58 protein-coding genes and 1 tRNA gene (2 of these 59 only partly in view) are annotated in these 55,816 nt (G+C 55.6%); 25 read left to right on the forward strand and 34 right to left on the reverse strand.

What is annotated here, in order from left to right:
- Window positions 1-196, reverse strand: the 5' end (the start) of a protein-coding gene (locus tag AC2FMY_RS11905; RefSeq protein WP_496807432.1) for a 4Fe-4S binding protein. Its footprint begins 1,760 nt before the window's first position; the window shows 196 of its 1,956 coding nt (coding positions 1-196); its start codon is at window positions 194-196; its stop codon lies off the left edge, out of view.
- Between the two features lie 267 nt (window positions 197-463).
- Between AC2FMY_RS11905 and AC2FMY_RS11910 the strand changes: the two genes are divergently transcribed.
- The 9 genes from AC2FMY_RS11910 (at window position 464) to AC2FMY_RS11950 (ending at window position 9,595) form a co-directional block, all read left to right on the forward strand.
- Complete coding sequence (locus AC2FMY_RS11910) at window positions 464-1,018, forward strand: DUF3305 domain-containing protein (RefSeq protein ID WP_480749910.1); 555 nt, start codon at window positions 464-466, stop codon at window positions 1,016-1,018.
- On the forward strand, window positions 1,015-1,593 hold the full coding sequence (locus tag AC2FMY_RS11915; protein WP_496807433.1) for a DUF3306 domain-containing protein: 579 nt from the start codon (window positions 1,015-1,017) through the stop codon (window positions 1,591-1,593). Before AC2FMY_RS11910 ends, AC2FMY_RS11915 begins: the two co-directional genes overlap by 4 nt.
- Before the next feature lie 4 nt (window positions 1,594-1,597).
- Complete coding sequence (locus AC2FMY_RS11920; RefSeq protein WP_496807434.1) at window positions 1,598-2,209, forward strand: TorD/DmsD family molecular chaperone; 612 nt, start codon at window positions 1,598-1,600, stop codon at window positions 2,207-2,209.
- Window positions 2,210-2,270: 61 nt separating this feature from the next.
- Window positions 2,271-2,459: a twin-arginine translocation signal domain-containing protein gene (locus AC2FMY_RS11925; RefSeq protein ID WP_496807435.1), complete on the forward strand. Its 189-nt coding sequence runs from the start codon at window positions 2,271-2,273 to the stop codon at window positions 2,457-2,459.
- Window positions 2,460-2,564: 105 nt separating this feature from the next.
- Window positions 2,565-5,459: a formate dehydrogenase subunit alpha gene (locus tag AC2FMY_RS11930; RefSeq protein WP_496746201.1), complete on the forward strand. Its 2,895-nt coding sequence runs from the start codon at window positions 2,565-2,567 to the stop codon at window positions 5,457-5,459.
- A gap of 12 nt (window positions 5,460-5,471) precedes the next feature.
- Entirely contained in the window at window positions 5,472-6,065 is a 594-nt protein-coding gene (gene fdh3B / locus AC2FMY_RS11935; RefSeq protein WP_480601309.1) for a formate dehydrogenase FDH3 subunit beta, read from the forward strand.
- Between the two features lie 75 nt (window positions 6,066-6,140).
- Window positions 6,141-7,337 carry a formate dehydrogenase subunit gamma gene (locus tag AC2FMY_RS11940; RefSeq protein ID WP_496746199.1) on the forward strand — a complete coding sequence of 399 codons (1,197 nt, stop codon included), beginning with the start codon at window positions 6,141-6,143 and terminating at the stop codon, window positions 7,335-7,337.
- Window positions 7,338-8,603 carry a c-type cytochrome gene (locus AC2FMY_RS11945; protein WP_480749904.1) on the forward strand — a complete coding sequence of 422 codons (1,266 nt, stop codon included), beginning with the start codon at window positions 7,338-7,340 and terminating at the stop codon, window positions 8,601-8,603. It begins immediately after the preceding gene.
- 119 nt (window positions 8,604-8,722) lie between these two features.
- Window positions 8,723-9,595: a substrate-binding domain-containing protein gene (locus tag AC2FMY_RS11950; protein ID WP_480749903.1), complete on the forward strand. Its 873-nt coding sequence runs from the start codon at window positions 8,723-8,725 to the stop codon at window positions 9,593-9,595.
- A 48-nt stretch (window positions 9,596-9,643) separates the two neighbouring features.
- Here AC2FMY_RS11950 and AC2FMY_RS11955 read toward each other — a convergent pair whose 3' ends face one another.
- The 10 genes from AC2FMY_RS11955 to AC2FMY_RS12000 form a co-directional block, all read right to left on the reverse strand.
- Complete coding sequence (locus tag AC2FMY_RS11955) at window positions 9,644-10,459, reverse strand: ABC transporter substrate-binding protein (RefSeq protein WP_496748598.1); 816 nt, start codon at window positions 10,457-10,459, stop codon at window positions 9,644-9,646.
- A gap of 19 nt (window positions 10,460-10,478) precedes the next feature.
- Window positions 10,479-11,213: an ATP-binding cassette domain-containing protein gene (locus tag AC2FMY_RS11960; RefSeq protein ID WP_496748599.1), complete on the reverse strand. Its 735-nt coding sequence runs from the start codon at window positions 11,211-11,213 to the stop codon at window positions 10,479-10,481.
- Window positions 11,206-11,919, reverse strand: a complete 714-nt coding sequence (locus AC2FMY_RS11965) for an ABC transporter permease (protein WP_480749900.1) — start codon at window positions 11,917-11,919, stop codon at window positions 11,206-11,208. The genes AC2FMY_RS11960 and AC2FMY_RS11965 overlap by 8 nt, the downstream gene beginning before the upstream one ends.
- Window positions 11,920-12,088: 169 nt before the next feature.
- Window positions 12,089-13,078 (reverse strand): ABC transporter substrate-binding protein, encoded by a 990-nt coding sequence (locus tag AC2FMY_RS11970; RefSeq protein WP_480749899.1) that lies wholly within the window; start codon window positions 13,076-13,078, stop codon window positions 12,089-12,091.
- Between the two features lie 59 nt (window positions 13,079-13,137).
- Entirely contained in the window at window positions 13,138-13,986 is an 849-nt protein-coding gene (locus tag AC2FMY_RS11975; RefSeq protein ID WP_496748600.1) for an ABC transporter permease, read from the reverse strand.
- A complete protein-coding gene (locus tag AC2FMY_RS11980; protein ID WP_480749897.1) occupies window positions 13,983-14,915 on the reverse strand; it encodes an ABC transporter permease in 933 nt (310 codons plus the stop codon). The genes AC2FMY_RS11975 and AC2FMY_RS11980 overlap by 4 nt, the downstream gene beginning before the upstream one ends.
- A 27-nt stretch (window positions 14,916-14,942) precedes the next feature.
- Window positions 14,943-15,725, reverse strand: a complete 783-nt coding sequence (locus AC2FMY_RS11985; protein WP_480749896.1) for an ABC transporter ATP-binding protein — start codon at window positions 15,723-15,725, stop codon at window positions 14,943-14,945.
- Entirely contained in the window at window positions 15,722-17,122 is a 1,401-nt protein-coding gene (locus AC2FMY_RS11990; RefSeq protein ID WP_496748614.1) for a pyridoxal phosphate-dependent decarboxylase family protein, read from the reverse strand. The genes AC2FMY_RS11985 and AC2FMY_RS11990 overlap by 4 nt, the downstream gene beginning before the upstream one ends.
- A gap of 5 nt (window positions 17,123-17,127) precedes the next feature.
- A complete protein-coding gene (gene hydA / locus AC2FMY_RS11995) occupies window positions 17,128-18,582 on the reverse strand; it encodes a dihydropyrimidinase (protein ID WP_496807436.1) in 1,455 nt (484 codons plus the stop codon).
- Between the two features lie 91 nt (window positions 18,583-18,673).
- Window positions 18,674-19,924, reverse strand: a complete 1,251-nt coding sequence (locus AC2FMY_RS12000; RefSeq protein ID WP_496748651.1) for a Zn-dependent hydrolase — start codon at window positions 19,922-19,924, stop codon at window positions 18,674-18,676.
- A 171-nt stretch (window positions 19,925-20,095) separates the two neighbouring features.
- On the opposite strand from AC2FMY_RS12000, the gene AC2FMY_RS12005 reads away from it, so the two are divergent.
- Complete coding sequence (locus tag AC2FMY_RS12005; RefSeq protein WP_496748650.1) at window positions 20,096-20,707, forward strand: TetR family transcriptional regulator C-terminal domain-containing protein; 612 nt, start codon at window positions 20,096-20,098, stop codon at window positions 20,705-20,707.
- A gap of 3 nt (window positions 20,708-20,710) precedes the next feature.
- Here AC2FMY_RS12005 and AC2FMY_RS12010 read toward each other — a convergent pair whose 3' ends face one another.
- The 5 genes from AC2FMY_RS12010 to AC2FMY_RS12030 form a co-directional block, all read right to left on the reverse strand.
- Window positions 20,711-21,970 (reverse strand): MFS transporter, encoded by a 1,260-nt coding sequence (locus AC2FMY_RS12010; protein WP_480749891.1) that lies wholly within the window; start codon window positions 21,968-21,970, stop codon window positions 20,711-20,713.
- A gap of 94 nt (window positions 21,971-22,064) precedes the next feature.
- Window positions 22,065-23,369, reverse strand: a complete 1,305-nt coding sequence (preA, locus tag AC2FMY_RS12015; RefSeq protein WP_480749890.1) for an NAD-dependent dihydropyrimidine dehydrogenase subunit PreA — start codon at window positions 23,367-23,369, stop codon at window positions 22,065-22,067.
- A gap of 18 nt (window positions 23,370-23,387) precedes the next feature.
- On the reverse strand, window positions 23,388-24,224 hold the full coding sequence (locus tag AC2FMY_RS12020) for a class I SAM-dependent methyltransferase (RefSeq protein ID WP_480749889.1): 837 nt from the start codon (window positions 24,222-24,224) through the stop codon (window positions 23,388-23,390).
- A gap of 46 nt (window positions 24,225-24,270) precedes the next feature.
- The gene (locus AC2FMY_RS12025; RefSeq protein WP_496743926.1) at window positions 24,271-25,605 is read right to left on the reverse strand and encodes an NAD(P)-dependent oxidoreductase; all 1,335 of its coding nucleotides are present in this window, start codon (window positions 25,603-25,605) and stop codon (window positions 24,271-24,273) included.
- 157 nt (window positions 25,606-25,762) lie between these two features.
- Complete coding sequence (locus tag AC2FMY_RS12030) at window positions 25,763-26,395, reverse strand: cupin domain-containing protein (protein WP_496743928.1); 633 nt, start codon at window positions 26,393-26,395, stop codon at window positions 25,763-25,765.
- Between the two features lie 172 nt (window positions 26,396-26,567).
- On the opposite strand from AC2FMY_RS12030, the gene AC2FMY_RS12035 reads away from it, so the two are divergent.
- The 3 genes from AC2FMY_RS12035 to AC2FMY_RS12045 all read left to right on the forward strand — a co-directional run bounded on the left by AC2FMY_RS12035 (window position 26,568) and on the right by AC2FMY_RS12045 (window position 29,703).
- Window positions 26,568-27,566, forward strand: coding sequence for a GT-B fold glycosyltransferase domain-containing protein (locus tag AC2FMY_RS12035; protein WP_496807437.1), 999 nt, complete (start codon window positions 26,568-26,570; stop codon window positions 27,564-27,566).
- Window positions 27,567-27,682: 116 nt separating this feature from the next.
- Complete coding sequence (locus tag AC2FMY_RS12040; RefSeq protein WP_496743931.1) at window positions 27,683-28,975, forward strand: O-acetylhomoserine aminocarboxypropyltransferase/cysteine synthase family protein; 1,293 nt, start codon at window positions 27,683-27,685, stop codon at window positions 28,973-28,975.
- Between the two features lie 20 nt (window positions 28,976-28,995).
- Complete coding sequence (locus tag AC2FMY_RS12045) at window positions 28,996-29,703, forward strand: GNAT family N-acetyltransferase (RefSeq protein ID WP_480749884.1); 708 nt, start codon at window positions 28,996-28,998, stop codon at window positions 29,701-29,703.
- Between the two features lie 7 nt (window positions 29,704-29,710).
- Here the strand turns inward: AC2FMY_RS12045 and AC2FMY_RS12050 are convergent, their stop codons facing one another.
- Entirely contained in the window at window positions 29,711-30,541 is an 831-nt protein-coding gene (locus AC2FMY_RS12050; protein WP_496807438.1) for an SIMPL domain-containing protein, read from the reverse strand.
- A gap of 30 nt (window positions 30,542-30,571) precedes the next feature.
- Between AC2FMY_RS12050 and AC2FMY_RS12055 the strand changes: the two genes are divergently transcribed.
- Window positions 30,572-32,722, forward strand: a complete 2,151-nt coding sequence (locus tag AC2FMY_RS12055; protein ID WP_496743935.1) for a hypothetical protein — start codon at window positions 30,572-30,574, stop codon at window positions 32,720-32,722.
- A gap of 265 nt (window positions 32,723-32,987) precedes the next feature.
- On the opposite strand, the gene hppD is transcribed toward AC2FMY_RS12055, so the two are convergent.
- A complete protein-coding gene (gene hppD, locus AC2FMY_RS12060; protein ID WP_496743937.1) occupies window positions 32,988-34,088 on the reverse strand; it encodes a 4-hydroxyphenylpyruvate dioxygenase in 1,101 nt (366 codons plus the stop codon).
- Between the two features lie 148 nt (window positions 34,089-34,236).
- Here hppD and AC2FMY_RS12065 point away from each other — a divergent pair, with 148 nt between their 5' ends.
- Together AC2FMY_RS12065 and AC2FMY_RS12070 are read left to right on the forward strand one after the other, a co-directional pair.
- Window positions 34,237-34,692, forward strand: coding sequence for an Lrp/AsnC family transcriptional regulator (locus AC2FMY_RS12065; RefSeq protein WP_480750006.1), 456 nt, complete (start codon window positions 34,237-34,239; stop codon window positions 34,690-34,692).
- Between the two features lie 18 nt (window positions 34,693-34,710).
- Window positions 34,711-36,585 carry a monovalent cation:proton antiporter-2 (CPA2) family protein gene (locus AC2FMY_RS12070; RefSeq protein ID WP_496743939.1) on the forward strand — a complete coding sequence of 625 codons (1,875 nt, stop codon included), beginning with the start codon at window positions 34,711-34,713 and terminating at the stop codon, window positions 36,583-36,585.
- Window positions 36,586-36,638: 53 nt separating this feature from the next.
- Here the strand turns inward: AC2FMY_RS12070 and cobT are convergent, their stop codons facing one another.
- The gene (cobT, locus tag AC2FMY_RS12075; RefSeq protein ID WP_496807439.1) at window positions 36,639-37,652 is read right to left on the reverse strand and encodes a nicotinate-nucleotide--dimethylbenzimidazole phosphoribosyltransferase; all 1,014 of its coding nucleotides are present in this window, start codon (window positions 37,650-37,652) and stop codon (window positions 36,639-36,641) included.
- 79 nt (window positions 37,653-37,731) lie between these two features.
- Between cobT and cobS the strand changes: the two genes are divergently transcribed.
- Entirely contained in the window at window positions 37,732-38,496 is a 765-nt protein-coding gene (gene cobS, locus AC2FMY_RS12080) for an adenosylcobinamide-GDP ribazoletransferase (RefSeq protein ID WP_496807440.1), read from the forward strand.
- Between the two features lie 84 nt (window positions 38,497-38,580).
- Here cobS and AC2FMY_RS12085 read toward each other — a convergent pair whose 3' ends face one another.
- The 5 genes from AC2FMY_RS12085 to AC2FMY_RS12105 form a co-directional block, all read right to left on the reverse strand.
- Window positions 38,581-39,090: a CarD family transcriptional regulator gene (locus tag AC2FMY_RS12085; RefSeq protein ID WP_496743945.1), complete on the reverse strand. Its 510-nt coding sequence runs from the start codon at window positions 39,088-39,090 to the stop codon at window positions 38,581-38,583.
- 283 nt (window positions 39,091-39,373) lie between these two features.
- Window positions 39,374-39,712 carry a ferredoxin FdxA gene (fdxA, locus tag AC2FMY_RS12090; RefSeq protein ID WP_480749877.1) on the reverse strand — a complete coding sequence of 113 codons (339 nt, stop codon included), beginning with the start codon at window positions 39,710-39,712 and terminating at the stop codon, window positions 39,374-39,376.
- A gap of 65 nt (window positions 39,713-39,777) precedes the next feature.
- Entirely contained in the window at window positions 39,778-40,149 is a 372-nt protein-coding gene (locus tag AC2FMY_RS12095) for an RNA-binding S4 domain-containing protein (RefSeq protein WP_496807441.1), read from the reverse strand.
- 6 nt (window positions 40,150-40,155) lie between these two features.
- On the reverse strand, window positions 40,156-42,975 hold the full coding sequence (locus tag AC2FMY_RS12100; RefSeq protein ID WP_496743948.1) for a helicase-related protein: 2,820 nt from the start codon (window positions 42,973-42,975) through the stop codon (window positions 40,156-40,158).
- A gap of 30 nt (window positions 42,976-43,005) precedes the next feature.
- The gene (locus AC2FMY_RS12105; RefSeq protein ID WP_480749874.1) at window positions 43,006-43,575 is read right to left on the reverse strand and encodes a tetratricopeptide repeat protein; all 570 of its coding nucleotides are present in this window, start codon (window positions 43,573-43,575) and stop codon (window positions 43,006-43,008) included.
- A gap of 68 nt (window positions 43,576-43,643) precedes the next feature.
- Between AC2FMY_RS12105 and AC2FMY_RS12110 the strand changes: the two genes are divergently transcribed.
- From AC2FMY_RS12110 to AC2FMY_RS12125, 4 genes are read left to right on the forward strand one after another with little or no spacing between them, the layout of a single operon-like run.
- A complete protein-coding gene (locus AC2FMY_RS12110; protein ID WP_496743950.1) occupies window positions 43,644-43,934 on the forward strand; it encodes an SCP2 sterol-binding domain-containing protein in 291 nt (96 codons plus the stop codon).
- Entirely contained in the window at window positions 43,934-44,917 is a 984-nt protein-coding gene (locus AC2FMY_RS12115; protein WP_496807442.1) for an alpha/beta fold hydrolase, read from the forward strand. The genes AC2FMY_RS12110 and AC2FMY_RS12115 overlap by 1 nt, the downstream gene beginning before the upstream one ends.
- 51 nt (window positions 44,918-44,968) lie before the next feature.
- Window positions 44,969-46,789: a M3 family oligoendopeptidase gene (locus AC2FMY_RS12120; protein WP_496807443.1), complete on the forward strand. Its 1,821-nt coding sequence runs from the start codon at window positions 44,969-44,971 to the stop codon at window positions 46,787-46,789.
- Window positions 46,786-47,022 carry a hypothetical protein gene (locus tag AC2FMY_RS12125; RefSeq protein WP_496807444.1) on the forward strand — a complete coding sequence of 79 codons (237 nt, stop codon included), beginning with the start codon at window positions 46,786-46,788 and terminating at the stop codon, window positions 47,020-47,022. The genes AC2FMY_RS12120 and AC2FMY_RS12125 overlap by 4 nt, the downstream gene beginning before the upstream one ends.
- 1 nt (window position 47,023) lies before the next feature.
- On the opposite strand, the gene AC2FMY_RS12130 is transcribed toward AC2FMY_RS12125, so the two are convergent.
- The gene (locus AC2FMY_RS12130) at window positions 47,024-47,293 is read right to left on the reverse strand and encodes a DksA/TraR family C4-type zinc finger protein (protein ID WP_496743956.1); all 270 of its coding nucleotides are present in this window, start codon (window positions 47,291-47,293) and stop codon (window positions 47,024-47,026) included.
- 135 nt (window positions 47,294-47,428) lie between these two features.
- Here AC2FMY_RS12130 and AC2FMY_RS12135 point away from each other — a divergent pair, with 135 nt between their 5' ends.
- Window positions 47,429-48,607, forward strand: a complete 1,179-nt coding sequence (locus AC2FMY_RS12135) for a dipeptidase (RefSeq protein WP_496807445.1) — start codon at window positions 47,429-47,431, stop codon at window positions 48,605-48,607.
- Window positions 48,608-48,686: 79 nt separating this feature from the next.
- Here AC2FMY_RS12135 and rpoH read toward each other — a convergent pair whose 3' ends face one another.
- Complete coding sequence (gene rpoH, locus AC2FMY_RS12140) at window positions 48,687-49,583, reverse strand: RNA polymerase sigma factor RpoH (RefSeq protein WP_496807446.1); 897 nt, start codon at window positions 49,581-49,583, stop codon at window positions 48,687-48,689.
- Between the two features lie 147 nt (window positions 49,584-49,730).
- Window positions 49,731-50,765, reverse strand: a complete 1,035-nt coding sequence (locus AC2FMY_RS12145; protein WP_496807447.1) for an RluA family pseudouridine synthase — start codon at window positions 50,763-50,765, stop codon at window positions 49,731-49,733.
- Between AC2FMY_RS12145 and AC2FMY_RS12150 the strand changes: the two genes are divergently transcribed.
- Window positions 50,764-51,066 (forward strand): DUF6476 family protein, encoded by a 303-nt coding sequence (locus AC2FMY_RS12150; RefSeq protein WP_480749865.1) that lies wholly within the window; start codon window positions 50,764-50,766, stop codon window positions 51,064-51,066. The genes AC2FMY_RS12145 and AC2FMY_RS12150 overlap by 2 nt on opposite strands.
- A 41-nt stretch (window positions 51,067-51,107) precedes the next feature.
- On the opposite strand, the gene AC2FMY_RS12155 is transcribed toward AC2FMY_RS12150, so the two are convergent.
- Window positions 51,108-51,184: transfer RNA gene (locus AC2FMY_RS12155), tRNA-His, on the reverse strand.
- A 47-nt stretch (window positions 51,185-51,231) separates the two neighbouring features.
- On the reverse strand, window positions 51,232-51,714 hold the full coding sequence (locus AC2FMY_RS12160) for a GNAT family N-acetyltransferase (RefSeq protein ID WP_480749864.1): 483 nt from the start codon (window positions 51,712-51,714) through the stop codon (window positions 51,232-51,234).
- 77 nt (window positions 51,715-51,791) lie between these two features.
- Here AC2FMY_RS12160 and AC2FMY_RS12165 point away from each other — a divergent pair, with 77 nt between their 5' ends.
- Complete coding sequence (locus tag AC2FMY_RS12165) at window positions 51,792-51,980, forward strand: DUF6324 family protein (protein ID WP_480749863.1); 189 nt, start codon at window positions 51,792-51,794, stop codon at window positions 51,978-51,980.
- 4 nt (window positions 51,981-51,984) lie between these two features.
- On the opposite strand, the gene AC2FMY_RS12170 is transcribed toward AC2FMY_RS12165, so the two are convergent.
- The 5 genes from AC2FMY_RS12170 to ribB form a co-directional block, all read right to left on the reverse strand.
- Entirely contained in the window at window positions 51,985-52,416 is a 432-nt protein-coding gene (locus AC2FMY_RS12170; protein WP_480749862.1) for an MmcB family DNA repair protein, read from the reverse strand.
- Window positions 52,417-52,705: 289 nt separating this feature from the next.
- Window positions 52,706-53,011 (reverse strand): hypothetical protein, encoded by a 306-nt coding sequence (locus AC2FMY_RS12175; RefSeq protein ID WP_480749861.1) that lies wholly within the window; start codon window positions 53,009-53,011, stop codon window positions 52,706-52,708.
- 70 nt (window positions 53,012-53,081) lie between these two features.
- Window positions 53,082-53,564 carry a transcription antitermination factor NusB gene (nusB, locus tag AC2FMY_RS12180; RefSeq protein ID WP_496743962.1) on the reverse strand — a complete coding sequence of 161 codons (483 nt, stop codon included), beginning with the start codon at window positions 53,562-53,564 and terminating at the stop codon, window positions 53,082-53,084.
- Entirely contained in the window at window positions 53,561-54,112 is a 552-nt protein-coding gene (locus AC2FMY_RS12185) for a 6,7-dimethyl-8-ribityllumazine synthase (protein WP_496743964.1), read from the reverse strand. Before AC2FMY_RS12185 ends, nusB begins: the two co-directional genes overlap by 4 nt.
- A 1-nt stretch (window position 54,113) precedes the next feature.
- Window positions 54,114-55,235, reverse strand: a complete 1,122-nt coding sequence (ribB, locus tag AC2FMY_RS12190; RefSeq protein ID WP_496743965.1) for a 3,4-dihydroxy-2-butanone-4-phosphate synthase — start codon at window positions 55,233-55,235, stop codon at window positions 54,114-54,116.
- A 271-nt stretch (window positions 55,236-55,506) separates the two neighbouring features.
- Here ribB and AC2FMY_RS12195 point away from each other — a divergent pair, with 271 nt between their 5' ends.
- Window positions 55,507-55,816, forward strand: the 5' portion of a protein-coding gene (locus tag AC2FMY_RS12195; RefSeq protein WP_496743967.1) for a phosphatase PAP2 family protein. The gene runs 749 nt beyond the window's last position; 310 of the gene's 1,059 nt are visible here — the first part of the coding sequence; the start codon lies at window positions 55,507-55,509; its stop codon lies off the right edge, out of view.

Consider the following 55,816-nt stretch of genomic DNA (forward strand, 5'->3'; position numbering starts at 1 on the left):
GAAAAACCACCTTCTCTTGGCCGCAAGCAATAAACAGTTCCGTGTCTTGTTGCATTAGCTTGGCGGCGGCGGCCAGTTCGCTCGTACAAAGCGCCGAATGAACGCGCGAGCACATTGCGCCACAAGACTTGGAAAGCGCATCCCCATCTATCGATTGCGTTCCGGCACAATCGCACAAAAGCAGTGTTTTCTTCATGTCCTCCCCTCGGACAAACCAAGCCCAACTGTCTCTCCATCCATCGTTCGAACAGCAAGTCAGTAAGAATCAAGGCAGACAGGCCGCCACTCCTTCTGCACTATAGTTCATAAATTTCCGCAAGCCAGCAGCACAGAACTGGTTATTTAGTTGATAAAATAATGGTGAACACAAAAATAATCTTTCCTCCGGGCTTGGCACAGCGCTGTTTTGTGTACCATAGTTCACAATATGGAGGGATGGGGAGAGCCTTCCAGGGAGGAGTACGTGGCCAAGGCCGCCAATCACATTGAGATGCCGCTGGGCGTAGTCGTTCGGAAATCACCAGGCGTGACCCGGTGGGCCAAGTGGAACTGGCGCGCGGTCGCGGTTCTACCCGGCGCTGGTCCTGCCAATTGGGTCGAGTTGCGTCGTGAGGGCGATGCAATCGAGTATCATGCCGCCACGTTGCCTCTGACGCTTTGGACGTCCGATACCGAGGCCTACAAGGTCAATCTGGCCGACAGTCAACCTTCAGTCTATTTGGTGTTGCGCGACGAGGGCGACGAAAGCGGCGTCTTGAACGCTGTTTTGGCCACGGCTTCTCCATTCGAAGGACAGGACTATGCCGACACCGGCGAAGAAATCGTCGAAAAGATACCGATGTCCGAGGGGTTGATCGCCTGGGTTCGAGATTTCACCCTGAAACACCATCGCGATGAGGCATTCGTCAAACGGCGGCGCGACAGAAAAAGGGTAGATATGGTAGAGAACGGCAAGGGCGACGCTCGAATACGACAAGACGCGGACGTCTACCGCGCGCCACGGAGGATCGTGCAATGAGTCGCCCGCAAGATTTCTGGTCCCGCCGCAAAGCCGCTGTTCTGGCAGAGAAAGATGCGGAGCGTGTTGCCCTGCAAACCCAGGCGAGGATGGAGCAACAAGCGGAACTCGAACATAGAAGCGATCCCGAAATACTCGCCGAACTGGACCTGCCCGACCCGGACTACCTTAAGCCGGGCGATGACATCGCAGGTTTTATGGCACGTGCCGTTCCCGACCGCATTCGCCGTCGTGCGTTGCGGCAATTGTGGCGGCTGAACCCGGTTCTGGCGAACGTTGACGGATTGGTCGACTATGGTGAAGATTTCACTGACACGACGCGGGTTGTCGAAAATATCCAAACGGCATACCAGGTCGGAAAAGGCATGATAGCCCATGTCGAGGCTCTGGCATCAAAGGAAACGGAAATGCCGGATGTTGATGAAGTGGTCGAAACGACGATTTTTGATGACGACGAACCCTCGCCCCCCGCTCTCGCGGCTGAGCCTCCTGCAGAAGTCGGCGATCTTGGCACAGAAGACAGATTGAGCGCCGCACCTCCCCCTCGCCGAATGCGGTTCGAATTTGAAGGATAACCTGATGACGGCCAAGACTGCGCAAATTCCGGAAATAGCCGCCGAAGACCGGACGCGTGCGGATTTCTACAACTTTCTTGGCGTGTTGCTTGCTAGCCCGCCCGAACAGATTCTGTTGAATCAGATCGCAGGACTACGCGGCGACGACTCGGATTTGGGGCTAGCGATTCAAACGATGGCGCGTGTGGCCAAAGTGACCAAACCAGCCGCAGCGGAACGCGAGTTCAACGCCCTGTTTATCGGATTGGGACGTGGGGAGTTGTTGCCCTATGCCAGTTTCTACCTCACCGGCTTTTTGAACGAAAAGCCTCTGGCGCAACTGCGAAACGACATGGTCGCGCGTGGAATCACACGTGCACCGAACGTGTTCGAGCCCGAAGACAACATTGCCTCGCTGATGGAGATGATGGGGGGCATAATAGTGGGGCGCTTTGGTGCGCCCGCGTCATTAGGCGATCAAAAGTTGTTCTGGAGAAAACACATCGCCCCTTGGGCGGTGCATTTCTATTCGGATCTGGAAGCTGCCGAAAACTCGGTCCTCTATGCCTCCGTCGGTACTGCCGGGCGGATATTCATGGAAATCGAGCGTGAAGCGTTCCGAATGACGGCAGCGTGATGCGTTGCCACTCGCCAGCGCCCGAATGGGCGCTACATCGCAAATGGGAAAGGAGGATCCCATGAGCAAGACCAAGGAAACCGGCACATCCCGCCGCGACTTCCTGAAACTGGCCGGAACCGCAGCGCCTGCTGCCGTCGCCGCAACCAGCCTGAGCGACAAAGCCGAAGCGGCGCATGAGCCCGTGGATGAAACCCGCATTCAGGATACCGCGCACACTCGCGCCTACTTGGACAGCGCCCGGTTCTGAACCGGACGACGTCACCACCCGGTCGACGGTTGCGTGAGGCCCTGACACCGGGTTTTGGGAGTACCAAGCCAGCCATGAATATATGGCGTGCAAGGGAGGAAAAACATGCTTAGGAAAAAGACCAACGGGGTTGCGCGACGCCCCCAGCGGACAAGTATCCTGTCCCAGGTCGGCGAGAAAACCGTCGATCGCCGCGCATTCTTGCGCGGGTCCGGGTTAACGATCGGCGGATTGGCCGCGATCAGCGTAACGGGCGGAACCGTGACGCCAGCCAGCGCCCAGACAGCGGCCAATCAGGCCGTTGAAAACATCAAGTCCGTCTGCACCCACTGTTCGGTCGGATGCACAGTCATTGCCGAAGTGCAAAACGGCGTCTGGGTCGGGCAGGAACCCGGTTGGGACAGCCCGTTCAACTTAGGCGCACACTGTGCCAAGGGGGCGTCGGTTCGCGAGCACGCCCATGGCGAACGCCGCCTGAAATATCCGATGAAAAAAGAAGGCGGAGAGTGGAAACGCATCAGTTGGGAAGAGGCGATCAACGAGATCGGCGACGGCATGATGCAGATCCGTCAGGAAAGCGGGCCTGACAGCGTTTATTGGCTCGGTTCAGCCAAACACAACAATGAACAGGCGTACCTGTTCCGCAAGTTTGCCGCCTATTGGGGCACGAACAACGTGGACCACCAGGCCCGTATCTGTCACTCGACCACGGTTGCAGGTGTGGCAAACACCTGGGGCTATGGCGCGATGACGAACAGCTACAACGACATCCACAACTCCAAGGCCATCTTCATTATCGGCGGCAACCCTGCCGAGGCTCATCCGGTCTCGCTATTACATGTTTTGCGCGCAAAAGAACAAAATAATGCCCCGCTCATCGTCTGTGACCCGCGGTTCACAAGAACCGCGGCCCATGCCGATGAATACGTGCGCTTTCGTCCGGGGACGGACGTGGCACTGATCTGGGGTATCCTTTGGCACATCTTCGACAATGGATGGGAAGACAAAGAGTTCATCCGCACCCGTGTCTGGGGCATGGATCAAATCCGCACCGAAGTCGCTCAATGGACACCAGAAGAGACCGAGCGTGTGACAGGCGTACCGGGAAGCCAGCTCAAGCGCGTGGCCCGCACCATGGCCAACAACCGTCCCGGCACCGTAATCTGGTGCATGGGCGGCACCCAGCACACCAATGGTAACAACAACACCCGCGCCTATTGCGTGCTTCAATTGGCGCTAGGCAACATGGGCACCACGGGGGGCGGAACCAACATCTTCCGCGGCCACGACAACGTGCAGGGCGCAACCGACCTTGGCGTACTCAGCCACACCCTGCCCGGCTATTATGGCCTAAGCGCCGGGGCGTGGGGCCACTGGTCGCGAGTTTGGGGCGAGGATTTGGATTGGCTAAAGGGGCAGTTCGCCACGATCAAGGATAAGGATGGCAAGGATAAGCCGCTGATGAATGAAAGTGGCATTCCAGTATCCCGCTGGATCGATGGTGTTCTGGAAGACCCGGCCAACATGGACCAGGACAACAACGTCCGGGCTATGGTGTTGTGGGGTCATGCGCCCAACTCGCAGACCCGCGGGCCGGAAATGAAAACGGCGATGGAGAAGCTCGATATGCTGGTCGTTATAGACCCGTATCCAACTGTTTCCGCCGTGCTTCATGATCGCACTGACGGCGTCTACCTGTTGCCTGCGTGCACGCAGTTCGAAACCCGGGGCTCGGTCACGGCCTCGAACCGCTCGCTGCAGTGGCGCGACAAGGTGGTGGATCCGTTGTTCGAAAGTCTGCCGGATGAGGTCATCATGGCCAAGTTCGCCAATAAGTTCGGCTGGTCAGATCGTTTGTTCCGAAACATCGAAATGGAGGATGCCGAAACCCCAAACGTCGAAAGCATCACCCGCGAACTCAACTCAGGTCTCTGGACAATCGGATATACAGGGCAGTCGCCGGAACGGCTCAAAAGTCACATGGCCAACCAGCACACGTTTGACAAAACCACGTTGCAGGCTGTGGGCGGACCGAACGATGGCGAATACTACGGCCTGCCGTGGCCTTGCTGGGGTACAGCCGAGATGGGGCACCCCGGAACGCCTAACCTTTACGACATGTCCAAACCGGTCGCCGAAGGCGGCCTGTGCTTCCGCGCACGGTTCGGGGTCGAGCGGGATGGTGACAACCTGTTGGCTGACGGGGTCTCAAACCCAGGTGCTGAAATTCAGGATGGCTATCCGGAATTCACCATGCAAATGCTAATGGATCTGGGATGGGACGGGGATCTGACGGCCGAGGAACGTGCGGCCATCGACGCGGTTGCAGGCCCGGAAACCAACTGGAAAACCGATCTTTCCGGCGGTATCCAGAGGGTGGCAATCAAGCATGGCTGTGCTCCTTTCGGCAACGCCAAAGCCCGCGCGGTCGTCTGGACTTTCCCGGACCCGATCCCGATCCATCGCGAGCCGCTTTATACACCGCGGCGTGATTTGGTGGCGGATTACCCGACCTACGAAGACCGGCATGCGTATCGCTTGCCTACCCTCTACGCCTCGATTCAGAAGAACGATTTTTCAAAGGATTACCCGATAATCCTCACGTCAGGTCGACTGGTCGAGTATGAGGGTGGTGGCGAGGAAAGCCGGTCAAACCCATGGTTGGCCGAACTGCAGCAGGACATGTTCGTCGAGATCAACCCGCGCGACGCCAACAACCTTGGCATTCGTGACGGCAGTCAGGTCTGGGTCGAAAGTCCTGAGGGAGGCAAGGTCAGGGTTATGGCGATGCTAACCGAAAGGGTCGGTGCCGGCGTGGCCTTTATGCCATTCCACTTCGGTGGGCATTTCCAGGGCGAAGACCTTCGTCACAAATACCCGGCCGGGGCAGACCCTTATGTGTTGGGTGAAAGCTCAAACACGGCACAGACCTACGGTTATGACTCAGTGACCCAGATGCAGGAGACCAAGTGTACTCTCTGCAAGATCTCGGCAGCGTAAGGAGGACGATTTATGGCTAGAGCAAAGTTTCTCTGCGACGCTGAACGCTGCATTGAATGCAACGCCTGCGTTACCGCGTGCAAGAACGAGCACGAGGTACCCTGGGGCATCAACCGCCGACGGGTGGTAACGATCAATGATGGCAAACCAGGCGAACGCTCAATCTCGGTGGCCTGCATGCACTGCTCGGATGCACCCTGCATGGCGGTCTGCCCGGTAGATTGTTTCTATCAGACCGAAGACGGTGTGGTACTGCATTCCAAGGACCTGTGCATCGGGTGCGGCTATTGTTTCTATGCGTGCCCCTTCGGCGCGCCACAATATCCGCAGGCGGGTAATTTCGGATCACGTGGAAAGATGGACAAATGCACGTTCTGCGCCGGTGGCCCCGAGGAGACGCATTCCAATGCGGAATTCTCGAAATACGGCCGCAACCGTATTGCCGAGGGCAAACTACCCATCTGCGCCGAGATGTGTTCCACCAAGGCCCTGCTGGCAGGTGACGGCGATGTGGTTTCGGCGATTTACCGTGAACGCGTCGTGGCGCGCGGATTCGGCTCGGGCGCTTGGGGATGGGGCACAGCCTATGACCAAAAAGGCGGTTAAACCGCTGGCCTAATAACGAAATAGGTGACCCGCCCTGCGGGTCGCCCCTCCCTCTGAAAAGGGATAGGTATCGCCATGATCCGAATGATTTTTGCAATCATATTCGCGTTTGGAATGGCCGCAGATGTATCTGCGCAAGAAACGGCAACAGGTGAAAACGCGCGTGCTGCAACAGGCGGAGCTTCGACTCTTGAAGATATCCTTGCACGTCAGCGTGGTGAGCAAGTCAGCAACGATTACCGCTCTGGCAATACAGGTCAGGGAAACGTCGAGGCGCTGATCGGGCAATTAGGCACGCGCGGCACTGCGTCGGACAGCGACGTGTTCCGCGCTCTTCGCTATGGATCGGCGGATGTAACAACCTCATCGCGCAGCCCGGCCTCGAGTGTTATCATTCAGGACAGCGGCATGTGGTGGTTGAATTTCCGTACTGGCCCGCTTCGTACCTATGGCACATATCTGTTGGGGGCAATGCTGGGTGTCCTGCTGTTATTCTATTTCGTCCGAGGCAAGATCCGCATCGATGGCGAGAAAACGGGGCGGACTGTCACACGGTTCTCTGGCTTTGAACGCTTCGGTCACTGGTTGTTTGGCGGGTCGTTCCTGATCCTTGGAGCAACCGGTTTGATTACGCTCTACGGACGAGATTTTTTGATTCCGCTTGTCGGGAAAACTGGCTTCGCTTCAATTGCGTTGGCCTGCAAATGGGTTCACAACAATATCGCATGGGCCTTTATGCTGGGGCTGATCATCATCACGCTGAACTGGGTCGCCCACAACATTCCCAACCGCCATGATATAAAATGGCTTGCTGCGGGCGGCGGTTTGTTCACAAAGGGCAGCCATCCCCCGGCAAAGAAGTTCAACGCCGGACAAAAAATCATCTTCTGGACGTGCGTTATTCTTGGCATATCGATTAGCCTATCGGGTTTATCACTGCTTTTCCCATTTGAGTTTCCGATGTTCGCCAAGACGTTTGTCATAGCTAACGCTACCGGACTTCCCGAATATCTTGGGCTGGGCTTACCCGAACAAATGTCCCCGCATAAAGAGATGCAATTTGCTCAGGTATGGCACGAAATGGTCGCCTACGGTTTTCTGGCCATTATCATCGCGCACATCTATCTGGGATCGATTGGAATGGAAGGCGCTTTCGACGCAATGGGTTCGGGTGAAGTTGAGGAACAATGGGCTCGTGAGCACCATTCGCTGTGGCTGGATGAGGTCCGAGAGGCACAAGCCTCCAAAAGCGCGACCTCGCCTGCGGAGTAGATGAGGTCGCTTATCCTTGTATTGAGCCTACTGCCGCTGCCTTTGGCGGCAGAGTTTTTCACGCTCAAAGGACACGGTGGGCCGATCATGGCTATCTCGGTCGCTCCAGATGGTCGCATTGCCACTGCTAGTTTCGACAATTCCGTGGGCATCTGGTCCGGGCGCGCGCCAGAATGGCTCGAGGGCCACAAAGCGGCAGTCAATGCAGTAATCTTCAATGGAACTGCGGTCTACTCGGCGGGTGACGATTTCTCGCTGCGCCGATGGCCTGGTGGTGACGTTGTGGGAAAACACAAGGGTAAGATCGTCGGCATCGCCGCTTCCAAAACGCATGTAGCCACAGCCAGTTGGGACGCTTCCATCGGTATATGGCCCGTCGACGGCAGTTCGCCGACAACTCTGGGTCCGACAAGTAGCGGCGTGAATGCTGTCACCTTCAGTAACGATGGTCGCCAGTTGTACTCTGCCGGAGCCGATGGCGCCATTCGCCTGTGGGATGTCGAAACCGGTAGGGAACTGCGTCGCATCGTCAAACACGAATTCGGCGTCAATGAATTAGTCCTGAACGAACATGACGGTTGGTTGGCCTATGGGGCAGTCGATGGCGGCACTCGTGTTCTATATCTCGACACAGGAGAAGAACACGATTTCACTCTGGACCGCCGCCCCATTTTGGCCTTGGCGTTGAGCGCCGACAGGCGCCTCATGGCTGTTGGTGATGGCGAAGGCTATATCATGGTGATTGACACAGAAAACTGGGGGATCGTCCATGACTTTCGCGCGACATTGCATGGTCCCGTGTGGGCTCTGGCCTTTTCTCCGGACGGAGAAAACATTCACGCTGGCGGTATTGACGATGTCATGTACAGTTGGCCGTTGTCTGCCCTGGGCGAGTACAGATTGATTGCCGAGAAGGAACGGTCATTTCTGAAGGATCCGGACGAAATGGACAATGGTGAACGCCAGTTTTTCCGAAAATGCTCCATCTGCCATTCGGTCGTTTCCGATGGGGGTCGCAAGGCCGGGCCGAGTTTGCATGGCCTTTGGGGGCGGCGCGCAGGAAGCCTTCCAGACTATCTGTATTCTGAGATACTAAAAAACTCTGATATCATCTGGACAGAAGAGACCATAAATGCCCTTTTCGATCTTGGGCCGGACCACTACATTCCGGGCTCCAAGATGCCAATGCAGAGGATCACGAGCGCAGACGACCGCGCCGATCTGATTGAGTTTCTGCGCTGGGCCACTTCGCAGGAGGAACATTGATGAAAGCGTTTTTGGCCGCTCTCGCCACCATGGTCGCGGTCGCCGCAGCCGCCCCGATGGCGCTGGAGCAATTCGGGTTTTCGGCTTCAAACACCGGTTCCTCGGTTCGTCTCGACTGAATGCCCGAGTTTCTGACCACCCGCGAGTTGGCCGAATTGCTGCGGATCGGCGAGCGCAAAGCCTATGACATGGCCTCATCAGGTGAAATTCCACATGTGCGTGCTATGGGAAAACTGCTGTTTCCCCGCACCGAGATTTTGGCTTGGCTCAAAGCGTCACACTCAGGTCCGCAGGTTGCGGAACCTTCATTGCCTCAGATCGTGGCCGGTAGTCATGATCCATTGCTGGACTGGGCGCTGAGGGAAAGCGGGTCAGGACTTGCAACGTATTACGATGGGTCTTTCGATGGGTTGGAACGTCTCAGACGTCGAGGCGCACAGGCCGCAGCGTTGCATATTCACGAAGCCGACGGTTTCAACCTACATACCCTTCATCACAGTATGGGCGAGGCACCTGTAGTTCTGATTGAGATCTCCCGTCGCCAACGCGGATTACTGTTGGCACGCGGCAGCGTTGGCATTACCGGTTTTGAAGACCTGAGGGGTCGTCGGGTGGTGCAGCGCCAACACAACGCTGCCAGCCAGCGCCTGTTCCTGTCGCAACTGGAACAACACGGCCTGAACACGAATGATCTTGCCCTGCCCCAGCACTGTGCCCGCACCGAAGAAGAATTGGCCATTGCGTTGCACGACGGCAAGGCCGAGGCCGGGTTTGGTCTGGGTGCTCTTGCGGGTCTTTATGGGCTGGATTTCGTTCCGACCCACGAGGAACGCTTTGATCTGGCGATTTGGCGGCGGGCCTTTTTCGACCCACCAATGCAAAACCTTATGGGGTTTTTGCGCTCGGACAGGTTCTCAGCACGAGCGGTGGAATTGGGCGGGTATGACCTTTGCGGTCTTGGAACAGTTCACCACAACGGGCAGTCCGGTTAGGAAGCCGCACGGCACCCTACCTATTCCGACACGGCGGTTCGCCTCGGCTCATTTCGCGTTCGGAAAGAACAGTTGCTGTCCGTCAAGCATGTAAGACGCGATAGCCGATTGACCATCGTCGCTAAGCAACCAGTCAATAAACCGTTTCCCGGCTGCAGCTTTGACTCCCGGATGCTTATTTGGATTGACCAGAATAACTCCATACTGGTTGAACAGTCGGGGATCGCCTTCGATCAGTATCTCAAGGTTCCCCTTATTACCAAATGCGATCCATGTGGCGCGGTCGGTCAAAGAATAGGCATCCATTCCGGCTGCTATGTTTAGTGTTGCGCCCATGCCGGACCCTGTTTCGCGATACCAATCCCCCGAGGCCGCACCAACGTCTATTCCTGCGTTCGCCCAATGTCGCAATTCGGCCTTGTGCGTTCCGCTGTCATCCCCACGCGAAGCGAAAGGGGCTTTAGCCCAGGCAATGGCTCTCAAAGCGGCGACGATATCATTGCCACCTTTAATCCGGGCCGGGTCTTTTTTCGGACCGACCAGCACAAAATCGTTGTACATCACGTCAAAACGTTCAACCCCCCAACCGTCAGAAACGAATTTCTCCTCGGCCTGCCTGGCATGCACCAGCAAGACATCACCGTCGCCATTGGTCGCGTTCTTGATTGCCTGCCCGGTGCCGACCGCAACCACGCGAACTTCGATACCGGTTTCAGCTTCAAATCCCGGCAAGATAAAGTCCAGCAGTCCTGAGTTCTGCGTCGACGTCGTCGATTGCAAGACAATGAAGGCGTCCTCGGCCTGTGCCGATCCGGCGGCCAAAGCAAGTGCAATCGCACTTGCCCGGAACCATGCTCCAAACATGTGTTTCTCCATAATTGAACTACGTCACCAAGCCCCCGGCGAGATAGCAGCGTGCCGCATCGGTTTTCGGGGTATCAAGTATCTGTTTGGCGACACCATGTTCGACAACACGACCGCCTTGCATCATCACGATATCTGCCGCCAGTCGGCGCGCCTGACCGATATCATGCGTCACCATTACGATTCGCACACCGTGTGCCGAAGCGTCCAAAATCATTCGTTCGATCGCTTGGGTTGCAGCTGGGTCCAGAGCGCTCGTGGGCTCATCAAGCAAAAGGATATCCGGGACCGTCGCGAGCGCCCGCAGAATTGCAAGGCGCTGAGCCTCACCACCCGACAATGAACGAGCCGATTGCCGAGCCTTGGCTAGCAAACCGCCTTCGGTCAGCAACTCAGCAATTCTTTGACGTCGCACATTGCGCGGCAATCTTTGGCGCTTCAAAACAAAATCCAGATTGGCGGCAACCGAACGGCGCAACAGTACAGGTTTCTGAAACACCATCGCTTGCCGCGACTTTTGTTCGCTATTGAGTACAGTTCCGTCCTGTATGACCTTTCCAGCGTCTGGAAAAATCAATCCGTGCAAGCATCGTAGCAACAGGCTTTTGCCGGCACCATTCGGGCCAAGAATGAGCGTTGGGCCCGGACCTTCAAGCAGAAGATGTGGCACGTCCAGCAAGATACGGTCGTTGCGTCTGATGCGCAGGCCTCGCGCCTCAAACCCTCGCATCGCTTCCACGCTGAGATCACGCATGGCGCAATCCCTCCCGTTCCGATCTAAGCGTCAGAGCACTGACAAATGCGTTCACGGCAACGGCGGTAGCGATCAAGATCGTGCCCAAGGCCAAGGCAAGCGAAAGATTGCCCTTTGATGTCTCCAGAGCGATTGTGGTGGTCATTACCCGAGTGACGTGGTTGATGTTGCCGCCTACGATTATGACGGCACCAACTTCGGCAATTGCGCGCCCGAAACCGGCCAACAACGCCGTCGCCAGCGCCAAGCGGGCGTCCCACAGGAGGACCGGGACCGAGGCAAGGCGCGAGACCCCTAGGGAAAGCAGTTGTTCGGCATATTCCTCGGCCAGCGTTTCCACAACCTGACGGGTCAAGGCGGCGACAATGGGTGTCACAAGCACCACTTGCGCGATGATCATCGCCGTTGGCGTATAAAGCAATTGTAGTACACCAAACGGTCCCGAACGCGACAACATCAGATAAACCAGTAGCCCGACAACAACTGGTGGTAGGCCCATTAAGGCATTAATCAGAACGATCACAGCACGTCGTCCGGGAAAACGACCAACGGCCAAAGCCGCCCCCAAAGGCATGCCGATGAGCGCGGAAATCAGCACAGCCATTATTGAGACACGTAATGACAACAGAACAATCGCCCAAAGCTCGGCATTGCCCTGAAATATCAGGGTTATGGCCACCTGCAGTTCTGCCGCAAAATTCTGCATTATTTTCCGTCACACCAAGATAATGCCTAAATCACCGAGATTTACAAAACAACTTAACGCGGCGACGGTAAATCTCCAGCACCAAAACCGACAAGATACCAAAAAAACGCGGCCCCTCTAGGGGCCGCGTCGGTTGCTTGTATACAATTCGAGCAGGAAGGTGGTCGACTTAATTCAAGGCGCCATCAGTGATCTGATGCGTCCAGGCGCCATCCGGCGCCGCAGTGATCACCGGGTCAGAACCACCAGCGAGCAGAGTACTCACCGTGCGTTCATAGTCGGCAGGATCTAGCGCGCCGTTGGACCCGGCGGTCAGCTTGGCGATTTCACCCATCATACGCTTCTGGTGCTTTTCGGTTTGCGCCCCGGTTTCGTCATTGTCGAGCACGATCAATGCGGCCTCGTCAGGATTCTCTTCGGCGTATTTCCAGCCTTTCATCGAGGCACGCACGAAACGAGTCATCTTGTCGACAAATGCCGAGTCGCCCAAATTTTCCTCAAGGACATAAAGCCCGTCTTCAAGCGTCGCAACGCCCTGATCTTCGTATTTGAACGTCACCAGTTCCTCGGGGCTGACACCAGCATCAATCACTTGCCAGTACTCATTGTAGGTCATCGTGCTGATGCAATCCGCCTGACGCTGCAAGAGCGGATCCACGTTGAAACCTTGTTTGAGTACTTCGACGCCACTGTCACCCTTGCCGCCTGTATCGATGCCCAACTGACTCATCCAGCTCATGAACGGGAACTCGTTGCCAAAGAACCAGACACCTAGCGTGCGGTTCTTGAGGTCATCAGGCGAGGCTATGCCCGCATCCTTCCAACAGGTCAACATCATACCGGAGCTTTTGAACGGCTGCGCGATATTGACAAGTGGCAGGCCTTTTTCACGTGCAGCCAGCGCTGCGGGCATCCATTCGACCGTAACATCTGCACCGCCCCCAGCGATCACTTGCGTCGGAGCGATGTCCGGACCACCAGGTAATATGGTGACTTCCAGACCTTCTTCATCGTAAAACCCCTTGTCCTTGGCCACATAATAGCCCGCGAACTGGGCCTGGGTAACCCATTTCAACTGCAACGTAACTTCGTCGGCCGCCAAAGCGCCTGAGGCAGCAAAGCCCAGGGATAGGGCCAACCCTGTGATCGTTTTTCTCATGTCTTACTCTCCTTGTTGATTTCAATGTCCTCTTTCAGAGGATCTGCTGTTCCTGTAGTTCATCTTCTGCGCTGCGAAGGATGCCAAAAGGTAACCGTCCGCTCAATCAACACCACGATACTGTAAAAAGCCGTTCCCGCTAGTGCCGCAACCGCGATCTCGGCCCAAACGAGGTCGATGGACAGGCTTCCGACACCCGTTGATATGCGAAATCCCATGCCCCGGGTCGGCGAACCGAAATACTCTGCTACTATTGCCCCGATCAGGGCCAGGGTGGTGGCGATTTTCAATCCGTTGAACACGAATGGCATTGCGGCTGGCAAGCGAAGCTTTAGCAAGGTTTGCCAATATCCGGCCGCATAGGTGCGCATCAGGTCCCGCTGCATCGCATCGGTTTCGCGCAATCCCTGCACTGTGTTGACCAGTATTGGAAAAAACACCATCACCACCACGACCGCAGCCTTCGATTGCCAATCGAATCCAAACCAACTGACCAGTATTGGGGCAATACCCACAATTGGCAAAGCGGCAACGAAATTGCCGATGGGCAACAGACCCCGCGTCAAGAACGATGATCTGTCGATGAAAATCGCGGTTGCCAATGCCGCTGCTCCGCCGATGAGAAATCCGGTCATCGCCCCCTTGAACACAGTTTGCTGGAAATCTTCCCACAATGTGGCCGTAGAGGCAGCAAAGGTCTGCGCGACAGCTGACGGCGCTGGCAGAATGACTGGAGAAACCTGCAGCCCCCTTACAATACCTTCCCACAGAATCAGAAGCGTCACCCCAAACAGGACTGGAACGAATATTCGCGCCGAGCGGGTATCGCGCAATTGAGAACGGGCGAGCCAAGAATTCAGCGCCCAAGCACCGAGCCAGAACAACAGGGCGAACATTAGCCAGTTCATGCTTCCATCCCCATCCGCTTGAGCGCTGCCCGCTGCAACACATCCAAAAGCGTCACGAGGATACCTGCCAAAATTGCTGCAGCGAGCAGCGCCGCCCAGATCGCCAGTGGCGTTCCGAATTGATCCCCGATCAGAATGCGTGCCCCCAACCCCGAGATTGCACCAGTCGGCAGTTCCCCTACAATAGTTCCCACAAGAGAAGCCGCGACACCAATCTTGAGAGAAGTAAACAGATACGGAACAGAACTGGGAAGGCGAAGTTTAATAAATGCGTCTAACCCACTGGCATTATAGGTTTTCAACAGATCCAGCTGTGAATGGGCCGGCGCACGCAGCCCTTTTACCATCCCTACAAGAACCGGAAAATAACACAGGTAGGCTGAAATAATCGCCTTGGGAACTCCTCGCCCTTCAATTCCAAGTTGCGAACTAAGCACGATGATCATCGGTGCCAGCGCCACGATAGGAACTGTCTGACTGATGATCGCCCAAGGCATCAAGCTCATATCCACGACGCGGGAATAGACGATAGCCACCGCGCCCAGAATTCCCAGGGTTGTTCCCAGCAAGAAACCCCAAAGCGTCGATTGCAGCGTGATCCCCGCGTGGTAGATCAGTGAACGTTTGGACATCGCTCGGCCTCGCAAGGCCATCTCACCCGTCGTTTTCCACAATTCGCTGCCCACCTGGGCCGGTGTTGGCAGACGCGGACGTTCCAGATCGTAGCCTACGGCGACCAAATGCCGGTTTTGCGTCATCAACCACCATACGGAGACGCTCTGCCGAGCCAAGGACGTTTCGGGCACAACCTGCTCTCCGCCTCGCTCGGCCTGATCCAGCGCGACGCGGATGTTCATCGGCGCCACGGCGAGATACCAAAGCCCGGCAAGCACAGCCAGCACAGTCAGGATAGGCAAGAAATTTCTCATGCAATACACCCCACGATATCCAAGGCATCAATCATCATAGGCGTGCCCTGCCCTCAAGCCTTCACGCACGCGGTGTGCAACTTCAAGAAACTCCGGAGTATCGCGAATATCCAGCGGACGCTCTTTGGACAGCGGACTTTCTATCACATCGGTAATCCGCCCCGGACGCGGGCTCATCACCACAATCCGGGAACTCAGATATACTGCCTCCGGAATCGAGTGAGTAACAAAGCCGATCGTCTTTCCAGTCTGGCGCCAAAGTTTGAGCAACTGTTCGTTCAGGTGATCACGGACAATTTCGTCCAGCGCACCAAATGGTTCGTCCATCAACAGAATATCCGCATCAAAGGCCAGAGCCCGCGCAATCGAAGCGCGCTGCTGCATCCCGCCAGAAAGCTGCCAAGGATATTTGCCACCGAACCCTTTCAGATCAACCAGTTCCAGAACCCGGTCAGCCCGTTCTTCCTGCTCATCACGAGAATATCCCATGATCTCGAGCGGGAGTTTTATGTTCTTTGCGATGGTGCGCCAAGGATAAAGGCCTGCTGCCTGGAAAACGTAGCCATAGGCCCGGTTGCGCCGCGCTTCGTCCGGTGTCAAGTCATTGACGCTGAGGCTGCCGCCCGTGGGTGTTTCCAATGCCGCAACACATCGCAGAAAAGTGGTCTTCCCGCACCCGGAAGGCCCAATGAAGCTGACAAAATCGCCCTTGTTAATAGTGAGACTCACATCCTTGAGCGCGTGGACCGGCCCGTCATTGGTCTGAAAGGTCAAATCCAGATTCTCGGCCTTGATGACTTCTTCCTTCAATTCTTCCCCCGCACGATCTTCCAAGCATTGATAAGTTCGGACACCAATTGGTCCGTGTGTTCTTCCTGTGTCGAATAGCCGATCACTGAAACCCTAATGATTTCGCGCCCCTGCCACTGCCCATGGGTCGGATATACCCGCCCCGCTGACTGCACGATCCGCAACACCTCGCGCGTTTCAGCGTCGCTGTCGCCACAGCGAATGGCCACCTGGTTTGACACCACATCGTTCATCACCGTCAGCCCAGGTTCGGCAACGATCTTCCCGGCGATCCGGTTGGCGAGCGCACAGTGTCGGGAAACCATTTCCCGAACACCGCTCCGACCAAGATGGCGCAAAATGGCGTAGCTGGGCACACCACGTGCTCTGCGAGAAAGCTCGAAAACAGAATCGGTAGGTTCCCAATGTGCGTTGGTTGCTGGCAAATACGCCCCCCGCGCAGACATCGATGCCACCAGTGACGCACGGTCGCGAACTATGGCAACACCCGCATCAAAAGGCGCATTCAACCATTTGTGCAGATCAACCGCCCAGCTGTCCGCCAACTCCACCCCCGCAAGGCGCGACGCTAGTCCTGGCACGGCTGCAAGCCACAGGCCAAAAGCACCGTCCACATGAATCCAAGCATTTCGCCCACGGGCCATCGGGATGACTTCGGTAAAAGGATCGAATGCCCCGGTGTTGATCTGTCCCGCCTGGAGAACAACCAGAACAGGCCCAGTCGCTCGACTCAATGCCTTTTGAAATGCCTCCGGTCTAATCCGTCCTTGACCATCTGTAGCCACCCTCAGAACGCGGGACGCACCAAATCCAGCGTATCTGAGCGCTGCGAATGGCGCCGAATGCGCGTCTTCACCAATCAACACAGAAATCTCGGGTGCTCCGAACAACCCGTCCGCCTCGACGTCCCACCCTTCTTGCGCCAGCAACGCATGCCGTGCAGCCATAATGCCTGTGGTGTTTGCGAGCGTCGCCCCGGTGGCTATACCCACTCCACTTTCAGGCGGAAGGTTTAACAGATCGACCACCCAATCACATACGGCACGCTCCATCCCGGTGATCGACGGTGTCTCGACAGAAGAAGCGACATTCTGTCCCCAAGCGGATACCAACATGTCCGCCGCTACGCCAACAGGGTGAGAGCCACCCAGAACAAAGCCGTAAAAATTGGGTGAGCACATCTGGTTTATCCCCGCATCCGCATCTCGGGCCATATGCGCAACGACCGCTTCGGCGGACAGACCTTCCTCGGTCAGCGGCGTCCGAAACCTGGCGACCGCCTCATCTAGACCCAGCGCTGGAGGCACCTGGCGGTCCGGCACGCCCAGGCGGTAGGTAACCGCCTTTTCGGCGGCCAACCGCATTGCCAGTTCGTGATCGGTGCTGAGCCCTGACACTCGGTTCAAACCCCCGTTACCGGAATACCTGTCCGCTCTATGGGACGCGGTGCGGTCAGCTCCTTCCAGGTGCTCAGGGCCTTGTTCACCGTCGTATTGGCCTCGCGGGCAACAAACTTGCCATGGCCTTCCTGCGTGCGGATTTCGCCGTCATGCACGGCGACCTGCCCGCGTGTCAGGGTAAAACGCGGTAAGCCTTTCACCGAGTGACCTTCGAATACGTTGTAGTCGATCGAAGATTGTTGCGTAGTGGCCTGGATCGTTTTTGTTTTCGCCGGATCCCATACTACCAAATCCGCATCCGCTCCGACCAGAACAGCACCTTTCTTGGGATAGCAATTCAGTATCTTGGCGATATTGGTCGATGTCACGGCCACGAACTCGTTCGGTGTCAGACGCCCTGTGTTAACCCCATGAGTCCAGAGCATCGGCATCCGATCCTCAAGACCACCCGTGCCGTTCGGGATTTTAGTGAAATCACCAACGCCATAACGTTTCTGCTCGGTCGTAAAGGCACAATGATCAGTGGCCACCACCGAGAGCGACCCCGACTGCAATCCGGCCCAAAGGCTGTCTTGGTGTTTCTTGTCGCGGAAAGGTGGCGACATGACACGCCGGGCGGCATGATCCCAATCGGGGTGGGCGTATTCGCCTTCGTCCAAAGTCAGGTGCTGGATCAGCGGTTCACCCCAAACGCGCTTGCCCTGCATCCGTGCCCTTCGGATTGCCTCGTGACTTTCCTCGCAAGATGTATGAACCACATAAAGTGGCACGCCCGCCATGTCGGCGATCATGATGGCGCGGTTGGTGGCTTCGCCTTCCACTTGCGGCGGGCGAGAATAAGCATGCGCTTCGGGTCCGGTATTACCTTCGGCCATCAGTTTGGCCTGCAGTTCGGCCACCACGTCACCGTTCTCGGCATGCACCAGCGCGATCCCCCCCAGTTCGGCCAGACGCTGGAACGAAGCGTACATCTCGTCATCATTCACCATCAACGCGCCTTTATACGCCATGAAATGCTTGAAGGTGTTGATGCCGCGTTGTTCAATTACAGTCTTCATGTCGTTGAAAACCTGTTCGCCCCACCAGGTCACCGCCATGTGAAAGGAATAGTCGCAATTGGCACGGGTCGATTTGTTGTCCCATCGCTTCAGCGCGTCCAACAGGCTCTCGCCCGGATTGGGCAACGCAAAATCAACCACCATCGTGGTGCCACCCGCAAGCCCGGCACGGGTCCCGGATTCAAAATCATCCGAGCTGTAGGTGCCCATGAACGGCATTTCCAGATGAGTATGCGGGTCGATCCCGCCGGGCATCACATAACAGCCAGTTGCGTCCAGCTCGTTATCCCCTTTCAGACCCATCCCGATCCCGGTGATCACGCCACCTTCGACCAATACATCCGCCTTGTATGACAAATCCGCGGTGACAACAGTTCCGTTTTTAATAACAGTACTCACTTTGAACTCCCTGATGCGGTCTGCGCCGCTTGCTTCATCTAGCTAAAAAATCCCGGGGGAGTCGCCCAATGGGCGACGGGGGTAACGCCCCTTATTCCACGATCTCCGCCGTCTCCACGACCGCGTGGAACAGCACATCCGCCCCGGCCGCCGCCCAATCCTTGCTGATCTCCTCGGCCTCGTTGTGGCTCAACCCGTCCACGCAGGGGCACATCACCATCGCCGTCGGCGCCACCCGGTTGATCCAGCAGGCGTCATGGCCGGCGCCCGAGATGATGTTGCGGTGCGAATAGCCCAACCGCTCCGCCGCGTTGCGCACCGCCGCGACGCAACCCTCGTCGAACTCCACCGGGTCGAAGCCGCCCACCTTCTCGAAGGCGATCTTTAGCCCCATTTCGTCGGCGATCTTCTGGCTTTCGATGCGCAATCGCCGCTCCATGTCCTCGATCACCACCAGATCGGGCGAACGGAAATCGACCGTAAACACAACCTTGCCCGGTATCACGTTACGCGAATTTGGATAGACATCGATGTGCCCCGCCGCACCCACGGCGTGTGGCGCGTGGGACCAAGCGATCTCATCAACCTTTTCCAACACCCGCGCCATACCGAGCCCCGCATTCTTGCGCATCGGCATCGGGGTCGAGCCGGTATGGGCATCCTTTCCGGTGATCGTTATTTGCGTCCAACTCAGGCCCTGCCCGTGAGTGACAACGCCAATATCCTTGCCTTCGGCTTCAAGGATTGGACCCTGTTCGATGTGCAACTCAAAGAAAGCATGCATCTTGCGCGCGCCGACCTCTTCCTCACCCCGCCAACCGATCCGGTTCAGTTCATCCCCGAATTTCTTGCCCTCGGCATCTTCACGGTCATAAGCCCAGTCCTGCGTGTGCATTCCAGCAAAGACACCAGACGACAGCATCGCAGGCGCATACCGCGTCCCTTCCTCGTTGGTCCAGTTGGTCGCCACGATGGGATGTCTTGTCTTGATCCCGAGATCATTGAGCGTGCGGATAATTTCCAGCCCCCCCAAAACGCCCAGCACACCGTCATATTTTCCACCGGTCGGCTGCGTATCCAGATGCGATCCCACATAGACCGGCAAAGCGTCCGGATCGGTGCCTTCACGATGCGCAAACATGTTGCCCATCTGGTCAAGGCCCATGGTGCATCCGGCCTCTTCACACCATTTCTGGAACAAGGCGCGACCTTCGGCATCGTCGTCGGTCAGAGTTTGCCGGTTATTCCCCCCCGCAACACCGGGACCGATCTTAGCCATCTCCATCAGGCTGTCCCACAACCTGTCGCCATTGATCCTGAGATTCTGCGCCGGAGCTGCCATGTTTTCCCCCTGTGTCTTGCTATTTGGCACGCTTTTGATGTCTTGATTTGACCATCTGGTCAAACTCACGCTATCACGGGGCAGACGTCAGTCAAGGAATAGCAACGTATCGCCAAAAAAATACACGATTTTGGCGTGCTTCGGTAAGAAAGACGGGACAACACAAAAGCGATGCCAGACGACCGCGCGCCAACCCGCATCCAGAAAAAGAACCGCGCTACGATTCTCGAAGCAGCGCTGGAGGTATTCTCGGCTCATGGATTCCGTGGAGCAACCGTGGATCAGATCGCTGTGGAATCAGGGCTGAGCAAACCAAATCTGCTATATTACTACCGGAGCAAGGATGCGATCTACTCGGCGTTGCTCGAACGACTGCTGGATACCTGGCTCGATCCTTTGCGTGCCATAGATCCCAAAGGCAACCCTCTGGACGAACTGTTGTCGTATATCCAGCGAAAACTGGAGATGAGCCGCGACTATCCGCGTGAAAGCCGCCTGTTCGCAAATGAGATCATCCGTGGCGCGCCGCATATTCATGAAGTTCTGTCCACCGACCTGAAAGCATTGGTGGATAAAACTGCGGTCTTGATCCAGCACTGGATAGACAAAGGCCACGTGGCTCAGATCAATCCATACCATCTGATCTTTTCGATTTGGTCTCTGACCCAGCACTATGCGGATTTTGACATCCAGATTCGGGCTGTTTTGGGGGGTGAAGACCCGTTCGACGGCGCTTCAGAATTCGTGGACACGCTTTACCGTCGCCTTTTAACACCTAAATGACATCTAACCTTCAGTCGGCAATTCCTGATCTTCGCCTTCACCGACCGCAAGAAGTGTTGTTTCTGGCGTCATCGCCCGAGCTGTCGGCGAGGGTACAAACGCAGCCTTGCCGTCCGCTTCGACGGCGGGGCGTGTAAGAATGCGAGCTGTCGTGAACAGGATCAGCAGCGCGTGGGACAAAGCCGAAGTTATGAACAGGCCCTGACCGCCCAAATATGACATTCCATAACCCGCAACGGCCGGCCCCGCGATTGAGCCAACACCATAGATCATCAAAAGACCACCGCTTACTTGAATGGCCGTCCCTTCGGGCGCGTGATCATTGGCATGAGCGATGATGATCGGATACATCGCATAGATCGCCGCTCCAAACAGTGCAGAGAGAGCCAAGTTGACTTCAACCGTTTCGGGTCGGATAAGAATGAAGAAGAGGTCGGATACGATTGCAACAGCGGCAACCGTTACCAAAACGATGCGGCGATCCATTCGGTCTGACAGCCAACCAATCGGGATCTGGGAAACAGCGCCCGCCATATATGGCAAGCTCGCAAACAGCGCCATCGATGCGACGGCAAGACCAATCCGGTCGGCATAAACTGCCGCCAAAGTTCCGAATGCGCTGTTGGATATGCCCACGAAAAACACGCCGACCACGGCTACTGGCGAGTTGCGCCACAACGCCCTGAGATCAAGTCTTACACTGACCAGTGGCTTTGGCACCGCGCCAGTGGAAATCGCGGTCGGAACGAGGGCAAGGCAGTAGAAAATCGCTGGCAGAACAAAGAACAGAAACCCGCGCGTGTCGCCCAACGTCAGAACCAGTTGCCCCGCGGTCGAAGCTCCGAGGTTAACCATCGTATAGAGACCAAAAATCCTACCTCGCGAGGACGGGTCGGCCCGTTCGCTGAGCCAGCTCTCAACGATCATCGCGGCTCCGGCGAAACAAAAACCCGATATGGCACGAAGCGGTATCCAGGCGTACGGTGACAGGAAAATCAACGATGCAAGAACTGCGATGGCCGCAAAAGCTGCCATGACGCCGAACGACCTGATGTGACCGACATTGCCGACCAGCGGAGGCGTCATCAAGCATCCAGCAACGTATCCCACAGCCCAACCGGTTCCAAGAAGACCTAAAGAAGCAGCACTGAATCCCTCAGCTGTACCCCGTATGGGAAGAATCAAACCGTTCATGCCGCCGGCGAACAACAGCAATGCCGAACCCAGCAGCAATGCACTTACCGGAAACAGTTGCTTGATCATTAGTGAGCCTTTTCAATGCCAAAGCGGGGCAGCAATGCCACCCCGCTTATCATAGCCTTTCTGTCCAATACCAGCCATGGCGTACGACTTGGCGTTACTCCGCCGCCTTGGCCATCGGGTTATTCGGATGCGTGGTCCAGTTGGCGTATTCTGCCTCGACCACCTTGCCAGTGCGTGGATCGGTTTCACCCGCAGCCATCGGCACCATCGAAATGCACCCTTCGACCGGGCATACATCAACGCAGAGGTTGCAAGCCACACATTCTTCGTCCTTCACCTCGAACACCCGGTCTGACGACATCGAAATAGCTTGGTGGCTGGTATCCTCGCAAGCCGCATAGCAACGACCGCATTTGATGCACTGATTCTGATTGATGCTGGCCTTTGCTACGTAATTCAGGTTCAGAAATTGCCAATCGGTGACGTTGGGGACCGCACGTCCAACGATTTCGGAAACGTTGACATATCCCTTTTCATCCATCCACCGCGACAGGCCAGCCGTCAACTCGTCGATGATTTTGAACCCATAGGTCATAGCAGCGGTGCAAACTTGCACCGTGCCGCAGCCGAGGCTCATGAATTCTGCCGCGTCACGCCACGTTGTCACGCCACCAATGCCCGAAATCGGCAACCCGCGCGTGTCGGAATTTCTCGCGATTTCTGACACCATTGACAATGCAATCGGCTTGACCGCTGGCCCACAATAGCCGCCGTGGCTACCCTTGCCGTCAATCGTCGGTTCCGGGCTGAAAGTGTCCAGATTAACACTGGTGATCGAGTTGATCGTATTGATCAGAGACACCGCGTCTGCACCACCGTTTTTCGCCGCAGTGGCTGGCTTTCGGATATCAGTGATGTTCGGCGTCAGCTTAACGATCACCGGCTTATCATAGTATTGCTTGCACCAGCGAGTGACCATTTCGATATATTCGGGCACCTGTCCAACCGCCGAACCCATGCCGCGTTCGCTCATCCCATGGGGACAGCCGAAATTGAGCTCGATCCCGTCAGCCCCGGTTTCGGTCACCTGCGGGAGGATCGCCTTCCATGCCGCTTCTTCACATGGCACCATGATCGAAGCGATCAACGCCCGATCTGGATAGTCCGCCTTGACTCGCGCCATTTCCTCGAGGTTCACCTCAAGCGGGCGGTCGGTGATCAGTTCGATGTTGTTGAGACCCAGCAAACGCCGGTCAGCCCCATAGATGGCGCCATAGCGAGGACCGTTTACATTGACCACCGGCGGGCCTTCGGCCCCCAGGGTCTTCCAGACGACACCACCCCAACCGGCTTCAAAGGCGCGGCGCACATTGTATTCCTTGTCCGTCGGCGGCGCAGAGGCCAGCCAGTACGGATTTGGGCTGGAAATGCCCAGAAAGTTTGTTGTCAGATCGGCCATGGCTTCTCCCTTCCCGGCTCAGCCGGATTTTTTGAATATCATTTCGGTCGGACGTATGCGCCCGGCCTTGAGGTTTTTGACGTAGTTCTGGAACTTTTCGGGTGCCGTCTCGCCCATCATCAGATGAATGCCCAGCGGTGCCGGGCCGGATTCGGCAATCTTTGCAAAGACGTCCTCGAAGAACTGTATCGCGAATTCGGTGCGATCCGTTTCTGTCACCAGTTCAAGACCCGCGGCGCTTGCCGCAGACTTATAAACACCCGGCGCATCCACGAACGAGGTTTCGGCAACAGTGGACCACGGCAGAGGGAAAGCCAGCGGCTCGTCCACGTCTCCGGCCATCACATCGAACAGGGCAAAAGTACCGCCCTTGGCCAGCGCCCGCGACACTTCAGCGAACAGCCCGGCCTTGTCCTTTATGTTCATGCCCACATGCATCATGACAGCCAGATCGAACCCAGCATCCGGCACCGGCATCTCCAAAGCACTGCCCACATGAAAGCTGGTTTTCGAGGAATGCCCGACCATATCGCTGAGCACCTTGGCGGTTTCAACGAATTCCGGTGTCAGATCGACGCCTGTTACTGTCGAGCCATAGCGATCCACGACATAGCGAGAGGTTCCGCCGATACCGCATCCGACATCCAGAACACGGGTCGCATGGGTCGGCGACAACTGCGCAAACAGGTTGTTGGTCGCCAGAACGCCGCCCGTATGGAACTCGTCCCCTGCTTTCAGGTCTGCGACCGTGGCCGCATCCGGATCGATACCGCTGGCCTCAAGCGCCGCGCGAACGCGGTCGGTCAGTGCTCCGGTGGTGTAGTGTTGCGCTACGGCTTGTTCGATCTGGGACATGGGAATACCTCAGCAGCGAAAGGAATGGGGCGAATACCCCATCCTATCACGAAACCAGCGTCTCGTGGATGTCCATCGCAGCATCCCGGCCTTCAGCAACAGCCGTAACGGTGAGGTCTTCACCGCCCGCCGCGCAATCTCCACCCGCCCAGACACCTGCCACGGAAGTGCGGCCCGCACCGTTGACAGCGATCTTGTTGCCGTCCAGCTTCAGCCCTTCCGGCGCACCTTCCAGCGTTTGACCAATGGCCTTGAACACCTGATCGACAGGCAGGCGCACGGTTTCGCCCGTACCAATCAGTTTGCCACCATCATTGACAGTATACTCCAGTTCTATTTCGGTCGCGATATCACTTCCGTGAACTGACAACGGTTGTACGTTGAACATCAGCTTGACGCCTTTTGAAGCCGCCAGGTCCTGTTCGAACCGGCTGGCTCCCATTGCTGAGCGATCCCGACGATAGGCGATGGTGACATTCTCCGCCCCCAGCAGTTTGGACTGCACTGCGGCGTCCACCGCGGTCATCCCGCCACCTATGACGACCACATTGCGACCAACAGGCAAAGTAGCCAAGTCGCTGATCTGCCGGAGATCCGCTATGAAATCCACCGCATCAAGTACGCCATCCTTATCCGCGCCTTCGACACGCAATGCGTTAACCCCGGCCAAACCGATAGAGAGAAAAACGGCGTCATAGTTTTCGCGCAAGCCATCTATTGTTATGTCCTTACCCAACACGGACCCTGTTTCGATGGTGATGCCACCGATCTTTAGAAGCCAATCCACCTCGGCTTTGGCAAAGTTGTTTGTGGCTTTATACGCGGCAATGCCGAACTCGTTCAGCCCCCCCGATTTTGCACGTGCCTCGTGGATCACCACATCATGGCCCATCATTGCCAGTCGGTGAGCACAGGCCAACCCTGCCGGACCTGCCCCGACAACAACTACGGTTTTGCCTGTCGGTGCGGCACGGCTGAACGGGTGCGTGCCAGAAGCCATCATGCTGTCTGTGGCATACCGCTGCAAACGTCCAATCTCGACCGGTTTGCCTTCGGCAGCCTCCCGAACGCAAACCTCTTCACACAGCGTTTCAGTAGGACAGACGCGGGCACACATCCCGCCAAGAATATTTTGTTCTAAGATAGTCTTGGCTGCCGCCTCGGGTTGTCCCGCCTGAATCTGTCGAATGAACAGCGGGATATCGATATCGGTGGGACAGGCCTTGGTGCACGGCGCATCATAACAGAAATAGCAGCGATCTGCCGCCACCGCGGCCTCGTGAGGCGCATAAGGCGGATGCAGATCCGCGAAATTCGAAATCAGCTCTTCGCTGGAAAGCCGTCCGGCTACAATGCCGGGAGCCATCTGGCCCTTTGCCATCGCTCTACTCCCTGTAGATGTGTTTTCTTGACTACAGCTTGCCACATTTGAAATTTTTATCAATTGGTAAAATTTAGAAATCAATCAAAAAAAGCGAAATCCGGACCATTCGGCCCGGATCTCATGAAACCTGGAACTGTTCGCGCGGTTTGCCAGTTCACACCATATTCGTCAGATGCCCGGACTTGATCCAGACGCGGGCACCCTCTGGCCCGACAATCGCCCGAAACTCGGCACCCGGCGGCAACCGCAGCCAATCCCACTTGCCGAATTTCTCTTCTGATTCTGTGAACATCCCACGGATCACAAACACTTCCAAACCTCCGGCTACGTCAATGCTGACATCTGCTCCCGGCAACCATGTTTCGACGCGGACGTCTTCGTGGATATCTTTGTAGAGAGCGATGTCACTCTCACCGTTGAGCGAACGATGCACTTCCGTGCGGTCTGCTGGATCAAACTGATGAAGCTTGACCAGAATGGTCGCCCCTTCTTGCGCCGAAGGTGTGTGAGAAGTGGTTGGCGGATTACGAACATAGCTGCCAACTGGGAAATCGCCGCTTTCATCCTGAAATAAGCCTTCGAGTACGAGAAACTCTTCCCCACCATCGTGGGTATGCGCAGCAAAAGAGCTCCCAGGCGCGAAACGGACAATCGTTGTGGCCCGCGCAACCTCTTCTCCAATACGGTCCAGCATCTTCCGCTCGACCCCAACCGCCGGAGATTTCACCCATTCGGTTTCCTCAAAATGCACGGCTGCGCGTTTCGTGAAATCGGCATTGATCCTCATGGGCTTTCTCCTGACCTTTTTTCCATCTTTAGATGGTATCTCAAGCGTAAAGTTCCAACATATTTGAAGAGAGAGCGTAGCAAGGCACCTGTTCCTCCAAAATGGTTTTCACCCAACAAGGCACACTCTATAAGCGCTTGGCAGCCGAAGCCAAAACAGGCAGAGATCTTCAATGACACCGAACACGGGCGCAAGCTTCAATATTGTCATCATCGGGCAAAATAACCGCTTGCAATACGAAGCCGTTCTGTTTGCCGCATCGCTGCGTATGAGTTCCCCCAATTTCAATGGCCGCCTAATCGTCGCCGCACCGCAAATGGGGTCAGAATGGAACAACGACCCCGGCATACGAAATGAGGACATTTTGAATGCACTGGACTACTTGGAGGTCGAATTCTTACCCTTTGAAAGCCGAGTTTTCGGCGAAAGTTACCCCTATGGCAACAAGATCGAAGCCCTTTTGTCATTACCTGAGGGAGAACCGTTTGTATTCTTTGATACCGATACCCTGATCACCGGCGATCTAACCACGGTCCCGTTCGAGTTTGAACGCCCTTCGGCCTCGTTACGGGTCGAAGGATCCTGGCCCAAACCTACACTTTATGGCCCAGGCTTCGACGACATCTGGCGCGCCTTATATCAACGTTTTGGACTGGATTTTGAAAGCTCTCTCGATCACAGTCAGCCGGTCGATCATTGGCGGCGTTACTTGTACTTCAACGCAGGCTTTTTTTACTATTCCTGCCCAAGAAAGTTCGGACAGCGGTTTCTCGACTACGCCCGCTCCATTCGAGATGACGATATTCCCGAACTTGTAGGGCAAAGCCTTGATCCATGGCTGGATCAGGTTGCGCTGCCCCTGGTGATCCACTCATTCGGCGGTGGGCGTGACGCGTTGCCGCTGGGACTTCTGGATGGGACCGTCAGTTGCCACTATCGCCTGTTTCCCTTGTTGTATGCCCGTGAGAGTGACCATGCCATCGAAGTCGCCGAAGCGGCCACATCTCATAACAAAATCAAAAAAGCACTAAAACCGTATGAACCAATAAAGAAAATGGTGCTTCAAGGCAAAGGCGCCAAAGTACGAGCGATGTTCGACCAACGCAACCTGCCTGTAAGAGAACAGGTCATTCGCAAACGGATCAAGGACAGTGGCCTATGGCTCCGTTGAGCGCTCCTGATTATCCAGCCTATGACACACCACCGTTCTTTACATAGGGTTCGTTGTGAAACTGCAAGCTATAGCTTACTGATTCCGCCAAGCATGTTCCAAAGGGAGACCAGATGATGTCCAACGGCCCGACTTATGGCTTTGATACGCTGCAAATTCATGCCGGAGCGCGCCCCGATCCGGCAACCGGCGCAAGGCAGACGCCGATTTATCAGACCACGGCCTACGTGTTCCGCGATGCCGATCACGCTGCAGCGCTTTTTAACCTGCAAGAGGTCGGCTTTATCTATTCGCGCCTGACCAATCCGACCGTCGCGGTTCTGCAAGAACGCATCGCAACACTCGAAGGCGGTGTTGGCGCGGTTTGCTGCTCGTCGGGCCATGCGGCACAGATCATGGCCCTGTTTCCGTTGATGGGACCAGGTTGCAACGTTGTCGCATCGACGCGCCTATATGGCGGAACGGTCACTCAATTCAGCCAGACGATAAAACGGTTCGGATGGTCGGCCAAATTCGTCGATACCGACGACCTTGACGCGGTGAAAAAGGCAATCGACGAAAACACTCGGGCCGTGTTTTGTGAATCCGTTGCCAATCCCGGAGGCTATGTGACTGACATTCGGTCGCTTGCAGATGTCGCTGATGCAGCCGGCGTTCCGCTAATCGTGGACAATACTTCGGCCACCCCGTACCTCTGCCGCCCGATCGAACAAGGTGCAACGCTTGTTGTGCATTCGACCACGAAATACCTTACCGGCAATGGTACGGTAACTGGTGGCTGTATCGTGGATTCCGGGCAGTTTGATTGGTCCGCCAGTGACAAATTTCCCTCGCTCAACGCGCCCGAACCAGCCTATCATGGGCTGAAATTTCACGAAACATTCGGTCCCCTCGCTTTCACTTTCCACAGCATCGCTATCGGCCTGCGTGATCTGGGCATGACAATGAACCCACAAGCGGCACACTATACATTGATGGGCATCGAAACACTCTCTCTAAGGATGCAGCGCCACGTGGAAAACGCGATGAAGGTGGCGGCATGGCTCGAAACGGATGAGCGTGTGGACTATGTGACCTATGCTGGCCTGCCCTCTTCCCCTTATCATGATCGGGTCAAAAAATATTACCCCAAGGGCGCGGGTGCTTTGTTCACATTTGCAGTCAAGGGCGGATATGAGGCTTGCGTCAAGCTCGTCAACGCGCTCGAGATTTTCAGTCATGTGGCCAACCTCGGAGATGCACGTTCGCTGATCATTCACTCAGCCTCTACAACACACCGCCAGTTGACAGTAGAGCAACAGGAAGCCGCAGGTGCGGGACCAAACGTTGTACGCCTTTCCATCGGCATCGAAGATGCGGACGACCTGATTGCCGATTTGGATCAGGCGCTGGCAAAGGCGTGTGACTGAACGCTACTGGCGATTGTACCATGACGGAGCAGCGCACTAACAAATTTGGACAACCCATCGGAGAGCCGGTCACGACCGGTTTTCCGCGCCCTCTCCCACCTCATAGTGCAATGCATGGGCAGTTCTGTTCAGTTTTGCCTTTGGACGTAAACGCGCACGGTCCGGAATTATTCCGGGCCTATGCGCAAGACGCGAACGGGCGGAACTGGACCTATCTGCCCTATGGCCCTTTTGACACCCAGGCGAGTTTTCTGGATTGGATGATCAACTCCTGCTCGGGAGCCGATCCTCTTTTTCATACCGTAACCAATGTCGAGGGAATGCCAGTCGGAATAGCCAGTTATCTACGCATCGAACCCAACCACGGAGCAATTGAAGTCGGGCACATCCATTTCTCGCCCCTGCTTCAGCGCCGTCCCGAGTCGACAGAGGCGATGTATCTGATGATGCGCCGGGTTTTCGATGAACTAGGTTACCGCAGATATGAGTGGAAATGTGATGCTTTGAACGGCCCGTCCTGTCGAGCAGCTGAACGTCTTGGGTTCCGGTATGAGGGTACGTTCCGTCAGGCGACGCATTACAAGGGTCGGAACCGGGATACCGCCTGGTTTGCCATTATCGATAAGGACTGGCCGCGCATCCGGCGCACCTTTCAAACTTGGCTTGACCCCGGAAATTTTGATGCCGCGGGCCAACAGAAATCAGCGCTATTGGCCCGCGAGAGTTGAAAGCGGACTATTCCGCTATCTCAAATACCATCGACACGGAGGTTTCCACCGTTATCTCACCGGCGGCGATTGGAAGTCCGCCCGAATCGGCCATCGACATCTCAGCCATACGCATCATTGGTCGACCGCCTCCACCGTGATCGTTGATGGCAACGACTTTGCCGAGCGTTATACCCGCCGCATCAGCCAACTGTTTCGCCTTGTTCATTGCATCAGCAACCGCTTTGACGCGCGCATCAGCCTCCAACGGCTTTGGATCCTGCATTCCAAAGTTCAACCCGTCAAAATCATTTGCACCGTCGCGAATGACCGAATCCAGTATGCCCCCCAAACGATCAAGATCGCGAATCCGAACGACAACCCGATTCGACGCGACAAAGCCAGTTATTCTGGGCTCCTGATCATTCTGGCCATGACGCCCAGCCCAAACCGGGGACAGAGATAGATCACGTATTTGGATGTCACGCTCCTCGATCTCTAGTTCCAAGAGCCTGTTCAGAATCGCGGTCACGGCATCTGATGTCGCACGCATTGCCGCGGCAGCTTCGGTGTTCTGGTTGGTAACGCCTAACGTGATGGTCGCCATATCTGGCGCTGCCTCAGCTGTTCCGGTTCCGTTGACCGTGATACGGCCTTCATCTGCGCGCGCCAATCCTGCAGCTGTTGCCAACAAAACTGCAATAAGAAAAACCAATATCCTCAAAACACTTTCTCCTGTTGTTTCAGTCATAAAGATGGGTGCGCGGGGCTTTGCCGGACAAGGGGAGATTTGGTGTTTTTCTTTCCCTCGGCGACATCCTGCTCTAATCTCGGCACGTGGACACGATACCGTCTGCACATGATCTGAGGTTTACGGTATTTCCAGAGCATGAAACCCGCATTTGCTTTGCTGTTGTCGGTCGACAAGATCACGTTGCTGCACCGAGCCGATCAGGGCTGGTTGCGGGTCGGGGATGTATTCGCCAGCGATCCCGACCTCACCGCTGTTCTGGCAACTCTATTGGAGAAGGCCACGTTGCTCGAACTGGACACACGCTGCAAGGTGGTGCTTCCCGACGATCAGATCAGATATCTGACGATTGATACCGGTTCGGCCTCCGTTGACGAAAGACAGGTCCTGATTGAATCGGAACTTGAATCCGCGACTCCGTATCGGCTGAACGATCTGGTCTTTGACGCTGCAGAAGAGGGAACGGTTACGCATGTCGCCGCAGTCGCCAAAGTCACACTGAGCGAGGCAGAGGCATTTGCCAGAAAGCACCAGTTTCAACCAGTCAGCTACGTTGCATTGCCCAAACCAGATATGTTCCCACATGAACCGTTCTTTGGAGCAGCTTTGGGATTTGACGAACCGATCGAGCCAGACGACGATCGAATCGAAATAGTCGGGGAAGCCTCTATTCCGCAATTTGAAATTTCTTCGGATGCACTTTCCCAGAACCGAGAAATCTCTGTTCCTTTAGTCCAAGGCCCCGTCGGACCGGCAACAGGGCGACAAGACACCGTAGGATTCACATCGTGCCGACGCCCAAATCTACCCGAAGTCGAACAGGAAAACACAGGAAACAGCGCCGAGCCAACTCCAACAAAACCCGTAGAAAAACCGCACACTACTAAACTGCAGCGACCGCACCAACCTACAATACATCCGATCGCCGACTCGGCACCAGCTGCGGTATTTCAGGCGCCAATCGTGCCGAAATCACCGCCGAATGAGGCGGAGAGATTGACAATCTTCGGCGCAAGAAACTCAGGGCGCAAAAATCGTCTTTTAACGATTACGGCCATTGCCGCATCAATGTTTGTCGTCACAGGTTTGGCGGGTTGGCTTGTAGTTGGGACGAGCACTGGTCCCGATGCCGTTCCTGACCTCCAGAACCCGCCATTAGAAGTATCCGAGCGGTTCAACCCTGCCGATCCCGATGAAGGGCCACATGTGGTTGTCGATCAGGGCATTCCCGAAACGGCGGGAACGCCGGTGTTATCCGTCACAGACAGCGCAGTTCTCGACGCTTTGCGGGTCGAACCCCAGTCAGTTGATGTGGTTGACGTCAATCCAGAAGTAGAAGACTCACTTTATGCAGAGAGTGGTGTCTGGAGTGACGATCCGTTACCGCCTTTGGATCCTGAGATCGACACGTCCCTTAATGATCTTTACGTGGCCTCAATCGATACCGCCGACCTGTCGCAAGATGCCATCGCTTTACCTGATGCAGATTCGTTTAATACCGACTATCCTCTTGGTCAGGTAAGCCTCCCAGGCACGGCTGGAGCGAAATTTGAACTAGACTCTCGAGGGCTGGTGACTGCAACGCCCGAAGGAACGCTCAATCCGGATGGGGTGATAATCTATTTGGGACGGCCCTCGACCGTACCGCCGCCGCCACCCGAACGGACTGAATCCAAACCGGAAATAGATGAAACCCTAGTTCGCCTTGGCGGGTTCAAGCCGAAGCTGCGCCCCGATACACTTGTAGAGAATAGTGAACGCCAGCAACTTGGTGGGCGCTCGGTCGAAGAATTGGCCGGGCTGCGCCCCAAATTACGCCCTGAATCCCTCCAGACCGATCCGAAGATTGACAACGCACCAACAGCTCTTGCTGTTGTTGTCGCTTTGAAACCAAAGGTCCGCCCGAAAGGTCTGGCACCTGTAACGGCCTCAGTGTCCGCGGCAACAAACAGCACACTTGGAGCGTCAGGCGGTCAGGACAGTTCTGCATCTTCCGAGGAAGCAGGCAGTTTTGCAGCAATATCCGTTACGCCGAAAATCCCTTCAACAGCATCAGTTGCCCGTCAGGCAACGCTAGACAATGCGCTCAACCTTAGGCGTCTCAACTTGATCGGCGTATATGGAACCCCGGCCAACCGTCGAGCTTTGATCCGACTGCCGAGCGGGCGGTACAAAAAGGTCAAAGTCGGCGACCGGATCGACGGCGGGAAGATCGTCGCCATTGGCGACAGCGAATTACACTATCAAAAAAACGGCCGAAAAGTAACGCTGGACATGCCTAAAGGCTGAGTTCCCGTCTTTCTCTTGTAGAATCCCCTTGATGCTGCCTATCGAAACCTTGTCTCGCAGAACTCGCACCGAGGTGCAGACAATGGGGAAGTGGCTGTCGTGTTCTGGAAGTTCTGCGCGACCATTCCGTTTGTTTGACTGATCACGTTGGTACTGCAGACGTCATAAAATAGCCCATGGCTCCGTCGCAAAAAAAACGCCACGCGAGGGAGCGCGACGCTTTTCTTTTTCGGGCCTGTTTTTCAAGCCCGCGTCCCATATCTGTCTATTCCGCAGCGTGAATCTCACCAGTTTCGATCTGCTCGCGCTCGATTGACTCGAAAAGCGCCTTGAAGTTGCCCTCACCAAATCCGTCATCGCCTTTTCGCTGGATGAACTCAAAGAAGATTGGGCCAATTACGGTTTTCGAGAAAATCTGAAGCAGAATTTTGGTCTCACCGCCGTCAATCACGCCTTCCCCATCGATCAGGATACCATGTTTCATCATTCGATCCTTGGGTTCGCCATGACCCGTGACACGTTCATAGGACATGTCATAATAGGCCTCGTTCGGGCCGGGCATGAATTTCAAACCCTTGGCCGCGATTGCGTCTGTCGAATCGTATATATCATCAGTACCCACCGCGATGTGCTGGATCCCTTCACCCTTGTACTTCTTCAGATAGGCCACGATCTGGCCCGTTTCGCCGCGGTCTTCATTGATCGGGATGCGGATGCGGCCACATGGCGATGTCAGTGCGCGACTGAACAACCCGGTAAACTTGCCTTGAATGTCAAAGAAACGGATTTCCTTGAAGTTGAACAGATCGCCATAGAACTTGAACCACTTGTCCATGTTGCCCTTGAAGACATTGTGAGTCAGGTGATCGAGGTAATAGAACCCGTCGCCACGCGGTTTGGATTGCTTGAGCCACTCGAACTCTGCGTTGTAGGGTGAAGTATCGTAGTATTGGTCGATGAAATATATCAGAGAGCCACCAATGCCCTTGATGGCGGGTACATTCATTGTTTTGTCGGCGGCATCATACGGCTCGGCACCTTTCGAGACTGCATGCTCATAGGCGTCCCGCGCATCCGCAACACGCCAAGCCATCGCCGGGGCGCATGGGCCGTGTTCCTCGACGAATTTTGCAGCAAAGCTGTTCACATCGGCATTCAGGATATACGTCACGTCGCCTTGCTGCCAGAGTTCGACCAAGGGCTTGTTCTTGTGGCGGGCTACCAGTTCAAACCCCATCTTGGAAAACAAATCACGCAGTTCCTGCGGTTCGGGATGAGCGAATTCGACAAACTCGAACCCATCCGTGCCAGCGGGGTTATCAGCGCTGATAACAGACTTGGGGGCATTGTGTGGAAAGGGGCCCATGCGGCTTCTCCATGTTAGGACGGGTTCAATTTAGCTGATTCGAGAATACGCCTTTCTAGATGCTAGTTTTGCGCAATTTTTAGCTTACCCAGATGTTTACACGCGCGTTTCGCGCACTATCATTGAGAAAAAAGAGAAAATGACGCACATGCTGGATTCTATAGACTCGAAACTTCTGGCAGCACTGCAAAAGAACGCCCACCTAACCTCACATCAGTTGGGAGAGATGTTGAATTTATCGCCTAGCCAGGCAGGTCGCCGCCGACAAAGGCTTGAAGCAGAAGGTTACATCACCAACTATGCGGCCAAACTGGATCCCTTGAAACTAGGCCTGCATGTTCAGGGCTTTATTCAGGTGCACCTTGGTACTCACGGTCCTGACCAGTCCGCCGGATTCGCCCGCATGGTCCATTCGCGACCAGAGATCACCAGTGCCTGGACGATGACCGGAGAAGCGGATTATCTCCTACACGTCTATTGCGACGATCTTCCTGCTCTCAATCGGTTGCTTCACGAGGTAATCCTGCCCCATCCTGCAGTTGCGCGGGTACAAAGCCAGATCGTTATGGACCAATTGAAACGGGACGCTCCCCTGCCTATTTGAACGCCGGAAAGGGCACCAATGGAAAATTTCCTCTACCAGGCTTCGATTTATCTGGCGGCGGCGGTAATAGCGGTACCGCTTTCGGCACGTCTGGGATTGGGATCGGTACTGGGCTATCTGGCCGCCGGCATTGTCATTGGACCGATTCTGGGGTTGGTCGGCGCAGAAACAGCCAGCCTCCAGCACGTTGCCGAGTTCGGTGTCGTCATGATGCTGTTCCTGATCGGCTTGGAGCTTGAACCCAAAGCACTTTGGGATATGCGCGACAAGCTTCTGGGGCTTGGCGGGCTCCAGGTCGGGGTATCTTCGCTTGCGATCATGGTGGTAGCTATGATTGCCGGACATTCGTGGTCGATCGCCTTGGCCGTCGGGCTGACGCTGTCCTTGTCGTCGACGGCCATCGTGCTGCAGACCCTTTCGGAAAAGGGACTGATGCAGACCAACGGCGGGCGAGCGACGTTTTCCGTGTTGCTCACGCAAGACATCGCGGTCATTCCCATCCTCGCCTTCCTTCCATTGCTCGCCATCAGCCCTGGTGCACGGATACAAAACGACGGTTCCATCAGCCGCGGAGGTAGTGATAGCGGCCATCATCAGGCCCTTTCACTGGTAGACGGCTTGCCGGGCTGGGCAGTGACCTTGGTAACGATTGGAGCGATTGTATTTGTTGTTCTCGCTGGCGTCTATTTAACCCGACCCTTGTTTCGCTTTATTCACTCCACGCGGCTGCGCGAAATGTACACAGCCCTGGCGTTAATGATCGTGGTAGGCATTTCTTTCCTGATGACGTTGGTTGGGCTGTCTCCTGCACTCGGTTCATTTCTTGCTGGCGTGGTTCTGGCCAGTTCTGAATTCCGCCATGAAATGGAAAGTGACCTTGAACCCTTCAAAGGCCTGCTGCTGGGGTTGTTCTTCATTACTGTCGGCGCAGGGATCGACATCGCCTATTTTTTCCGCGATCCGTTTGACCTGATCGGGCTGGCGTTACTGGTAATACTGGCCAAAGGTATCATTCTCTACGTCGTAGGTCGTGCATTCAAACTCAAAGGGCGGGATCGCTGGCTTTTCACTCTTGGATTGGCCCAAGCAGGTGAATTCGGTTTCGTTCTGCTGGCGTTTTCCACCAAACAAAACGTCATTCCGCCAGACTTGTCGCAAAAGCTTCTGATGGTCATTGCCCTGACCATGCTGATCACACCGCTTTTGTTTATTGCCTACGACATCCTGTCTCGAAACATGCGGGACAAAATCCCGACACCCGAACCAGACAAGATCGACGAAGCAGGCCCGGTAATTATAGCAGGCATTGGGCGGTTCGGGCAGATCGTTAATCGGTTGGTACAAGCCAGTGGTTTCAAGACCATCGTTTTGGATCACAATATTGAAACGATCCAGTTGATGCGTCGCTTCGGAGTCAAAGGCTTTCTAGGAGACCCGACCCGACCGGAACTGCTACGTGCAGCCGGGCTCGCAAAGGCACAGGTTCTGGTGGCAGCCATGGATGATCCGAAGATGGTGACGCGTCTTGTGACATACGCCCGCAGACAGCGACCTGACCTGCACATTATCGCCCGTGCCCGTGACCGCAATCACGTCTACGAACTCTATCAGGCCGGGGCTGACGACATCGTTCGCGAAATGTTCGACGGGGCATTGCGCGCAGGACGCTATGTTCTAGAGAATGTCGGCCTCAGTGAGTACGAGGCCGCGCAGGCTGAAAAGACATTCTATCGCCACGACCGCAACACGATCCGGGATTTGGCGGATCTGTGGGTACCCGGCATGCCGACCGCCGAGAACAAGAAATACATCGAACGGGCTCAGCTTCTAGAGAAAGACCTCGAAACCGCGCTTTTGGAACTAGCTGAGGAACATGCCAAGAAAACTGCTTGATCGTCACCCGACGGGTCAATGCTAATGCGGCCCGCCCTAGACAGACAGGCGGTTCAACCGTCCGATACACCTGCTTCGGCAAAAGTCGCCATACCTGAATGGCATGCGACAGCGCTTTTCAGAATGTGTATGGCCAGCGCCGCGCCCGACCCCTCGCCCAATCGAAGACCAAGGGACAACAGCGGCTCCTTGTTCAGTTGTTCCAAAACTGCGCCGTGTGCGCCCTCGGCGCTCTGGTGCCCGGCAACGGTATGATTCAGCGCACCAGGTACCGTGTATTCCAGGCACGCCGCGGCCGCCGAACAGATAAAACCGTCCAGGATGACGGGAATGCGCAACACCCGCGCGGCAGCGATTGCACCAGCCATCGCCGCGATTTCGCGTCCACCTAGCCTACGCAAGATTTCGATGCCATCCCCGCTGTCACCATGCAGGGCAACACCTTCGGCCACGACGCGTGTTTTATTAGCAAGTCCAGCATCATCGACACCGGTGCCGCGCCCGGTCCAGTCTACAGCTTCTCCACCAAACAAGGCACAAGCAATAGCAGCCGCTGGTGTCGTGTTTCCGATCCCCATTTCACCTACAACCAGAAGATCCGAATTCGGACTGACCGCATGCCAGCCGGTCCGCAGCGCCATCAAAAGGTCGTCTTCAGACATCGCGGACGCCTTGGTAAAATCTTCAGTCGGCCGATCCAGTTCAAGCGCACAGACATCCAACTTTGCGCCCGCTGCCTTTGCCAACTGATTGATCGCAGCGCCACCATGCTGGAAATTCAAAACCATTTGCTCGGTCACTTCCGGTGGAAATGCCGACACCCCTTGCACCGTAACACCGTGGTTTCCTGCAAATACGATGACCTGTGGCGCTTCGATTACTGGCCGTGCATTCCCTCGCCAACCAGCATACCAGATGGCCAGTTCTTCCAGCCGCCCAAGCGCCCCCGGCGGTTTCGTCAACTGCCCATTGCGTTCTTCCGCCCCTTTGACCGCTTCGATATCTGGACCAGGCGCATCGGAGAGAAATGCACGAAATGAATTCAAATCGGAGAGTTCGGGCAGCATGGAAAGCCTCGTTGCATCGGAGTGGTGCTGCGTGTTTAACCACTGCATCCGTTGCCGCAACACCCCGAAAGGCCTGGATGTGACAAAAAACGACACGAAAGCTTTTTTGCTGTGGGATGTTGTCCTTGCACTCGTCCTGCTGACACGCCTGCCGATTCCAATGCTCCCTGACTGGGTGCTTGCTCGTCAGAAGCGAGCCGCATGGGCATTTCCAGTTGTGGGCCTGGTTCTGGGGGGGCTGGCCTGCACTGTCGGCCAGATCGCAGTCGCCATCGGGCTTTCATCGTGGGTGAGCGGCGGTTTGGTTGTTGCGGTCCTGATCCTCTGCGCGGGCGCGATGCACGAGGACGGCTTGGCAGATACCGCAGACGGGTTATGGGGCGGTTTTTCCCCAGAAAGACGGTTGGAGATCATGAAGGACAGCCATATCGGCACATATGGGGTCCTGGCGCTGATCCTGTCCCAGTTTCTGCGGATCTCGGCTGTTGCCGCACTCATAGCCGCAGGAGCCTTGTGGTCGCTTCTCGCGGCAGCAATCTGGTCGCGGGCCTTGATGCCAATCTCAATGGGAGTTTTGCCCAATGCTCGAATTTCTGGTCTCAGCCATCAGGTTGGACGACCCTCAAAAGCCACTTGGATAGCTGGTCTGGGAGTTGCGCTAGTTTTTTGCTTTGTCCTGGGTGGTACTGCATTCCTGCTCCCTGCTCTCTGCGCGAGCGCCACAGCCTTTACCCTCGCAGTGATAGCCAAATCGAAAATCGGCGGGCAGACGGGTGATATACTCGGGGCTACGCAGGCACTGAGCGAAATCGCTTTTCTTTTGGCACTGGCGGCGCAAACCTGACTAAAGACACATGATCAGGGCATTACCGCAACCACAAAAAAAGACCGCCCGAAACGGGGCGGCCTTTGTCTTATCATGGCTATGTTACGCAGCGCGCGAAGTCAGGACATCATCCACCTGCTTGGCAGCCGACATCTCATCCCCGCCGGATACAGCGGCGACCTCACGAGTTAACCGTTCCAGCGCAGCTTCATAAAGCTGACGCTCTGAATAGCTTTGCTCGCGCTGGTCATCAGTTCGGTGAAGGTCGCGAACCACTTCGGCGATCGAGATCAGATCTCCCGAGTTGATCTTTTGCTCGTACTCTTGCGCGCGACGAGACCACATGGCGCGTTTGACCTTGGCTTTACCCTTCAGTGTCTTCATTGCCTGACTAATCACATCGGGTGAACTGAGCGATCGCAGGCCGGACTCGGTTGCCTTGTTGGTCGGCACACGGAGGGTCATTTTGTCCTTTTCAAAGGAAATCACGAACAGCTCGAGTGTGAACCCGGCGACTTCCTGCTCTTCGATCGACATGATCTGTCCAACGCCATGCGCCGGATACACAACATACTCGTTCGGGCGGAATTCGAGCTTCTTCGACTTTGTCATTCACATTTTTCCTTGGTTGGAGACCGACATGCAGACGACGAAAACAGCCATTCGGGGCATTGGTTCAGCCCCGGCTGGCGGTGTCCATGTCACTAATTTACAACTCCAAAGCATACACACTTACGGAGCACATCCCGATCTCTGTCATCTTGTGACACCAATCATACCATAAAAATCCGACCACTGGAAGTTGACCCAGCGTAATACGCAAGGAAGCACTTTGTTTTCAAGGATCCGACAATGGTACTCTTGTATCACTTCATGACGATCAACGCCGAATCACTCAACCACCTTCGCCCGGCGTTTCGGAGAAATACTTCTCCATTTTGCCTTCTTCTCCGTCACGTTCCTCGGCATCTGGCAGCGGATCCTTCTTGGTCACAATCACCGGCCACTGCTCGGCATATTTGCGGTTGAACTCGACCCACTGCTCCATCCCCGGTTCGGTGTCAGGACGAATTGCGTCGGCAGGGCATTCCGGCTCACACACTCCACAGTCGATGCATTCATCGGGGTGAATGACCAGCGTGTTTTCACCTTCATAGAAACAATCCACAGGGCAGACTTCGACACAGTCGGTATATTTGCAGCCAATACAGTTTTCGGTGACAACATAGGTCATGGTCGGAATCCCGTTTACACTTTGGCGACTAGCTAAAACAGACTTGCCCGCTCTTCAAGGGAAGATCACCCCTCATCAGGACGAGAAAGATCAAGCTTGCGTCGATCCTTCTTAGTTGGGCGACCTTTTCCCTCGAATTTCGGATTTGCCTGAGGTTCGTCCCGCTTTTCCGTCAAATCCTCGTACAACGTTTGCGCCTCAGGCGCCGGACCACGCCTTGCACCCAAGGCCGCAATACGAACGACGCGAATATCCCGGCCCTGGGCGAAGGTGAGAACGTCGCCAAGTCCAACGCCATAGGCAGGTTTTAGTACCCGGCTTCCATTTACGCGGACGTGACCGCAGCCAACCAACTTGGCAGCCAGGCTGCGCGTCTTGAAAAAACGCGCATGCCAAAGCCATTTGTCGATACGAAGCTTGGCCTGAGCCTCGCCCATATCTGGTCAGTTACCTTCCTTGAGCGCCATCAGCGCAGCAAAGGGGTTGTCCGGATCGATGGCTTTTTCTTTTTTCGGAGGACGGGAAGAGAAGGTCTTGGCACCCTGCAGAGGTTTGCCGCCTTTTTTTCCTTGCGGCTTCCCTCGTCCATCCTGAGGCTTTCCGCGTGGTTTGCCTTTGCCCTGACCCGTGCGCTGCTCCCGGCGTGGCCCGCGGTTGGTTTGACGCTGGCGACCCCACACAAACGTATAAAAAACCTCATTCTCGGGCTCACCCTCAGTCGGAAGGGCGGCTACTGTCTCAGTGACCTCTGCGACCTCTGTTATTTCCGAAGGTTCAGAGTTCTCTGCCTCTACGGCCGCGCTTTCTTGCTCTTCTGCAGCCTCCGCCTGATCTGGCGCTTCCGTCGTCGTAGCAGGCTCTGAAACGGTCTCCGTTGCAGCTGGCTTGATCTTGGGGCGCTCGCCGCGCTCGGCACTATAGCCCAGCCCCTTCATCAACTCGGCAAACTGATCCAATGTCATACCAGTGATCGAAAGCATATCGGCTTTGGCTTCGAACCCGCCCCGGCTGTCCTCGGAACGCAGCATATCCGCCAGGCGCTCCAGCATGTCGATGCGAATCGAACGTTCGCCTGCTGCGCGATAACCGCACATGGTGTCATAGCCATCTGGTGCATCAATTGCAGTTGGAACAGTCACCAAACCAGGCGGCGGCGCCTCGGGGAATTCTTGCAAACCTTCTGCTAGTGACCACAAAACCAGCCTCAACCGCGTCGGGGCGGGTTTCAGCAACAACGGCATAAAGATGGTGAATTGTCCGAATCGAATACCATGTTTGCGAAGTGCGCCGCGCGCGTCCTGGTCCAGATCCTTGACCTCTTGTGCGATCTGAGCACGCGGTAGGATCCCAAACGCTTCGACCATTCTGAACGCAAACCCGCGTGCTAGCCCGGTCAACTCCTCATCCCGCGACAAGGTCAAAAGCGGTTCAAAAAGCGCAGAAATTTTTCGGTCAATGAAATGCTGCAAACGGCGTTGTACCTTTTGCTGCACATCCGGGCCTGCAGCTTCATCCACAAACACTTCAACCTGCGGATTGAGCGGTCCGGCACCCGAGACAAGTTTGCCTACGGCGTACTCGCCCCACATAAGGCCACCCTGTTCGGTGAAATCAATCTCGGTATCGGGAGCATTGTAGAAGCGGTCGGCGCGTAGATGGAATTGCGGTGCCAGAGCCTGCAAAGACGCCGATTTCAGTGCCTTCGCTTCGGCCCCTTGTGCGCTTTTGTCCGGGCTGAACCGGAAGCCTTCCAAACGACCAACGAATTCTCCTTCGACGGTCACTTCACCCTTGTCATTAACCTCGGCCAAAAGGGCCTCCTTCTGCTTGAGCCGGCGCAACAACACGGAAGTGCGCCGATCCACAAATCTTTGTGTCAAACGTTCGTGAAGAGCGTCTGACACCCTGTCTTCTACAGCGCGCGTTTCGGCGCGCCAATGCGATTCGTCACGAACCCAGCCATTCCGCTGGGCGACGTATGTCCATGTGCGAATATATGCCAGTCGTCTGGAAAGTGCATCTATGTCGCCGTCAGTTCTGTCAATACGGCGGATTTGCCGCGCCATGAAGTCCTCATGAATGGCGCCGTGCTCGTGCAGATTGCCGTAGATAACCTCCAAAAGGGTGGCATGTTCAGCATGGCTGATGCCTCGAAAGTCCGGAATGCGGCATACATCCCACAACAACCGAACCGAAGAGCCATCGCTGGCGCGCGCAGCTACCTCAGTCACTTGGGAAAGAGATTTCAACACGTTAAGATCATCGGCAGGCCGTGCCTTGATCAGATGGTCGCTGTCCGGAGCAACCTCAAGAGAGGTGATTAAAGTGTCAATCGAGCCGAACCGCAGAGCCTCGTTTCGCCAGTTCAGCTTTTTGAGAGGCGCAAAGCGGCTTTCCATTATTGCCAGGGCCACACCTTCTTCCAACTGTGGCGCCTCGCCTGTAACGCCAAATGTACCGTCTGACATTCCGCGCCCTGCCCGGCCGGCAATCTGTGCCAACTCATTCGGTGCCAAGGGTCTCATTCGCCTTCCGTCAAACTTGCTTAGCGCCGAGAAAGCTACGTGATTCACATCCAGATTCAGCCCCATGCCAATGGCATCTGTCGCCACCAGATAGTCAACCTCGCCATTTTGGTAGAGCGCTACCTGTGCGTTGCGGGTGCGCGGGCTAAGGGCCCCCATCACCACGGCTGCGCCACCTTTCTGTCGGCGCAGCAATTCAGCAATGGCATAGACATTCTCAACCGAGAAACCGACAATCGCACTGCGCGGCGGCATCCGGCTGATCTTTTTGGAACCTGAATATATCAGTTGCGACATACGTTCGCGGCGCACGAACTGTGTTTGCGGGACAAGCGCGGTGATCGGGCCGCGCATGGTGTCGGACCCCAGAAACAGCGTCTCGTGTGTACCCCGTGCGCGCAGCAACCGATCTGTAAACACATGCCCTCGCTCTGGATCCACACAAAGTTGGATTTCATCCACCGCGACGAAGTCCGCTCCCATTCCTTCCGGCATCGCCTCTACTGTGCAGACCCAATACTGAGCACGCGGCGGCACGATCCTTTCTTCGCCCGTCACTAGCGCCACAACCGATGGCCCGCGAATCGCAACGATCTTGTCATAAACCTCACGCGCCAATAGACGCAGCGGCAGACCAATCACCCCGGTGCGATGCCCCAGCATCCGTTCAATGGCATAGTGTGTTTTGCCTGTGTTGGTCGGGCCCAGAACAGCCACGATTCGGGTTGACCCGTTCACCTATGCCCCCTGCCCCGCATCCAGGGCGATCTAGAGTGATTTGCCCGCCACCTGGGGCTTCAACCGATTCACGGCTTTGGTTACTTCCTCGTGGCTGGGATGTATAGCCAACGCACGCGAATAGATGTCGAAGGCTTTTTCTGGCTGGTTCAAGGCCTCAAAGATCAACCCCAAACCGAAAATCGCGTCATAGTGATTGGGATTAAGCGCCAGCGCCCGCTCGAGATCTGACAGCGCCAAACCGTATCGCTGCAACCCAAAAAACGCGGAAGCGCGAGCATGCCAACCTTCGGCAAAATCGGGCGCGTGATCTGTTAGGGCAGTCAAATGTTCAATAGCGGTCTCAATATCACCGATTTCCAACGCTTCGCGACCTCTTTCAAGCAGGAAATCGGCCGAAGCAGACCCTGACTTGGCCCAAAGCGCCTGCAACTGGCGATCGATATGAATCGATTGCACCGGATCGGCCAGCAACAACTCGCCCAGCAACTTGGCTTCATCGCTTGAATCCGAGTCCTGCGCCACGCTCATTCCGGAAAACGTGACTATGAACGCGATTGCCGCGACGATAGGTTTGAGATTGGGATATTCAAAGCTCATAACAAGAGTCACTGTAGCGTGGCGTCAGAGTAAGTCCAATCACTGCGCCGTATCAATATGAGGAAAAAATGAACGACGTATTAGAGAAGGCCGCGGCCGCACTGAACGACAAACTGGCGGGCGGCGCTTTCGGTGCTTCAGCAAAGTTTTCTATTGCAGAAATGGGTTCGATCGTTCTGGACACTGACGGAGCGCGCGTCAGCGACGAAGATGCCGACGTGACCCTAAGTGCCGATGCCGACACATTCGAACAGATTCTCAGCGGTGAACTGAACCCGACAGGCGCATTCATGTCAGGCAAGCTGACAATTGACGGCGATATGGGTGTCGCGATGCAACTGGCATCGGTTCTGGCCTGATGACCCTGTCGCCGGCCCCCTATTTTTCCGACGTGGCCGGCGAACCAGCTGGCGGGTACGCCCATTGGGTTCAGACGTCTGACGGCATCCGTATCCGCGTAGGCCTCTGGCGGCCTGACGAGGTTCCGCACGGAACTGTAATGATCTTACCGGGTCGCACCGAATACATAGAGAAATACGCAGACGCCGCGCGTGAATTCGTCAGACGCGGATTTGCCTGCCTTGCCGTGGACTGGCGTGGACAGGGGTTGGCGCAAAGACTGCTTAGCGACCCACGCATCGGGCATGTAGGTCATTTTTCGGACTACCAAAAAGACCTGTCGGCTGTCCTTGATCTGGCTTTAGAACTGGCATTGCCCAGACCCTGGTATCTGGTTGGCCACTCGATGGGCGGCGCCATCGGACTGCGCGCGGTCATGGAGAGCGACAGCTTTTCAGCCTGCGCCTTTACCGGGCCGATGTGGGGAATTTTCTTTACCCCGATTATGAAACCACTCAGTTGGGTGACGGCTTATTGGGGACCAAAATTCGGCTTGGGGCATAAAACGCCGCCTACGACGTCGCTGGAGAGTTATGTCGTGACACAGCCGTTTGAAGGTAATGTACTAACGCGCGATCCGGATATGTATCAGATGATGAAGGACCAGTTGGCAGCCCATCCGGAACTGGCGCTTGGGGCACCGTCTACGCTTTGGCTGCGCGAGGCTTTGACCGAGTGCGACTATCTGATGGCACAACCCGCGCCGGACCTTCCCTGCGTTACTTTTCTCGGCAGTCATGAACAAATCGTTGACCGGAAGGCCATCCGGGCGCGGATGGCGAATTGGCCCAAGGGTACTTTGGTTGAGATTCCGGGCGGTGAACACGAGGTACTTATGGAATCCCCTGAAGTCAGAGGTCCGGTGTTCGATAAGATCGCCTCAGTGTTCCAATACGAAAATTCAATTGAAGGGCTGACGGGCCCCAATATGCCTCGCTTGTGATCTTCTGTCGTCACGCTTAGATGTGTGCAACGCAGTTTCATGAGGTGTTCAATGCTCAACCTTCCCTTTCCTTTACAAGATGCCAATGCCAACGGAGGAACAAAGGATCTTGGCGACTTGCCGGAATGGGACCTGACGGACCTCTACACGTCGAAGGATGCCCCCGAACTGGCACGGGATCTGAACTGGCTGGAAAAAGAATGCCCATCCTTTGCTGCAGATTATGAAAACAAGTTAGCAGGTTTGGATGCCGATCAACTGCTACTCTGCGTCCAACGAAACGAAAAAATCAGTTCTATCGCCGGGCGGATCATGTCGTTTGCCGGCTTGCGGTACTATCAACTTACCACCGATGCTGAACGCGCGAAATTTCTGTCAGATTGTCAGGAACAGATCACAGTCTTCACAACGCCGCTGGTCTTTTTCACGCTGGAGCTGAATCGGATCGAAGAAAAGACGCTTAAGGAGCATTTCTCGGCCAATGCAGAGCTAGCGCGCTATGAACCCGTCTTTCGCCGCATTCGCGCGATGAAACCGTATCAGTTGTCGGATGAACTGGAAAAATTCCTGCATGATCTCGGCGCGGTCGGTGATGCGTGGGAGAAGCTGTTCGACGAAACCATTGCCGGGCTGACCTTTTCCGTCGATGGCGAGAGCCTGAGCATTGAAGGCACTCTGAACCTGCTCACCGAGCAGGACCGCACCAAACGCGAGGTTGCGGCACGAGAACTGGCTAGTGTCTTCGCAGACAACATCAAGACCTTCGCCCGTGTTCACAACACCCAGGCAAAGGAAAAAGAGATCATCGATCGCTGGCGCAAGATGCCGACGGCGCAAACAGGCAGGCACCTGTCAAACGACGTGGAATCCGAGGTGGTCGAAGCCCTACGCAAAGCGGTGGTTGCCGCCTATCCCAAGCTCAGCCACCGGTACTATGAGCTAAAACGTAAATGGCTGGGTCTGGACAAGATGCAGGTCTGGGACCGCAACGCTCCGCTTCCGATGGAGGACACGCGTGTCGTCAACTGGGCCGAGGCTGAAAAAACCGTAATGGAGGCATATAACGCCTTCGACCCACGCATGGGCGAAATCGCATCCCCATTCTTTTCAAAAGGTTGGATCGACGCCGCCGTCAAACCCGGTAAGGCCCCCGGCGCGTTCGCCCATCCGACCGTGACCGAGGTGCATCCTTATGTGATGCTCAACTACTTGGGCAAGCCTCGCGATGTGATGACATTGGCCCACGAGTTGGGGCATGGCGTGCATCAGGTTCTGGCTGCCGGACAAGGCGAAATGTTGTCATCGACTCCGCTGACTCTGGCCGAAACCGCCAGCGTATTCGGAGAGATGTTGACCTTCCGCAAGATGCTCGAAAAGGCTGGAACCAACGAGCAACGCAAGGTTCTGTTGGCCGGCAAGGTTGAGGATATGATCAACACTGTCGTCCGACAGATCGCATTCTACGACTTCGAGTGCAAACTGCATGAGGCGCGCCGTGGAGGCGAGCTCACACCAGACGACATAAATGCACTATGGATGAGCGTGCAGGCAGAGAGCCTTGGCCCCGCCTTCGAGTTCATGGACGGGTATGAAACTTTCTGGGCCTATATCCCGCATTTTGTGCACTCGCCCTTCTACGTCTACGCTTATGCATTTGGCGATGGTCTGGTGAACGCGCTCTACACGGTTTACGCCGAGGGCAAATCCGGCTTTGAAGACCTCTATTTCGATATGCTGAAAGCGGGTGGATCGAAGCACCATAAGGAGTTGCTGGCTCCTTTCGGCCTTGATGCAAGCGATCCCAAATTCTGGGACAAGGGCCTGAACATGATATCGGGCTTCATTGACGAGTTGGAGGCGATGGAAGAGTGAACAAACAAGGGCGTTGGGCTGCGCTGAGGACGCGTCTGCGCCCTGCCCTGGTTCGTATCCGCCGCAATGTGCCGCGTGGCTTGAGGATTGTCGTGGGTTTTCTACTCATTCTTGGAGGAGTTTTGGGTTTCCTGCCTGTGCTCGGATTCTGGATGATCCCGCTGGGTATTATGGTCGCGGCGATGGATGTCGATCTCTTTCGCCGCTGGCGACGACGCAGAAACCACCGTTAACTCATTTCAGCTGGCTGTCTTTGGATCCTCGGCGGTTGATGCCACCGCGGGCCTTGAATGTGCTGTCCCTCTCTTGCTGACAATCTATACACAGCTTTACTCCAGGCTGGGCTGCTCGACGTTGTTCAGAAATTGGCTCTTCGCATTCAGCGCAATGTGTCAGGCTCTCGCCTACAGGACGTTTATGCGCTTGCATTCGCGCCAGTTCGTCGTTGATCGACGCCTCTATCTGTTCGCTCACCGCGCCGTCGCGCGCCCATCCACCTGCCATATCGCTCCTCCCTTGCGTCATTCATGCTTACAGGCTTTCAAGGCCGTTTCAAGCTGGTGACGAAACCGACGCCAAGTCAGGCTTTATTTGCGGTGACACCCAGTTACTGTGAAGTGTCAGTGACGGAGGGCAGTGATGCGCAGATTTCTGAAATTGCTTGGCGGTCTGTTCATCATAGTTGTTGTGTCCAGCTTCATTGTTTTTTTCGGGTTTCTTCCAAACTATGTTGAAGACACACGTAACAACGTGATCGACCACGCGCCTTATCCGGTTTCCGACGCGGGTGCTACGTTGCATGAGACGCTGATCGTTGGGGATCTGCATGCCGATCCCCTGCTCTGGAGCCGAGATCTAAACAAAGCCGGCACTCGCGGGCAAGTAGACGTTCCGCGACTAGCCGAAGGGAACGTTGCACTGCAAGTCTTTACCGCAGTTACCAAATCACCCGCCGGCCAGAACTATGACAGCAACTCATCAGATGCTTTCGACAACATCACCTTACTCGCTATCGCTCAAATGTGGCCGCTGCGGACCTGGGCCAGCTTGAAAGAGCGCGCAATCTATCAAGCCGAGAAATTACATAAGTTCGAAGCTGAATCTGATGGCCGCCTGAAGATCATCAAGTCAACCGCAGATCTGGACGCGGTTTTGAACGCCCGCGCCAACGGGGAAATGGTTATCGGAGGCGTATTGGGGATAGAAGGCGCTCATCCCCTAGAGGGCGATCTCGCCAATCTTGATGCAATCTATGATGCCGGGCATCGGGTGTTTGGCCTTCAACACTTTTTCGACAATGACTTGGGCGGCTCTTTGCATGGGAAGTCGAATTCCGGATTGACCGACTTTGGCCGTGCGGTGGTTGCGGAGTTGGCGCGGAGGCCAGTGCTAATCGATCTGGCCCACTCCAGCCCACAAGTCGCACGAGAGGTTTTGGCCATGACGGACATTCCCGTGATTGTCAGTCATGGCGGACTGCATGGGCACTGCGCGGTTAAACGTAACTTTCCCGACGAATTGATGCAGCAGATTGCAGCCACTGATGGCGTCATCGGAATGGGTTATTGGGCCGAAGTGACCTGTGGTGATAACTCTCCCGCCGGGATAGCAGAGATGATACGGGTCGCTGTGGCAACTGTGGGTGAAGACCACGTGTCGCTGGGATCGGATTTTGACGGATCGGTCGAAACGGCATTCGACACATCCGAACTCGCGGCGCTGACGTCTGCACTTTTGGACGAAGGGTTGACGGTACCTCAGATCCGCAAGGTTATGGGCGAAAACATGCTACGTGTTTTGCGCACAAGGTTGCGTTGAACATTGGAGTCGGCAGCACCTTCAAAATTCCCCCACCAAGTCTTAAACCTGTTGGGGGTACGGAGTCACCAGCGCCCAATCAGATACCGTAGAGCATGCCCTTTTCACGGGCAAGTTCGCGCATTTTCTTTTGCAGTTTTTCAAAAGCCCGCACTTCAATCTGGCGAATGCGCTCTCGGCTTACATTGTATTGCGTGCTCAGATCCTCCAGGGTCACCGGCTGATCCATCAGGCGGCGCTGGGTGAGGATGTCTTTTTCACGGTCGTTCAGAACATCAAGGGCCGCAGCCAGAAGTTCGCGCCGCGCCTCCAACTCGTCACGCGCCTCATAATCTCCGGCCTGATCCGCATCTTCATCTTCCAACCAGTCCTGCCACTGCATGGCGCTGTCGCCTTCGGTGCCGACAGTTGCGTTTAGTGATGCATCCCCGCCTGACATGCGGCGGTTCATGCTGATCACGTCTTCTTCAGACACTCCAAGATCGTTTGCAATCTGCGCGACATTTTCCGGGCGTAGGTCGCCCTCCTCCAACGCACCGATACGGGCCTTGGCCTTGCGAAGGTTGAAGAACAGCTTCTTCTGCGCTGAAGTCGTGCCAAGCTTGACCAGCGACCAGGAGCGCAGAATGTACTCCTGGATCGATGCGCGGATCCACCACATCGCATAGGTCGCCAGACGGAAACCCTTCTCAGGATCAAACCGCTTTACGGCTTGCATGAGACCGACGTTGGCCTCGGAAATCACCTCGGCCTGTGGTAAGCCATAACCACGGTATCCCATTGCGATCTTGGCCGCCAAACGCAGGTGGGACGTCACCATCTTGTGAGCGGCCTCAGCATCCTGCTCTTCGACCCAACGCTTGGCCAGCATGTATTCTTCTTCCGGTTCAAGTAGAGGAAACTTGCGGATTTCCTGCATATAGCGGTTCAGGCCGCCTTCCGGCGTCGGGGCTGGCAGATTTGCATAATTCGCCATGTCCGTGTCCCTCCAGACTTCAATGTTTAGTCATTTAACATAGGATATGGGTCGTGAATACTTCCCTTTCAAGGGGCGGGTTAACAGTCTGTTCTTAAACTTTCATTAAGGAAAGATAAGTTTCCGAGGATCACAGTGATTTGCGCATTATGACAATGGTTCGCGCAACTCGGAAATTAATGTCTTCATGTCCTTAGGTACTGGCGATTCAAACCGCAGAGCTTTGCCTGTTACCGGATGTTCGAACCCCAGAACAGCCGCATGCAGTGCCTGACGCGGGAAATTCCGAACTGCTTCGACAGCTTCGCATGCAAACGACTGTTCCGGCAACTTTCTCTTACCCCCATAAACGGGATCGCCAACCAGCCCATGCCCCGCATGGGCCATGTGCACGCGAATCTGGTGCGTCCGACCTGTCTCAAGCCAGCATTCGACCAGCGCCAAAACCGGGGGAGCACCGTATACCTCGACCACCCTAACCCGGGTCACCGCGTGACGACCGCCATGAAACAGAACCGCCTGTTTCTGCCTGTCAGTCTTGTGACGTGCCAATTGGGTGGTCAGACGCAAAATGTTGCCCGGCTCGAAGCTTGCTCCTTTGACGCCCCGCAAACGCGGATCACTTCTGTCAGGAACACCATAACAAACCGCCCGGTAATAACGTTCCACGCTGTGCGCCTCGAACTGGACCGCGAGACCGTGATGCGCAGCATCCGATTTTGCCACAACGAGTAACCCGCTTGTATCCTTGTCGATCCGGTGGACGATACCTGGGCGCTTGACACCGCCAACCCCAGACAACTTGTCGCCACAATGATGCAGCAGAGCATTTACCAGCGTCCCGCCAGGCGATCCTGGCGCCGGGTGAACAACCATTCCAGCGGGCTTGTTGATGACGACTAGATCTTTGTCTTCATAAACGACGTCCAACGGAATATTTTCCGGGCCTATGTGGCTGTCTTTGGCATCTTCGATCAATATAGAGATACGACTTCCTTCAGCGACACGTGCCTTGGCATCCAAAATAGCAGCACCATCGACCGAAACCGCCCCGCTTTCGATCAGACGGGCAAGACGGGTACGCGACAGGTTGGCCTGGTCTGGCACATCCCGCGAAAGCGCCTTATCAAGGCGGGGTGGCGGAGACGCCGCAATTTCGAACTCAATCAGGCGGGTACCCATGACTGTCCCTTCCGAACCGCAAGAACCGCTGGAAACGCCACAACTTAAACTCTTGAGGCGTATGGTCATGTTACTGACGGCGGTAATGATTGGCGGGGTTGTATTGACATTTGCGCTGATTGTCATCCGTTTGTCCGATCGCACCCCTAATTTGCCGGACGAGGTCGAATTACCCGGCGGCGCTCGCGCTCAGGCCGTGACCATCGGGAACAACTGGTATGCGGTGGTGACGGATGACAACCGGATCATGATCTTTGACAAAACGACAGGCAATCTGAGACAGCAAATCGAGGTCGAATGAAACCGCAATAGCTTGTGCGTCGATACCCTATAATCGAGAGATGGTACCGCCTCCCTGGCTTGAACAGGGGACCTCTGGATCCACAATCCAGCGCTCTAACCAACTGAGCTAAGGCGGCACTTGTGAGGGGCGATGTACCCAACGCGTCCCGGGATTGCAAGAGGGTTATAGCTGAATTCTCCAGCTTTGTTCGATCAAGTCGACCCCAAATGAACGCACAGATTTGCAGGCTTCTAGCTGCCAGCCAAAGGCCGCATAAAGCCCACAGGCCGCACGGTGGCTTTCATGCGTCCAAAGCACCATTTCGCTGTATCCAGCCTCGCGGGCGAACCCCATGCAGGTACCAAGTAGACGTTTGCCTAACCCTTTTCCGCGCGCTTCAGGAACCAAAAGGAAAAGGCGCAACTTTGCCACGGCATCACCGGCAGAGACACAAAAAACGCTTCCTAGTCGTTGCCCATCGACTTCAGCGATCCACCCCTTTTCACGATTGGGATCGTTGCAAGCGATGAACTCCTCAAGGATGCTTGCGACCAACGGCGCAAATGTATCGTCAAATCCTTCTTCACGAGCATAGAGCGTTCCGTGGCGTTCCACCAACCACGGAGCATCTTCGGGGCGAAATCTGCGAAGCGACACATCTGACATGCCTCATAAGACCGCAAAGGGCGCTTGATTCTCAACCCGCTGCGGGCTAGCACGAATACTCATTTCCGGAGGCCGTCATGGGCATCAATACCGAACGCGACATCGAAGCGAATTTGCAGATCGGGCCGACCGATCAAGGCATGGTGCGCCTGTTCATCGAGGCGGGCGACCTTGAGGTTCCGATGGACTTCGATCCGGAAGAAGCCGAAGAAATCGCAGAAGAAATCCGCGCGGCGGCGCAAGCGGCAAGAAGCGTTAAAAGCTGAACAGCTACAGCTTCGGATCTCGCAGAGCGCGCAACCGTCGAGCTGCGTCCATTGCAAACTTCTGGATCATTTTTTTGCGACGTGGGGGCGCAACCTTTTCTTCCGGAGCCATTCGGATGATTTCGGCATCATAGGCATCCGCGATGATCAGTCCCGTATCCCGGGGCAGCATTTCGGTTGGGAACTCGATATCGACGGCCCAAAAAAAACGATCGCACCATTCCAAATAACCGTGCCATTTCGAATCTGCCTGATAGTCGGCCCGACTGGACTTGCACTCGATCACCCAAAGCTCTCCCTTGGGACCTAACCCCATCACGTCAACACGGAGCCCACGTGCAGGAACAAATTCTTCAACAGAAACAAAACCATGAGTCGATAAGTGTCGCGCCACCCCGCGCGCAAGTCTCTGGCCTGGTTGTAAATCGAGAGTCATGCTGCAAGGGTGAACAATAAGTGAACAAAAAGCAAGTCCGAGTGAGCTTGGAAAATCTTAGCGCCTACCCTCTTGTGCAATCTCACTGCAAAGCCTACTTAGGCTGTCGGCGGGTTCTGCCCTTCTCGTGTCAGGCAGTATTCCGGTGGCCTTAACCATTTCCGAGGGGGCTGGCTCTGTTCAGGTCCTGGCCTGATTACCTGGCACCCACCTGTACATGCAGGTCCTCGGGAATCAACGCCCCACGGTTGTCTGGTGGTCCCGCCACTTTTCCATTTCCGTAAATAATTCAGCGCCTTTCGCTTGCCTTTTGCTTCACAAAGGCGGGTTTCAAACCTGGAGCAATCGGCGTACCGCCCCGAGGTTTGTCAGGTTTCTCGGCCATACTCATGATCTTCCAGGCAAACTGAACACCAGCAAAAACAACGCCATTCATGAACCAGATCATACCCAAGGCCATCGGTCCAACTTCTGATCCAAGGATCAGGCCGCGCAAGTTAGCCACATTCAGAGCCAGGAGCACGCCAACGAAGATCGCCGACAAGATGAAACCAATAAGAACCTGTGTGATATAGAGACGGACGAGTTTCGGCATGCTGTGTCTCCTTGCACCATGACATTCAATCTAGCGCATATGAAGCCAAGGTAAAGCGCGCACCTGCGTGTCAGAAAGACTCTGGCTTGGCTTCGCGTGCCATATGATCCAGCACAGCGTTCACGAATTTAGGTTCCTTGCCATCCGGGAAGAAGGCCCGAGCAATTTCCACGAACTCGTTGATAACGACCTTTGGTGGTGTATCGCTTTGTGTGAGTTCCGCTCCTGCAGCGCGGAAGGCAGCCCGCAGCGTCGGGTCGATCCGCGAAATCGGCCATTTGGCTACGAGCGCCCGGTCAGTCATCTGGTCGATTGCAGCCTGATAGTTCACTGCGTCATCCACCAGTCTGCTGAACAACGAGACATCACCCGCAATCATCTCGTCGCCCTCATAGATAGCTCCGAAACGGTGGTCCAGAAATTCACGCACCACTTGTTCGGTGGTTTGACCGGATTGCTCCATCTGGAATAACGCCTGCACGGCATAAAGTCGTGCCGCGGACTTCATCATGCGTTTCCTGCTGCCCGGTTTGGGTGCTTCTTTGGTATTCATGCCGTCGAGGGTCCGTTGCTGTCGCCCGCCACAAGGATGGACTCGGACGGCGGCTTGAACCCGACGCCCTTCTTCGAAGCGCCCCATTTACGGCTGAGCGCGATCAGATGCAAGGCCGCAGCCGCAGCCCCTCCCCCTTTGTTCATTTGTTTGGTGTCTGCGCGCACAATGGCCTGTTCGCGGTTCTCAACCGTCAGTATGCCATTACCAATACAAAGCCCCTGCAACCCCATCAGCTGAAGCGCACGGCTGCTGTCATTGCATACTGTGTCGTAATGCGTGGTTTCCCCCCGGATCACGCAACCCAGCGCGACATAGCCATCAAAGTTACGCTGGCGATCGGCCATGGCGATAGCCGTCGGCACTTCCAAAGCCCCTGGAACCTCCGCGACTTCCCAAGTCCCTTTCGCCGCTTCGATCTCTGCCCTTGCACCCGCAATAAGATCGTCAGCGATATCCTTGTAGTAGGGTGCCACAACGATGAGAAGTTTGACCGGATCGTCGAATTCCGCGCGCGGCAACGTATAGTGGGTTTCATGTCCGGCCATTTCAGTCATCCTTTAGGATGGGGCGGGTGCCGACAATGGAAAGACCAAAGGCATCCAGACCCAGATATTTTGTTTGTGGAGAGTCGGTTAGCAGGATTAGTTCGTGAACACCCATCTTCGACAGTATCTGTGCGCCCAGACCGGTTTGTTTAATCGTGCGCGGACCTTCGTCCTCGGTCGCATAGAGAGAATTTCGAGGTTGCCGAAACAAGCAAACGACTCCGCGTCCTTCCGCCGCGATCTTTTCCATGGCGCGGGGCAGTTCTTTGACTGATTTCACACCTATCCCAAGAACGTCAGACGCCTCATGCAACGCGTGGGTCCGGGTCAGTACAGGTCCCGGAGTCGAAATGTCTCCCTTGACCATTACCACGTGCTCAATACCATGAGTCTGGTCCGTGAATAACCGCAATTCCCACTCGCCACCATATTCCGATTGCACCACCTCGCGCGAGGTCTCGACCACCAGATTGTCATTGCGCGCGCGATAGGCAATCAGATCATTGATGGTGCCAATTTTCATTTCGTGCTGTTTCGCGAACTCAACCAAATCCGGCAAGCGTGCCATCGTGCCGTCTGGCTTCATTATTTCGCAAATGACGCCGGAAGGGTTCAGACCAGCAAGTCGGGATATGTCCACCGCTGCTTCGGTATGGCCCGCTCGCACCAACACGCCACCCCGCTTGGCGCGCAATGGAAAAATGTGGCCCGGCGTCGCCAGATGCGCCATCGTGTTCAGTTCGTTGATCGCTGTTGCTACAGTCAGTGCCCGGTCACTTGCTGAAATACCGGTGCTGACGCCTTCGCGGGCCTCAATCGAAACGGTGAAAGCGGTTTCGTGCCGGGATGAATTGTTGACCGCCATCATCGGCAACCCCAGCCGGTCAATCCGCTCGGCCGTCATCGGCAAACAAATCAACCCGCGCCCATGGGTCGCCATGAAATTAATTGCATCAGCATCCGCAAACTCCGCTGCGATCACCAGATCCCCTTCGTTCTCACGATCCTCGTGGTCAACCAGGATATACATACGACCCAACCTGGCCTCATCAATGATCTCCTCAATGGGGCTGATCGCATCACGCAACTGGGCCTCGACTGGACCGGGTGTTTCAAAGCTCATGTGGCAGCCTTTCGCAGCGCAAGTCTTGCCGGGCGGGAATAGACCACAACACCGGTAAAGACCAGACCGCAAAACAGCATAGGCAACTTTGAAATGACGTGGATTTACATCCCAGATCGTTTCGCCAGCAGACACAGCCACCGCAACATTCTTGGGAATACTATCACCTCTGCCACAATAACGCCCGATTGATGCCTATCCGCTGTCAGAATAAAATCTGACATATCGACAAGTGGTTTCCTCATCTTGAACAACTACGGCACGATCGGGCATGGCTATTACAACAGAATTTCCTAGCCAGCACTCAGCGCTGGGTGATATCGTTAGAAGGCGAAAGCTGCTCCTTTCGATTGTCTCGTGCTATTTGCTGGTCGGTGCTCTTATTGGCAGCATTATCGGCTTGGATTTCTGGCCGAAAGTTCAATCGCACGTTTCTGGCGGGTTGTACGTCTTGCGGTATTTCTTGTTTCTCTTTGGCGGCATCTATCTGGTTTGGCGCTTTGCCGTTGCCGCGTTCCGTGTAAAACCAAAGAAACCTATTCAATGGTTTGTTAACGACTTACGTTCGACATTCTTGGGGC

Source organism: Ruegeria sp. YKSE079 (assembly GCF_059612845.1).

What these genes read in the sequence shown, in the direction of transcription:
- AC2FMY_RS11915 (WP_496807433.1), top strand. Translation starts at nt 1,015, where the DNA reads ATGAGTCGCCCGCAAGATTTCTGGTCCCGCCGCAAAGCCGCTGTTCTG.
- AC2FMY_RS11920 (WP_496807434.1), top strand. Translation starts at nt 1,598, where the DNA reads ATGACGGCCAAGACTGCGCAAATTCCGGAAATAGCCGCCGAAGACCGG.
- AC2FMY_RS11925 (WP_496807435.1), top strand. Translation starts at nt 2,271, where the DNA reads ATGAGCAAGACCAAGGAAACCGGCACATCCCGCCGCGACTTCCTGAAA.
- AC2FMY_RS11930 (WP_496746201.1), top strand. Translation starts at nt 2,565, where the DNA reads ATGCTTAGGAAAAAGACCAACGGGGTTGCGCGACGCCCCCAGCGGACA.
- fdh3B (WP_480601309.1), top strand. Translation starts at nt 5,472, where the DNA reads ATGGCTAGAGCAAAGTTTCTCTGCGACGCTGAACGCTGCATTGAATGC.
- AC2FMY_RS11940 (WP_496746199.1), top strand. Translation starts at nt 6,141, where the DNA reads ATGATCCGAATGATTTTTGCAATCATATTCGCGTTTGGAATGGCCGCA.
- AC2FMY_RS11945 (WP_480749904.1), top strand. Translation starts at nt 7,338, where the DNA reads ATGAGGTCGCTTATCCTTGTATTGAGCCTACTGCCGCTGCCTTTGGCG.
- AC2FMY_RS11950 (WP_480749903.1), top strand. Translation starts at nt 8,723, where the DNA reads ATGCCCGAGTTTCTGACCACCCGCGAGTTGGCCGAATTGCTGCGGATC.
- AC2FMY_RS11955 (WP_496748598.1), bottom strand. Translation starts at nt 10,459, where the DNA reads ATGTTTGGAGCATGGTTCCGGGCAAGTGCGATTGCACTTGCTTTGGCC.
- AC2FMY_RS11960 (WP_496748599.1), bottom strand. Translation starts at nt 11,213, where the DNA reads ATGCGTGATCTCAGCGTGGAAGCGATGCGAGGGTTTGAGGCGCGAGGC.
- AC2FMY_RS11965 (WP_480749900.1), bottom strand. Translation starts at nt 11,919, where the DNA reads ATGCAGAATTTTGCGGCAGAACTGCAGGTGGCCATAACCCTGATATTT.
- AC2FMY_RS11970 (WP_480749899.1), bottom strand. Translation starts at nt 13,078, where the DNA reads ATGAGAAAAACGATCACAGGGTTGGCCCTATCCCTGGGCTTTGCTGCC.
- AC2FMY_RS11975 (WP_496748600.1), bottom strand. Translation starts at nt 13,986, where the DNA reads ATGAACTGGCTAATGTTCGCCCTGTTGTTCTGGCTCGGTGCTTGGGCG.
- AC2FMY_RS11980 (WP_480749897.1), bottom strand. Translation starts at nt 14,915, where the DNA reads ATGAGAAATTTCTTGCCTATCCTGACTGTGCTGGCTGTGCTTGCCGGG.
- AC2FMY_RS12000 (WP_496748651.1), bottom strand. Translation starts at nt 19,924, where the DNA reads ATGGCAGCTCCGGCGCAGAATCTCAGGATCAATGGCGACAGGTTGTGG.
- AC2FMY_RS12005 (WP_496748650.1), top strand. Translation starts at nt 20,096, where the DNA reads ATGCCAGACGACCGCGCGCCAACCCGCATCCAGAAAAAGAACCGCGCT.
- AC2FMY_RS12010 (WP_480749891.1), bottom strand. Translation starts at nt 21,970, where the DNA reads ATGATCAAGCAACTGTTTCCGGTAAGTGCATTGCTGCTGGGTTCGGCA.
- preA (WP_480749890.1), bottom strand. Translation starts at nt 23,369, where the DNA reads ATGGCCGATCTGACAACAAACTTTCTGGGCATTTCCAGCCCAAATCCG.
- AC2FMY_RS12020 (WP_480749889.1), bottom strand. Translation starts at nt 24,224, where the DNA reads ATGTCCCAGATCGAACAAGCCGTAGCGCAACACTACACCACCGGAGCA.
- AC2FMY_RS12025 (WP_496743926.1), bottom strand. Translation starts at nt 25,605, where the DNA reads ATGGCAAAGGGCCAGATGGCTCCCGGCATTGTAGCCGGACGGCTTTCC.
- AC2FMY_RS12030 (WP_496743928.1), bottom strand. Translation starts at nt 26,395, where the DNA reads ATGAGGATCAATGCCGATTTCACGAAACGCGCAGCCGTGCATTTTGAG.
- AC2FMY_RS12035 (WP_496807437.1), top strand. Translation starts at nt 26,568, where the DNA reads ATGACACCGAACACGGGCGCAAGCTTCAATATTGTCATCATCGGGCAA.
- AC2FMY_RS12040 (WP_496743931.1), top strand. Translation starts at nt 27,683, where the DNA reads ATGTCCAACGGCCCGACTTATGGCTTTGATACGCTGCAAATTCATGCC.
- AC2FMY_RS12045 (WP_480749884.1), top strand. Translation starts at nt 28,996, where the DNA reads ATGACGGAGCAGCGCACTAACAAATTTGGACAACCCATCGGAGAGCCG.
- AC2FMY_RS12055 (WP_496743935.1), top strand. Translation starts at nt 30,572, where the DNA reads ATGAAACCCGCATTTGCTTTGCTGTTGTCGGTCGACAAGATCACGTTG.
- hppD (WP_496743937.1), bottom strand. Translation starts at nt 34,088, where the DNA reads ATGGGCCCCTTTCCACACAATGCCCCCAAGTCTGTTATCAGCGCTGAT.
- AC2FMY_RS12065 (WP_480750006.1), top strand. Translation starts at nt 34,237, where the DNA reads ATGCTGGATTCTATAGACTCGAAACTTCTGGCAGCACTGCAAAAGAAC.
- AC2FMY_RS12070 (WP_496743939.1), top strand. Translation starts at nt 34,711, where the DNA reads ATGGAAAATTTCCTCTACCAGGCTTCGATTTATCTGGCGGCGGCGGTA.
- cobT (WP_496807439.1), bottom strand. Translation starts at nt 37,652, where the DNA reads ATGCTGCCCGAACTCTCCGATTTGAATTCATTTCGTGCATTTCTCTCC.
- AC2FMY_RS12085 (WP_496743945.1), bottom strand. Translation starts at nt 39,090, where the DNA reads ATGACAAAGTCGAAGAAGCTCGAATTCCGCCCGAACGAGTATGTTGTG.
- fdxA (WP_480749877.1), bottom strand. Translation starts at nt 39,712, where the DNA reads ATGACCTATGTTGTCACCGAAAACTGTATTGGCTGCAAATATACCGAC.
- AC2FMY_RS12095 (WP_496807441.1), bottom strand. Translation starts at nt 40,149, where the DNA reads ATGGGCGAGGCTCAGGCCAAGCTTCGTATCGACAAATGGCTTTGGCAT.
- AC2FMY_RS12105 (WP_480749874.1), bottom strand. Translation starts at nt 43,575, where the DNA reads ATGAGCTTTGAATATCCCAATCTCAAACCTATCGTCGCGGCAATCGCG.
- AC2FMY_RS12110 (WP_496743950.1), top strand. Translation starts at nt 43,644, where the DNA reads ATGAACGACGTATTAGAGAAGGCCGCGGCCGCACTGAACGACAAACTG.
- AC2FMY_RS12115 (WP_496807442.1), top strand. Translation starts at nt 43,934, where the DNA reads ATGACCCTGTCGCCGGCCCCCTATTTTTCCGACGTGGCCGGCGAACCA.
- AC2FMY_RS12120 (WP_496807443.1), top strand. Translation starts at nt 44,969, where the DNA reads ATGCTCAACCTTCCCTTTCCTTTACAAGATGCCAATGCCAACGGAGGA.
- AC2FMY_RS12130 (WP_496743956.1), bottom strand. Translation starts at nt 47,293, where the DNA reads ATGGCAGGTGGATGGGCGCGCGACGGCGCGGTGAGCGAACAGATAGAG.
- AC2FMY_RS12135 (WP_496807445.1), top strand. Translation starts at nt 47,429, where the DNA reads ATGCGCAGATTTCTGAAATTGCTTGGCGGTCTGTTCATCATAGTTGTT.
- rpoH (WP_496807446.1), bottom strand. Translation starts at nt 49,583, where the DNA reads ATGGCGAATTATGCAAATCTGCCAGCCCCGACGCCGGAAGGCGGCCTG.
- AC2FMY_RS12150 (WP_480749865.1), top strand. Translation starts at nt 50,764, where the DNA reads ATGACTGTCCCTTCCGAACCGCAAGAACCGCTGGAAACGCCACAACTT.
- AC2FMY_RS12145 (WP_496807447.1), bottom strand. Translation starts at nt 50,765, where the DNA reads ATGGGTACCCGCCTGATTGAGTTCGAAATTGCGGCGTCTCCGCCACCC.
- AC2FMY_RS12160 (WP_480749864.1), bottom strand. Translation starts at nt 51,714, where the DNA reads ATGTCAGATGTGTCGCTTCGCAGATTTCGCCCCGAAGATGCTCCGTGG.
- AC2FMY_RS12165 (WP_480749863.1), top strand. Translation starts at nt 51,792, where the DNA reads ATGGGCATCAATACCGAACGCGACATCGAAGCGAATTTGCAGATCGGG.
- AC2FMY_RS12170 (WP_480749862.1), bottom strand. Translation starts at nt 52,416, where the DNA reads ATGACTCTCGATTTACAACCAGGCCAGAGACTTGCGCGCGGGGTGGCG.
- AC2FMY_RS12175 (WP_480749861.1), bottom strand. Translation starts at nt 53,011, where the DNA reads ATGCCGAAACTCGTCCGTCTCTATATCACACAGGTTCTTATTGGTTTC.
- nusB (WP_496743962.1), bottom strand. Translation starts at nt 53,564, where the DNA reads ATGAATACCAAAGAAGCACCCAAACCGGGCAGCAGGAAACGCATGATG.
- AC2FMY_RS12185 (WP_496743964.1), bottom strand. Translation starts at nt 54,112, where the DNA reads ATGGCCGGACATGAAACCCACTATACGTTGCCGCGCGCGGAATTCGAC.
- ribB (WP_496743965.1), bottom strand. Translation starts at nt 55,235, where the DNA reads ATGAGCTTTGAAACACCCGGTCCAGTCGAGGCCCAGTTGCGTGATGCG.